The 55503-nt window shown below is 71.1% G+C and carries 50 protein-coding genes and 5 pseudogenes (1 of these 55 cut by a window edge); 31 read left to right on the forward strand and 24 right to left on the reverse strand.

Annotated elements, in window-relative coordinates:
• The 4 genes from ACZ6ZQ_RS06115 to ACZ6ZQ_RS06130 form a co-directional block, all read left to right on the forward strand.
• On the forward strand, positions 1-675 hold the 3' portion of the coding sequence (locus ACZ6ZQ_RS06115) for an AAA family ATPase (protein WP_469767649.1). The gene continues 360 nt to the left of window position 1, outside the view; the window shows 675 of its 1035 coding nt (coding positions 361-1035); its start codon lies beyond the left edge, outside the window; its stop codon occupies positions 673-675.
• A gap of 389 nt (positions 676-1064) precedes the next feature.
• On the forward strand, positions 1065-1832 hold the full coding sequence (locus tag ACZ6ZQ_RS06120) for a vWA domain-containing protein (protein WP_469767375.1): 768 nt from the start codon (positions 1065-1067) through the stop codon (positions 1830-1832).
• A 179-nt stretch (positions 1833-2011) separates the two neighbouring features.
• Entirely contained in the window at positions 2012-3124 is a 1113-nt protein-coding gene (locus ACZ6ZQ_RS06125) for an XdhC family protein (protein ID WP_469767376.1), read from the forward strand.
• Positions 3125-3198: 74 nt separating this feature from the next.
• Positions 3199-3831: an SRPBCC family protein gene (locus ACZ6ZQ_RS06130; protein ID WP_469767377.1), complete on the forward strand. Its 633-nt coding sequence runs from the start codon at positions 3199-3201 to the stop codon at positions 3829-3831.
• 151 nt (positions 3832-3982) lie between these two features.
• On the opposite strand, the gene ACZ6ZQ_RS06135 is transcribed toward ACZ6ZQ_RS06130, so the two are convergent.
• The gene (locus ACZ6ZQ_RS06135) at positions 3983-4792 is read right to left on the reverse strand and encodes a S1 family peptidase (protein ID WP_469767378.1); all 810 of its coding nucleotides are present in this window, start codon (positions 4790-4792) and stop codon (positions 3983-3985) included.
• A 610-nt stretch (positions 4793-5402) separates the two neighbouring features.
• The gene (locus ACZ6ZQ_RS06140; RefSeq protein WP_469767379.1) at positions 5403-5819 is read right to left on the reverse strand and encodes a VOC family protein; all 417 of its coding nucleotides are present in this window, start codon (positions 5817-5819) and stop codon (positions 5403-5405) included.
• Positions 5820-5965: 146 nt separating this feature from the next.
• Here ACZ6ZQ_RS06140 and ACZ6ZQ_RS06145 point away from each other — a divergent pair, with 146 nt between their 5' ends.
• Positions 5966-6403, forward strand: coding sequence for a VOC family protein (locus ACZ6ZQ_RS06145; RefSeq protein ID WP_469767380.1), 438 nt, complete (start codon positions 5966-5968; stop codon positions 6401-6403).
• A 295-nt stretch (positions 6404-6698) separates the two neighbouring features.
• Positions 6699-7553 (forward strand): SDR family NAD(P)-dependent oxidoreductase, encoded by an 855-nt coding sequence (locus tag ACZ6ZQ_RS06150; RefSeq protein WP_469767381.1) that lies wholly within the window; start codon positions 6699-6701, stop codon positions 7551-7553.
• A gap of 492 nt (positions 7554-8045) precedes the next feature.
• Here ACZ6ZQ_RS06150 and ACZ6ZQ_RS06155 read toward each other — a convergent pair.
• Together ACZ6ZQ_RS06155 and ACZ6ZQ_RS06160 are read right to left on the reverse strand one after the other, a co-directional pair.
• Positions 8046-8780 (reverse strand): annotated as a pseudogene (locus ACZ6ZQ_RS06155) (LmeA family phospholipid-binding protein); the annotation flags it as partial.
• Between the two features lie 71 nt (positions 8781-8851).
• Positions 8852-9277, reverse strand: coding sequence for a nuclear transport factor 2 family protein (locus ACZ6ZQ_RS06160; RefSeq protein ID WP_469767382.1), 426 nt, complete (start codon positions 9275-9277; stop codon positions 8852-8854).
• 89 nt (positions 9278-9366) lie between these two features.
• On the opposite strand from ACZ6ZQ_RS06160, the gene ACZ6ZQ_RS06165 reads away from it, so the two are divergent.
• Together ACZ6ZQ_RS06165 and ACZ6ZQ_RS06170 are read left to right on the forward strand one after the other, a co-directional pair.
• Positions 9367-9930: a TetR/AcrR family transcriptional regulator gene (locus tag ACZ6ZQ_RS06165; RefSeq protein ID WP_469767383.1), complete on the forward strand. Its 564-nt coding sequence runs from the start codon at positions 9367-9369 to the stop codon at positions 9928-9930.
• A gap of 106 nt (positions 9931-10036) precedes the next feature.
• Positions 10037-10348 (forward strand): annotated as a pseudogene (locus tag ACZ6ZQ_RS06170) (DUF3574 domain-containing protein); the annotation flags it as partial.
• Positions 10349-10371: 23 nt separating this feature from the next.
• On the opposite strand, the pseudogene ACZ6ZQ_RS06175 reads toward ACZ6ZQ_RS06170, so the two are convergent.
• From ACZ6ZQ_RS06175 to ACZ6ZQ_RS06185, 3 genes and pseudogenes are all read right to left on the reverse strand, one after another.
• Positions 10372-10650: pseudogene (locus tag ACZ6ZQ_RS06175) on the reverse strand (hypothetical protein); the annotation flags it as partial.
• 372 nt (positions 10651-11022) lie between these two features.
• Positions 11023-12579, reverse strand: a complete 1557-nt coding sequence (locus tag ACZ6ZQ_RS06180) for an ATP-dependent DNA ligase (protein WP_469767384.1) — start codon at positions 12577-12579, stop codon at positions 11023-11025.
• Positions 12580-12667: 88 nt separating this feature from the next.
• A complete protein-coding gene (locus ACZ6ZQ_RS06185) occupies positions 12668-13285 on the reverse strand; it encodes a TetR/AcrR family transcriptional regulator (protein WP_469767385.1) in 618 nt (205 codons plus the stop codon).
• 89 nt (positions 13286-13374) lie between these two features.
• Between ACZ6ZQ_RS06185 and ACZ6ZQ_RS06190 the strand changes: the two genes are divergently transcribed.
• The 3 genes from ACZ6ZQ_RS06190 to ACZ6ZQ_RS06200 all read left to right on the forward strand — a co-directional run bounded on the left by ACZ6ZQ_RS06190 (position 13375) and on the right by ACZ6ZQ_RS06200 (position 16573).
• Complete coding sequence (locus ACZ6ZQ_RS06190; protein WP_469767386.1) at positions 13375-13893, forward strand: PH domain-containing protein; 519 nt, start codon at positions 13375-13377, stop codon at positions 13891-13893.
• Positions 13890-15407 (forward strand): PH domain-containing protein, encoded by a 1518-nt coding sequence (locus ACZ6ZQ_RS06195; RefSeq protein ID WP_469767387.1) that lies wholly within the window; start codon positions 13890-13892, stop codon positions 15405-15407. Before ACZ6ZQ_RS06190 ends, ACZ6ZQ_RS06195 begins: the two co-directional genes overlap by 4 nt.
• 74 nt (positions 15408-15481) lie before the next feature.
• Positions 15482-16573: a phosphatidylinositol-specific phospholipase C domain-containing protein gene (locus ACZ6ZQ_RS06200; protein ID WP_469767388.1), complete on the forward strand. Its 1092-nt coding sequence runs from the start codon at positions 15482-15484 to the stop codon at positions 16571-16573.
• Positions 16574-16891: 318 nt separating this feature from the next.
• Here ACZ6ZQ_RS06200 and ACZ6ZQ_RS06205 read toward each other — a convergent pair.
• Positions 16892-17602: pseudogene (locus ACZ6ZQ_RS06205) on the reverse strand (DUF6397 family protein); the annotation flags it as partial.
• Positions 17603-17778: 176 nt separating this feature from the next.
• Complete coding sequence (locus ACZ6ZQ_RS06210) at positions 17779-18192, reverse strand: roadblock/LC7 domain-containing protein (RefSeq protein ID WP_453667043.1); 414 nt, start codon at positions 18190-18192, stop codon at positions 17779-17781.
• 160 nt (positions 18193-18352) lie between these two features.
• Here ACZ6ZQ_RS06210 and ACZ6ZQ_RS06215 point away from each other — a divergent pair, with 160 nt between their 5' ends.
• Positions 18353-18769: a PPOX class F420-dependent oxidoreductase gene (locus ACZ6ZQ_RS06215; RefSeq protein WP_469767650.1), complete on the forward strand. Its 417-nt coding sequence runs from the start codon at positions 18353-18355 to the stop codon at positions 18767-18769.
• On the opposite strand, the gene ACZ6ZQ_RS06220 is transcribed toward ACZ6ZQ_RS06215, so the two are convergent.
• The 7 genes from ACZ6ZQ_RS06220 to ACZ6ZQ_RS06250 all read right to left on the reverse strand — a co-directional run bounded on the left by ACZ6ZQ_RS06220 (position 18762) and on the right by ACZ6ZQ_RS06250 (position 26294).
• Positions 18762-19367, reverse strand: coding sequence for a GTP-binding protein (locus ACZ6ZQ_RS06220; RefSeq protein ID WP_469767389.1), 606 nt, complete (start codon positions 19365-19367; stop codon positions 18762-18764). The genes ACZ6ZQ_RS06215 and ACZ6ZQ_RS06220 overlap by 8 nt on opposite strands.
• A gap of 353 nt (positions 19368-19720) precedes the next feature.
• Complete coding sequence (locus ACZ6ZQ_RS06225; protein ID WP_469767390.1) at positions 19721-20563, reverse strand: pentapeptide repeat-containing protein; 843 nt, start codon at positions 20561-20563, stop codon at positions 19721-19723.
• Positions 20564-20914: 351 nt separating this feature from the next.
• The gene (locus ACZ6ZQ_RS06230; protein WP_469767391.1) at positions 20915-21859 is read right to left on the reverse strand and encodes a nucleoside hydrolase; all 945 of its coding nucleotides are present in this window, start codon (positions 21857-21859) and stop codon (positions 20915-20917) included.
• A gap of 113 nt (positions 21860-21972) precedes the next feature.
• A complete protein-coding gene (locus tag ACZ6ZQ_RS06235; protein WP_469767392.1) occupies positions 21973-22386 on the reverse strand; it encodes a DUF742 domain-containing protein in 414 nt (137 codons plus the stop codon).
• Between the two features lie 21 nt (positions 22387-22407).
• Positions 22408-22845 carry a roadblock/LC7 domain-containing protein gene (locus ACZ6ZQ_RS06240; RefSeq protein WP_469767393.1) on the reverse strand — a complete coding sequence of 146 codons (438 nt, stop codon included), beginning with the start codon at positions 22843-22845 and terminating at the stop codon, positions 22408-22410.
• Positions 22842-25421 carry a sensor histidine kinase gene (locus tag ACZ6ZQ_RS06245; RefSeq protein WP_469767394.1) on the reverse strand — a complete coding sequence of 860 codons (2580 nt, stop codon included), beginning with the start codon at positions 25419-25421 and terminating at the stop codon, positions 22842-22844. The genes ACZ6ZQ_RS06240 and ACZ6ZQ_RS06245 overlap by 4 nt, the downstream gene beginning before the upstream one ends.
• A gap of 51 nt (positions 25422-25472) precedes the next feature.
• On the reverse strand, positions 25473-26294 hold the full coding sequence (locus ACZ6ZQ_RS06250) for an MHYT domain-containing protein (RefSeq protein ID WP_469767395.1): 822 nt from the start codon (positions 26292-26294) through the stop codon (positions 25473-25475).
• 174 nt (positions 26295-26468) lie between these two features.
• Here ACZ6ZQ_RS06250 and ACZ6ZQ_RS06255 point away from each other — a divergent pair, with 174 nt between their 5' ends.
• Positions 26469-27068, forward strand: coding sequence for a class I SAM-dependent methyltransferase (locus ACZ6ZQ_RS06255; protein ID WP_469767396.1), 600 nt, complete (start codon positions 26469-26471; stop codon positions 27066-27068).
• Here the strand turns inward: ACZ6ZQ_RS06255 and ACZ6ZQ_RS06260 are convergent.
• Positions 27059-27196 (reverse strand): hypothetical protein, encoded by a 138-nt coding sequence (locus ACZ6ZQ_RS06260; RefSeq protein ID WP_469767397.1) that lies wholly within the window; start codon positions 27194-27196, stop codon positions 27059-27061. The genes ACZ6ZQ_RS06255 and ACZ6ZQ_RS06260 overlap by 10 nt on opposite strands.
• Positions 27197-27259: 63 nt before the next feature.
• On the opposite strand from ACZ6ZQ_RS06260, the pseudogene ACZ6ZQ_RS06265 reads away from it, so the two are divergent.
• From ACZ6ZQ_RS06265 to ACZ6ZQ_RS06280, 4 genes and pseudogenes are all read left to right on the forward strand, one after another.
• A pseudogene (locus ACZ6ZQ_RS06265) lies at positions 27260-27394 on the forward strand (PadR family transcriptional regulator); the annotation flags it as partial.
• 105 nt (positions 27395-27499) lie between these two features.
• Positions 27500-27772, forward strand: a complete 273-nt coding sequence (locus ACZ6ZQ_RS06270; protein ID WP_469767651.1) for a hypothetical protein — start codon at positions 27500-27502, stop codon at positions 27770-27772.
• A 115-nt stretch (positions 27773-27887) separates the two neighbouring features.
• Positions 27888-28691, forward strand: a complete 804-nt coding sequence (locus ACZ6ZQ_RS06275; protein ID WP_469767398.1) for a hypothetical protein — start codon at positions 27888-27890, stop codon at positions 28689-28691.
• A gap of 142 nt (positions 28692-28833) precedes the next feature.
• Positions 28834-30219: a tannase/feruloyl esterase family alpha/beta hydrolase gene (locus tag ACZ6ZQ_RS06280; RefSeq protein ID WP_469767399.1), complete on the forward strand. Its 1386-nt coding sequence runs from the start codon at positions 28834-28836 to the stop codon at positions 30217-30219.
• A gap of 97 nt (positions 30220-30316) precedes the next feature.
• Here the strand turns inward: ACZ6ZQ_RS06280 and ACZ6ZQ_RS06285 are convergent, their stop codons facing one another.
• The 3 genes from ACZ6ZQ_RS06285 to ACZ6ZQ_RS06295 all read right to left on the reverse strand — a co-directional run bounded on the left by ACZ6ZQ_RS06285 (position 30317) and on the right by ACZ6ZQ_RS06295 (position 32316).
• Positions 30317-30865, reverse strand: coding sequence for an MOSC domain-containing protein (locus ACZ6ZQ_RS06285; RefSeq protein ID WP_469767400.1), 549 nt, complete (start codon positions 30863-30865; stop codon positions 30317-30319).
• A 75-nt stretch (positions 30866-30940) separates the two neighbouring features.
• Positions 30941-31123, reverse strand: a complete 183-nt coding sequence (locus ACZ6ZQ_RS06290; RefSeq protein ID WP_453665258.1) for a hypothetical protein — start codon at positions 31121-31123, stop codon at positions 30941-30943.
• A gap of 71 nt (positions 31124-31194) precedes the next feature.
• Positions 31195-32316 (reverse strand): fatty acid desaturase family protein, encoded by a 1122-nt coding sequence (locus ACZ6ZQ_RS06295; RefSeq protein ID WP_469767401.1) that lies wholly within the window; start codon positions 32314-32316, stop codon positions 31195-31197.
• A gap of 240 nt (positions 32317-32556) precedes the next feature.
• On the opposite strand from ACZ6ZQ_RS06295, the gene ACZ6ZQ_RS06300 reads away from it, so the two are divergent.
• The 8 genes from ACZ6ZQ_RS06300 to exaC all read left to right on the forward strand — a co-directional run bounded on the left by ACZ6ZQ_RS06300 (position 32557) and on the right by exaC (position 44037).
• Positions 32557-35406 carry a DEAD/DEAH box helicase gene (locus tag ACZ6ZQ_RS06300; protein WP_469767402.1) on the forward strand — a complete coding sequence of 950 codons (2850 nt, stop codon included), beginning with the start codon at positions 32557-32559 and terminating at the stop codon, positions 35404-35406.
• The gene (locus ACZ6ZQ_RS06305; RefSeq protein ID WP_469767403.1) at positions 35403-36698 is read left to right on the forward strand and encodes an SWIM zinc finger family protein; all 1296 of its coding nucleotides are present in this window, start codon (positions 35403-35405) and stop codon (positions 36696-36698) included. Before ACZ6ZQ_RS06300 ends, ACZ6ZQ_RS06305 begins: the two co-directional genes overlap by 4 nt.
• A 292-nt stretch (positions 36699-36990) precedes the next feature.
• Positions 36991-37359, forward strand: coding sequence for a DUF1330 domain-containing protein (locus ACZ6ZQ_RS06310; RefSeq protein ID WP_469767404.1), 369 nt, complete (start codon positions 36991-36993; stop codon positions 37357-37359).
• 83 nt (positions 37360-37442) lie between these two features.
• Entirely contained in the window at positions 37443-38084 is a 642-nt protein-coding gene (locus tag ACZ6ZQ_RS06315; protein WP_469767405.1) for a GPP34 family phosphoprotein, read from the forward strand.
• Between the two features lie 233 nt (positions 38085-38317).
• Positions 38318-39763, forward strand: a complete 1446-nt coding sequence (xylB, locus tag ACZ6ZQ_RS06320; protein WP_469767406.1) for a xylulokinase — start codon at positions 38318-38320, stop codon at positions 39761-39763.
• Positions 39760-40965: an ROK family protein gene (locus ACZ6ZQ_RS06325; protein WP_469767407.1), complete on the forward strand. Its 1206-nt coding sequence runs from the start codon at positions 39760-39762 to the stop codon at positions 40963-40965. The genes xylB and ACZ6ZQ_RS06325 overlap by 4 nt, the downstream gene beginning before the upstream one ends.
• Positions 40966-41054: 89 nt before the next feature.
• A complete protein-coding gene (locus ACZ6ZQ_RS06330) occupies positions 41055-42314 on the forward strand; it encodes a GAF domain-containing protein (RefSeq protein WP_469767408.1) in 1260 nt (419 codons plus the stop codon).
• A 199-nt stretch (positions 42315-42513) separates the two neighbouring features.
• Positions 42514-44037, forward strand: coding sequence for an acetaldehyde dehydrogenase ExaC (gene exaC, locus ACZ6ZQ_RS06335; protein ID WP_469767409.1), 1524 nt, complete (start codon positions 42514-42516; stop codon positions 44035-44037).
• Between the two features lie 237 nt (positions 44038-44274).
• Here the strand turns inward: exaC and ACZ6ZQ_RS06340 are convergent, their stop codons facing one another.
• The gene (locus ACZ6ZQ_RS06340) at positions 44275-45384 is read right to left on the reverse strand and encodes a PQQ-dependent sugar dehydrogenase (protein WP_469767410.1); all 1110 of its coding nucleotides are present in this window, start codon (positions 45382-45384) and stop codon (positions 44275-44277) included.
• A gap of 233 nt (positions 45385-45617) precedes the next feature.
• Between ACZ6ZQ_RS06340 and pqqA the strand changes: the two genes are divergently transcribed.
• The 5 genes from pqqA (at position 45618) to pqqE (ending at position 48380) form a co-directional block, all read left to right on the forward strand.
• A complete protein-coding gene (gene pqqA / locus ACZ6ZQ_RS06345; protein ID WP_469767411.1) occupies positions 45618-45773 on the forward strand; it encodes a pyrroloquinoline quinone precursor peptide PqqA in 156 nt (51 codons plus the stop codon).
• Between the two features lie 163 nt (positions 45774-45936).
• Positions 45937-46266 carry a hypothetical protein gene (locus tag ACZ6ZQ_RS06350; RefSeq protein WP_469767412.1) on the forward strand — a complete coding sequence of 110 codons (330 nt, stop codon included), beginning with the start codon at positions 45937-45939 and terminating at the stop codon, positions 46264-46266.
• Complete coding sequence (pqqC, locus tag ACZ6ZQ_RS06355) at positions 46263-46979, forward strand: pyrroloquinoline-quinone synthase PqqC (RefSeq protein WP_469767413.1); 717 nt, start codon at positions 46263-46265, stop codon at positions 46977-46979. The genes ACZ6ZQ_RS06350 and pqqC overlap by 4 nt, the downstream gene beginning before the upstream one ends.
• On the forward strand, positions 46976-47260 hold the full coding sequence (gene pqqD / locus ACZ6ZQ_RS06360) for a pyrroloquinoline quinone biosynthesis peptide chaperone PqqD (RefSeq protein ID WP_469767414.1): 285 nt from the start codon (positions 46976-46978) through the stop codon (positions 47258-47260). The genes pqqC and pqqD overlap by 4 nt, the downstream gene beginning before the upstream one ends.
• Positions 47261-47285: 25 nt before the next feature.
• Entirely contained in the window at positions 47286-48380 is a 1095-nt protein-coding gene (pqqE, locus tag ACZ6ZQ_RS06365; RefSeq protein WP_469767652.1) for a pyrroloquinoline quinone biosynthesis protein PqqE, read from the forward strand.
• Between the two features lie 230 nt (positions 48381-48610).
• Here the strand turns inward: pqqE and ACZ6ZQ_RS06370 are convergent, their stop codons facing one another.
• Positions 48611-50875, reverse strand: a complete 2265-nt coding sequence (locus tag ACZ6ZQ_RS06370; RefSeq protein WP_469767415.1) for a Dyp-type peroxidase — start codon at positions 50873-50875, stop codon at positions 48611-48613.
• Between the two features lie 373 nt (positions 50876-51248).
• Between ACZ6ZQ_RS06370 and ACZ6ZQ_RS06375 the strand changes: the two genes are divergently transcribed.
• Positions 51249-53228 carry a galactose oxidase-like domain-containing protein gene (locus tag ACZ6ZQ_RS06375; protein WP_469767416.1) on the forward strand — a complete coding sequence of 660 codons (1980 nt, stop codon included), beginning with the start codon at positions 51249-51251 and terminating at the stop codon, positions 53226-53228.
• Between the two features lie 587 nt (positions 53229-53815).
• Here the strand turns inward: ACZ6ZQ_RS06375 and ACZ6ZQ_RS06380 are convergent.
• Together ACZ6ZQ_RS06380 and ACZ6ZQ_RS06385 are read right to left on the reverse strand one after the other, a co-directional pair.
• Complete coding sequence (locus ACZ6ZQ_RS06380) at positions 53816-54580, reverse strand: alpha/beta fold hydrolase (RefSeq protein WP_469767417.1); 765 nt, start codon at positions 54578-54580, stop codon at positions 53816-53818.
• A 337-nt stretch (positions 54581-54917) separates the two neighbouring features.
• On the reverse strand, positions 54918-55310 hold the full coding sequence (locus ACZ6ZQ_RS06385) for a RidA family protein (protein ID WP_469767418.1): 393 nt from the start codon (positions 55308-55310) through the stop codon (positions 54918-54920).
• Positions 55311-55503: the final 193 nt, after the last annotated feature.

The raw sequence follows: 55503 nt of genomic DNA on the forward strand, positions 1-55503 counted from the left end.
ATCGATGCCTCACAGGCGCTGTACGACTGGGACTTTCCACGCCAGTTGCTGCATCTGCGGGCCGCCGAGGCCGCCGGGATCACCGATGTGGAGCAGCTGGAGGACGAGCTGTACGACCGGCGGTTCCTCATCGAGCGGCCACTGCTGCAGGCGCTGCGGACACAGCCGTCGGTGCTGCTGGTCGACGAAGTGGACCGGGCCGACGACGAGTTCGAGGCGTTTCTGCTGGAGCTGCTGTCGGAGTACACGGTCACCGTGCCGGAACTGGGCACGCTGCGGGCCACGGCGCCGCCGGTGGTGGTGCTCACCTCGAACCGGACGCGTGAGGTGCACGACGCGCTGAAACGGCGCTGTCTGTACCACTGGTTCGACCACCCGTCCTTCGCCCGCGAGCTGGCGATCGTCCGCAGACGGCTGCCGGGAGTGACCGCGCGGCTCGCCGAGCAGGTGACCTGCGTCGTACAGGCGCTGCGGGCCGAGGAGTTGCTGAAGCCGCCCGGGGTCGCCGAGACCATCGACTGGGCGGAAGCCCTGGACGCGCTGGGTGCGACGGAGCTGGATGCCGAGCTGGCGGTGGCCACCCTGGGTTCGGTGCTGAAGTACCGGGAGGACGCCGAGCGGGCCCGTTCCCTGGACCTGTCCGCGATCCTCGCGCTGCGCGGGGCGGGGGCGTGAGAACGATGACGACGACGGCAGCCGACGGGCCCGCGGTGCTGGTGGGGTTCGCGCGTGCGCTACGGGCGGCTGGGCTGGACGCGGGGCCGGACCGGGTGCAGACGTTTCTGCGGGCGCTCGGCGAACTGGGGCCGCAGCAGCGTACGGACGTGTACTGGGCCGGACGGCTCACTCTCTGCGGCAGCCAGGACGATCTGGACCGCTACGACCAGGTGTTCGCCGCCTGCTTCGACCGGCGTGCGGCCGGGCCCCGGCCGCGAGCGCGGCCACTGGCCGTTCCCCCGCCGCCGCGGCTCGTCGTACGGGAGACGGACCGCGCCCGCGGGGCCGAGGCCGGTCAGGACGAGGAGCACGCGGGAGCGGCAGCCGCGCTCGCCAGCTCCGCCGAGGTGCTGCGCCACCGTGATGTCGCCGAGTTGACCGGCACCGAACGCGAGCAGCTGCGGCGGCTGCTGGCCGCGTTCGCGCTTCGCGGCGAACCGCGGCGTTCCGCCCGGCTGCGTCCGGCACGGCGCGGGGCCGTGGATCCGCGGCGGACCGTACGGGAGTGGCTGCGCCGGGGCGGGGAGCCGGCCCGGCTGCGGTACCGGGCACGGGCCGAGCGGCCACGCCGGGTGGTGCTGCTGCTGGACGTGAGCGGTTCGATGGCCCCGTACGCGGACGCGCTGCTGCGCTTCGCGCATGCGGCGGCGCATCGCGGGCCTTCGGGGCCGCGGGCGGCGACGGAAGTGTTCACGATCGGCACCCGGCTGACCCGGGTGACCGGCGCGCTCGGGCATCGCGACCCGGACGCGGCGATGGCGGCCGTTGCGGCCGTGGTCCCGGACTGGAGCGGCGGCACCCGGCTCGGTGAGATGCTGCGCGCCTTCCTCGACCGGTGGGGGCAGCGCGGCATGGCCCGCGGCGCGGTGGTCGTGGTGCTCTCCGACGGCTGGGAGCGCGGGGATCCGGCGCTGCTGGCGGCCCAGATGCGACGGCTGCACCGGCTCGCGCACCGGGTGGTGTGGGCCAACCCGCGCAAGGCACGCCCGGGCTACGCGCCGCTCGCGGCCGGGATGGCAGCGGCCCTGCCGAGTGTCGACACGTTCGTCGAGGGGCACAGTCTGGCGGCTCTGGAGCGCCTCGCGGCGGTGGTGAGAGGAGACGGCCGTGCGTGAGACCCGGGGCCGCGGAAAGAATGGACGGCCGGGTGCGAGTCACGGGCCGGGCGTGAGGTGGGCGCCGGGCTCGGGAAAGCGCGGCCATATGGGCGTGGTGGTGGTACGCGAGGCGCCGGGCCGTGGGCGTGGGCCCGGACCGAGGCTTGGCACGGAGCCGTGTCGGAGAGGAATCGAGGATGCGTGAGATTCTGCCGGCGCTGAACCGGTGGTACGCGGCGGGCGAACCGTTCGGGCTGGCCACAGTGGTCGCGGTGAGCCGCAGTGCGCCGCGTGGTCCGGGCGCGGCGATGGCCGTCGGCCCGGGCGACGAGGTCGTGGGAAGTGTTTCCGGCGGCTGTGTGGAAGGCGCGGTCTTCGACCTCGCCAAGGAGGTCATCGCCGACGGCGTGGCGCGGTTGCAGACCTTCGGCTACAGCGACGAGGACGCTTTCGCGGTGGGGCTGACCTGCGGCGGGGAGATCACACTGCTCGTGCGGTCCGTGTCGCCGGGCGCCGACGAGACGTTCGGCGCGGTCGCCGAGTCCGTTGCCGCACACCGGCCCGTGACGGTGGCGACGGTGACCGACGGCCCCGCGCCGCGCGGTGCCGCGCTGGCCGTGTGGCCGGACGCGGTGTCCGGTTCGCTGGGATCGGCGGGCTTGGATGTCGCGGTCGTCGCCGATGCGCGGGGCGAGCTCGCGCAGGGCGCGACGGGGCTGCGGCACTACGGGCCCGAGGGGCAGCGCCGCGAGGACGTTGTGTCCGTGTTCCTGCATTCGTTCGCGCCGCCGCCGAGGATGCTGGTCTTCGGGGCGATCGACTATGCGGCAGCCGTCGCCCGGATCGGCGACTTCCTGGGCTACCGGGTGACGGTGTGCGATGCGCGTCCGGTGTTCGCGACGCCGAAGCGCTTCCCCGAGGGCGTCGAGGTCGTGGTCGACTGGCCGCACCGCTATCTGCACGGCACCGAGACGGATGCCCGCACCCTGATCTGCGTCCTGACGCATGATCCGAAGTTCGACGTGCCGCTGCTGGAGGAGGCACTGCGCCGTCCGGCGGCGTACATCGGGGCGATGGGCAGTCGCCGTACGCATGACGACCGTATGAAGCGGCTGCGGGAGACCGGGCTGGATGACGCGCAGTTGGCCCGGCTGCGTTCGCCGGTCGGGCTGGATCTCGGGGCCCGTACACCGGAGGAGGTCGCCATCTCGGTGGCCGCGGAGATCGTCGCGCTGCGCTGGGGCGGAAGTGGCGCTCCGCTGACGGCGACCGCCGGCGCGATCCACCCTTCGGGGCCGGACCCCGGATGACGCCGGCCGGGCCCGACCGGGGCCGGGCACTCTCGTGAGGAGAGGCCGGGCCTTCTCGTGAGGAGGAGCGGAGCATGGAGTTGCAGCACGAGTTCACCGTCCCCGTCCCGGTCGAGGACGCCTGGCGGGCTCTCCTCGACATTGAGCGGGTGGCGCCCTGCATGCCCGGTGCGACGGTGGAGGAGTTCGACGGCGAGACGATCACCGGCACCGTGAAGGTCAAGGTCGGCCCGATCTCGCTGACGTACCGGGGCACCGCTGTGTTCGACGAGAAGGACGAGGCGGCGCACCGGATGGTGCTGACCGCGGGCGGGAAGGAAGTCCGCGGCCAGGGCACGGCACGGGCCACCGTGACGTCCACGCTCGCCGAGGCCGGTGGTGGTACGGCCGTGACCGTGCGGACCGATCTCGCGGTGACGGGGCGGCCGGCCCAGTTCGGGCGGGGCGTGATGGCCGAAGTCGGCGACAAGCTCGTCGGCCGGTTCGCCGCCTGTCTGACCGAGCAGCTGGCCGGGTCCGCCGCCGGACCGGACGGAGCTCCTCCCCCGCCGCGTGACGAAGCGGCGGAGGCCGGTCGCACCGAGGCCGAGCCGATCGATCTCGTACGGACCGCGGGCCTTCCGGTGGCCAAGCGCGCGGTGGTGGCGGCGCTGGTGGCCGGGCTTGTCGCCGCTCTCGTCTTCGTACTGCTGCGGCGACGGCGCTGACACCTCGCTCACGACGCCCCTGCCCGCGTCCCAACTGAACCGACCGGAGCGCCCCGATTCAGCCGCGTCCCGGTGCCAGGCGGCCAGAGGCCCGGCACCGGGACGCGGCTGGTGCTCAACTGCTGAACCGCTCAACCGCTACTGACCGGCGTCAGCCGCCCAGCCCGTCCGCGGCCTTCTTGATGTCCGCCGCGAAGGCGCTCACCTCGGTGTAGACACCGGGCTTGCCCGGGCGCGCGCAGCCCTCGCCCCAGCTGACGATGCCGACCTGGATCCAGGCTCCCGCGTCGTCCTTGCGGAACATGGGGCCGCCGGAGTCACCCTGGCAGGTGTCGACGCCGCCGGTGTCCAGGATCCCGGCGCAGAGCTCGTCGCCGGGGGTCAGCTGGTCGCCGTACGCCTTCTGGCAGGTGGCGTCGTCGATGGCCGGGACCTTGGCCTTGAGCAGATAGCGCTGCTGGTCGCCGCCTTCCTTGTCCGCGCCCCAGCCGGCGATGTCGAATTCGCCGGTGTTGAACTTGTCGTCCGCGGCGATCGGCAGGGTCGGCAGATCGATCGGCTTCTCGAGCTTGATCAGCGCCCAGTCCTTGCCCTTGCCGTTGTAGCCGGGCGCCTGGAGGACCTCGGTGGACTTCACGCTGATCGCGTTGGAGTCCTCCAGGTCGGCGACGCCCGCCGTGGCGGTGATGCCGGTGTTCGGGCCACTGCCGTCGACGCAGTGGGCGGCGGTCAGAACGATGTCCTTGGCGTACAGTGCGCCACCACAGCCCATGGACAGCCGGACCATGAACGGGAATTCACCCTGATCGGCCTTGGTCCCGCCGACGACCTTCGTGCCTATCTCACCGCGTGGGGTCGGTGCGGAGGCTGCGTTGGCCGCGCCGGGCTGGAGGCTGAAGGCGGCCAGGGCGACGGCACCGATCGCGGTGGTCGTCCTGAGGTGCTTCAGGTAGCTCTTCAATGGACTTCCTCTCGTGGGGGGTATGCGTCAATGACGGGCCCATGCCAACCCCGGAATCGGAAGTCACCACCGAACGAAGTGCGTCGGAAAACGGCAGCACACTGCAAGGCGTCCGAACCCAGTGGGGGATGAGTCCGCAAAGCGCCCTGCGATTATGTGGAACAGGAGACCGGGGTGACAAGGGTTCACAATCCCCCAACTCCCCTTCGGACTATGACCCGTTGGGTCCATATCGACCCATCCCAACCACTATTGCCGTGCGCTGTTACACGAGTGATACGCAATCTCCGGAGAGCTGTGTCGTTGGCTCAATCCGCGCGGAATCCAGCGGCGCGAGTGCGGTAATCCAGCCAGAATTGCGTGCCGAAACAACCAAGGCCGGCAACCTTCGGACCGCCGTCGCCCACGTGCTGGGCCTGTCCAGGGCCAGGCATGGAACGAGCGTCGGACGGCTGCCTTCACTCCGGCCGCTGCCGGAGGAACTGTTCGGCGCCGGCCGACTGTTCACACCGCGCTGACCGCCCGGTGGCATTCGCTGTCAGCAGTACTCGCCCATCATGCGGCCGGTCTGTATTGCCCCGTGGATGCCCCTCGACAACTACGAACGAGTTCAGGACGGACCGGGAGCGGTGCTTCGGTCGTTCAGGTAGCTCGCGCGCCCCTCGTCGTCGAGCTCGAACGGCCCCTCGGGAATGATGCAGAACTCGTTCCCCTCGGGGTCGGCCATGACCAGGAAGCCTCCCGCCGCATACTGCTGGAGCAGCCGGCCGCCCAACGCCTCGACCCGTTCCTGCTCGGCGGCCGGGTCCGGCGAGGCGACGTCGAAGTGGATACGGTTCTTGCCGGCCTTCGGCTCGGCGACCTTCTGGAAGCCCATTCCCGGGCCGTCGCCACGCGCGAGCCAGACGTACGGACCTGTCCTCGCCGCAACAGGTCTTCCGAGGAGCTGAGCCCAGAACGAGGCCAGTCGCTCCGGATCGCGGCAGTCGATGATGAGGTCCTTGATGGTCAGGTGGGTGCCAGGCATTCCGAGATGCTCCCAGATCGCCGCTGCCCGGCCGGGACCGGGTGGCCCGGGAGCGGCGGGAGGCCGGCGCCGTCTGCCGCGCGGTGTGCGTGGCACGCGCCTGTCGCCTCCGTTCCTTCGGTCACTGCTCACGGCACAGTGGAGGCATGAACGCAGACAACAGGAACATTCTCGCCCGAGCGGGCGTGGCGACCAGGCTGCCGGCCCAGGACCTGGACCGGGCGCGGCGTTTCTACTCCGAGCAGCTCGGGCTGGAGCCCGTCGATGAACGGCCCGGTGGGCTGCTGTATCGCTGCGGAGGCGTGGAGTTCGTCCTGTTCCGATCGGCGGGAGCGTCGCCCGGCACGTTCACTCAGATGGCGTGGCAGGTCGACGACATCGAGGCAGTCGTGTCGGAACTCGAACGGCGCGGCGTGGTGTTCGAGGATGTCGACCTGCCCGGCCCGCTCGGCGGCATGCGTACGAGGGACGGGATCGCCGAGATCGAGGGGAACTACCCGAGCAAGGGCGCGCGGGGTGAACGCGGCGCCTGGTTCCGTGACAGCGAGGGGAACGTGCTGGGCATCGGCCAGCCGGTCGTCTGAGGAGTACGCGCCCGGTCATCGCGCCCCGGGAACCGCGGCGGCGGCCAGGCAGCGTGCCTCGATGCTTCCGTTGGCGAGCTTCGCCAACGGAAGCAGCACTCAGCGCCCAGCACTCAGCGCTCAGCGAGGCAGCGAGCATCAGCGGGTCCTGGGTCGTGTACGCGGCCTGGCCACTCGCCGCAGCAGCCATCGCCATGGCCGCCGTCCGCCGCCGCGACCTGTGAGCCCGCGAAACGTGATCCGGGTACGTAGGCTGACACCACGTGCACGCGATCACTCGGGAGGTTCAACGGCCGTGTCGGACCAGGGAGTTTATGTCATCACCGGCGGGGGAACGGGCATCGGCGCCGCCACCGCCCGGAGACTGCGTGCGGACGGCCACCACGTCGTCGTGTCCGGGCGGCGACCCGGGCCGCTGCAGCACATCGCCCAGGAGACCGGAGCCCTGGCTCACCCGGCCGACACCACGGACCGCGATGCGGTCGACGGTCTCGTCGACGCGGCCCTGAGCCCGTACGGCCGGCTCGACGGACTTGTGCTCAACGCCGGTATCGCGCGCGCCGGCGCCGTCGGCGACCTGTCGGACGAGGACTGGGAGGACGTTATGCGGACCAACGTCACCGGACCGTTTCTCCTCCTGCGCGCCGCCCTCCCGCATCTGCTGCGGTCACGCGGCGCCGTCGTCGCGGTCGCCTCGGTCTCCGCTCTGCGCAACGGGCAGGGGAACGCCGCGTACGCGACGTCCAAGTCCGCCCTGCTCCAGCTGTGCCGATCGCTCGCCGTCGACTACGGCCAGGAGGGACTGCGCGCCAACACCGTCTGCCCCAGCTGGGTGCGTACGGAGATGGCCGACCGGCGCATGGCCCGCTTCGCCGAGGAAGCCGGACTCACGGGCTCCGTAAGCGGGGAAGCCGCCCGGGGAAGGGGCGACGGAACCGACGCGGCGTACGAGGAGGCCACCCGGCTCATCCCCGCACGCCGCCCCGGCGAACCCGGCGAAGTGGCCGAGGCGATCGCCTGGCTCCTCTCACCCGCCGCTTCGTTCGTCAACGGCGCGGTGCTCACCGTCGACGGCGGGGTGACGGCCCTCGATCCCGGCACTCTCGCCTTCGGCCATCGCATCGAGCCCCGTCCTGCCCACGGCGGCTGAATCCCCGAAGGTCAGGCCGGAGCCCGTCAGATCGGCGCGGATGCCCTCGCGTTCCACGACGACGTCCCGCAGGCGTATGTCCCCGGACGTCGCCTTCGGCAACTCGAAGGAGAGCGAGAGCCGGTCGGAGAGCGCCGGAGGCCGCAGTTTCAACAGGGAGCCGATCAGCTGCGGGTCGATGCCGGCCTTCTCCAGCAGCCAGGGGTGGTCGACGACGACATCGACGAGGTTGACCTTCATCAACTGCTGGAGGAAGCGCGGGGAACCGGTGAGGCGGCTCAGTTCCTCCTCATTGCGCAGTGCGTCGTCGATCCGGGACTCGGGGATGCCGAGGCGTTGCACCACGGCGGGGAGGGCTAGGAGGGCCTTGGCACGGGCTGCTTCGTCAATGATCCGGGCGGCCGCTTCGGCGTGGAGGCGAAGACCCGAGCGCGCGGGGTCCTTGCCTGGCCGGTAGGTGAAAAGGCCGGGGACGTCGAGGCGCATGTTCTCAACCGTGGTGGACACGGCGCGGTCGCCGTCCTGGCGGACGTGAGCCTCCGCCCCCACGCTCACCTCGCGGCCGGCCACGGGCAGTGATCCGGCGATGTGTATGCCGCCGCGTCCCGCACTGGTGAACCTGACTTGGGACGCGCCCAGTTCACGGTTGAGATCGTCGAACGAGAGGAGTACGTCACCGTCCATCCGGTCGACGACGGCCCCTCGGAGCGAGGCGGGGAGGTCGCCGGCGATCCGGATGTCTGTGGCGGTGGCGTGCACTTCGGCCAGGGAGACCTTGTCGGCGGCGACGTCCGGGAGGGTGACGTCGACCTTGTCGATCCGGTGGCCGAGCACCTGGGTGAGGAAGGGGAAGCCGGCGATGTCCACGTCGGGCCGGGCGGCGAGGCCGAGCGAGCTCTGGATCCTGTCCTCGGCCTTCTCCTCCGCGTATGTCACGGCCAGGCGGTCGCATACGACGAGGAGGGTGGCGCACACGACTGCACCGACGGCCAGTTTCAGTACGACGGGAACGACCGCGAGGCGACTCTTGCCGCGATGGTCGGGCGGTGACCAGTCCTCCGGCTCATCGTCGGAGGGGAGAGCGACACCGGCGCCGCCGGCGATACCGGAGGGACTGGCACGCGTGGAGGAGGAAGGATCTCCGAAGTCGGGTTCCGGGTCCGCCAGTTGTGCGAGTTCCTCGTACGGATTGCGTGGATGCGTGGATATGCGTGTGGGGGGTCGCATCGGCTCATCCCATCATAGGCACCACCGTCGAACGCAAGTCCGGCATCCGCCGAACTCGTCCCGGAATTCAGCTATCCCTGAGCGACGCGACGCTCGTCGGCGGCAATGGCAAGGTCGTTGATACTGGCGTAGCGCTTGCGCATCAGGCCGTGCTCGTCGAACTCCCAGTTCTCATTGCCGTAGGCGCGGAACCACTGGCCGGCGGCGTCGTGGTACTCGTACTCGAAGCGCACCGCGATGCGGTTGCCGTGGTAGGCCCACAGCTCCTTGCGCAGCCGGTAGCCGAGCTCCCGCTGCCACTTGCCGGTGAGGAATTCGACGATCTCCCGTCGGCCGTTCAGGAAGACATCGCGATTGCGCCACTCGGAGTCCTCGGTGTAGGCGAGGGCGACCTTCTCGGGATCGCGCGTGTTCCAGGCGTCCTCCGCGAGCTGGACCTTGAGGCGGGCGGTCTCCTCGGTGAACGGGGGCAGGGGCGGACGCTGCGAGGCGGGCATGACGGCTCCTTCCGGGCGAGAACGATCGTTCTCAGCTGGTCGGGTACTCTACGAGAACGTTGGTTCTCACGCAAATGGGGTGTCGGAGCATGGACATCGAGGCGACCAGGTCGCAGATCCTCGACGCGGCCGAGGAGCTCTTCTACGGCCAGGGCATCCAGGCGGTCGGCATGGATGCCGTGCGCTCCGCGTCCGGGGTCACGCTGCGACGGCTGTACCAGGTCTTCCCCTCGAAGGGGGCGCTCGTGGAGGCGTATCTGCTGCGGCGCGACACCCGGTGGCGGGACAGCCTCGTGGCGTACGTGGACGCCGCGGACGCGTCCCCGGACGATCGGGTCCTGGTGGTCTTCGACTGGCTGCGACGGTGGTTCGAGGAACCGGACTTCCGCGGCTGCGCCTTCATCAACTCGTTCGGGGAGCTGGGGGCGACGGCTCCGGAGGTCGCCGAGGCGGCCCGCCACCACAAGGAGGCGTTCCGGCAGTACATCGCCGGCCTCGCACACGACGCGGGAGCTCCGGACGGGATCGCCGCCCCCCTGGCCCTGCTCGCGGAGGGCGCCATCACCACGGCCGCGATCTCCGGTTCGCCCCGGCCGGCAAGCGACGCCCAGGAGGCCGCGCGACTGCTGCTGGGATCGGCGGTCGCGGCCTGAACCGGGAGGCCCGGAGGCGGAGTTGAGCGACCCGGTACCAGAGCCCGGCGCCCGTCCTGGGAGATCGTGAGCCGGACGACCCCCGGGGCCGGTTTCGACGACAGAGCGGGAGCTCTTCGGAACCGCGCGGCCGGACGGCGGGCCCGCCGTCACCGACCGGCAGTTCAGCGGCTTCGTCGACCGGTATGTGACGCCCGCCTTCCCCGACGGGCTCACCGTCCAGGGCGGGCAGGGTCAGTGGCGTGATGCCGGCGGGGTCATCGAGCGGGAGCGGTCGTACGAGCTGATCCTGATCTACCCGGCAGCCGGGGGCGGCAGCCGGGACCGGAGCATCGAGAAGATCCGTACGATGTACAAGCTGCTGTACGGACAGGAATCCGTGGCCCGGCTCGACGAGACCGTGCGGGCGGACTTCTGACGGCGTTCGCGACGGACGGCGGCTCACCGGTTCCACGGAGAAGGGCGGTCGGTCCGTTCCGCGGGGAGCAGCGACGGACCCGTTCCACGGGTATCGGCTGCCGACCCGTTCCACGGGGAGCAGCGGCGCTGCAGCGGAAGACGCGCGGCGGAGGGGCGTCCGTACAGGAGCGCGGCAAGTGCTGCACCAAGGAGCCCGCCGACGAGCTGGGCTGCGATGATTCCGGGGCGCGAGGCCGGGGCGATGCCGGTGGAGGAGTCCGAGAAGGCACGACCGACTGTGGCGGCCGGGTTGGCGAAGGTCCGACGATGACGGCCACCAGGGCCACTGTTCCGATCAGTTCCGCCGCAGCGCGGCGCGGCAGCGTGCTGCACGTGCCCATGACGACTCCCCCACCACAAGTTCCCGAGCCGTGGAAAGTATATTCCGCCATCCGGAATGACCGCGCCCAGATGAGGCGGGTCGGAGGGGGCGTATTGAAGCGTGCGACCGCGCACGTGGTCGGGGAACCACTCCAGATGGTTTATCGTTCATCTAGACGTGAGTGCGCACGGGACATTCGTCCGGGTGCATGGCTCACCCCATAGCTGCCCCGGCCGGCCTCCCCCGACCGGCCGGGGCCTTCCTCCTCCGGCCTCCTCCGCCCGGCCTCTCCCCCGCCGTCGGCCTGGGGCTCAGCCTTCCTGGGACGTGCCGCCGCGGGCGGAAGCCAGAACCTGCTCGATGGTGTCCGCCTCCGCTGCGTTCTTGTCCGGACGGTGGCGTACCACGCGCGCGAAGCGCAGGGCCACCCCGGCCGGGTAGCGCGAGGAGCGCTGAAGGCCGTCGTAGGCGATCTCGACGACGAGTTCCGGCCGTACGCGTACGACGAAACCGTCGTCGCCCACGGCAAGTCCCCGCAGACGGCCTGTCTGCCAGCGCAGCATCGCGTCCGTGAGTCCCTTGAAGGTCTTGCCGAGCATGACGAAGGTGCCGTCGGGCGCGCGTGCGCCGAGGTGCAGGTTGGAAAGGAGCCCGGTGCGGCGGCCGTGACCCCATTCGACGGCCAGAACGACGAGGTCCAGGGTGTGGACGGGTTTCACCTTGAGCCATGAGCGACCTCGGCGGCCGGCGCTGTAGGGCGCGTCCAGGGCCTTGACCATGACGCCCTCGTGGCCACGGTCGAGGGTCGCGGCGAGGAAGTCCTCGGCCTCGCGCAGCTGGGGTGCGGAGCCGGGGTCCTCGATGACAACGCGCCGTACCCTCATGGGCTCGGGGACCAGGCGCGCCAGGGCCGCGTGCCGCTCGCGGCCGGTCAGGTCGAGCAGGTCGGCGCCGTCGTCGGCCAGGATGTCGAAGAAGACGGGTGACAGGGGCAGCGCGGCGGTCGCCGCGGCCACATCGGTGCGGGAGCCCACGCGTGAGGCGATGTCCTGAAAGGGCAGGGGCCGGCCGGCCGGGTCGAGCGCGATGACTTCGCCGTCCAGAATGAACCGGTCCCCCGGCAGTTCCCGCACCGAGGCCACGACGTCGGGCAGCCGTCCGGTGATGTCGTCGAGGGAGCGCGTGTGGATACGCACGTCACCGCCGGAGCGGTGGACCTGGATGCGAATGCCGTCCAGTTTCTCCTCGACGCAGCAGGGGCCGAGCGACTGGACCGCTTCGGCGACCGATGGCGCCGTATGGGCCAGCATCGGCTGGACCGGTCGGCCCACTCGCAGCCGGAAGGACACGAGCACGTCGGGGCCCTCGGCGAGGAGGCTTTCGGCCACGCGGGACAGGGACCCGTCCAGCATCACCGCGCGCCGGACGTCGCCGGCCGGGGCACCCGCCGCCTTGGCGACGGCCTCCAGAGCGATGGCGTCCAACGCGCCCTGGCGCACCTCACCGGTCAGCAGCCGGAACAGGAACTCCTGCTCGGGCGCGGTCGCCGCACCCATGAGCTCTCCGATCAGACGCTTGCGTTCGGCCTGCGCGCCGGCTCCGGCGACCTGGGCGAGTGCGGTGAACGCCGCGTCTGCGTCGCCGACGGTCAGGCCCGGCCGGTCGGCAGGCTGCGTCCGGTCCTTGAGGACGCTCCAGCCGACGCCCAGCCGTCCCTGCGGGAGCCGTCCGGCGAGATAGGAGATGACGAGCGCGGCCTCCTGGGGCCGGGCGTCCTCGAACAGGGAGGCCAGGGCTGCGATCTTGCGGGTACGGGACGGCTCGGCGGCAACCTGCCGTGACACGTCCGCTAGGCGGGCCAGCAGCATGCCGCCATCGTGCCCGGCTCCGCCCCGGCGCGCACGCCATGGTCGGGGTCCGCCGAGTGACCGGACAGAGAGAGCCGAGCGGGCCGCGTCATGGGGTAGTGCCGAACAGCCGGTCGAGATGGTGATCGAGCAGGCGCAGAGCCTCCTCGGGGGTGTGGACGTGCAACAGGGTGTATGCGGTCAGGCCGTCGACCAGGCTGATGAGGATCATCGCCTCGTCGTCGGGTTCGCGTCCGGCGGGCAGCTCCTGGCGCTCGGCTGCCCGGCGCAGCAGTCCGGCGAAGAGCTCGCGGAGCCTGGAGATGCCGTCCTGGGCCGGGGTGCGCAGCCGGTCGTCGTGGACCGCACGGGCGAAGTAGGCCGCGGCCACGAGCTGACCGATACGGCTGTGTTCGTCCAACGGCAGCATTCCGGCGAGGCACTCGCGCAGTACGAAACGGGGCGGGGGCTCCTCGGCCAGGTTGGCCACGGCCTTCTCGATGCGCTCCCTGATGCGCTGGTCGGCGAGCTGATTGACCTGCCGCAGGGCGAAGACGAGCATCTCGTCCTTGGAGCGGAAGTAGTGCTGCAGCCTGCCGAGCGAGATGCCGGCCTCGGTGGCGACGTCGCGCAGGCTGACTCCGTCGAGGCCGCGCGTGCTCGCGATGCGCCAGAGCGCCGCAGTGATCTCCAGACGTCGCTCTTCATGATCCACCTTCTTGGGCACGGCCGGCCTCACTCTCTTTTGCAAGTCACTTGTACCGTTGTAACGTATCGCCATCCAATACAACTGACTTGAAAACGGGGAGCTCCTTGATGCCCACACCTACCGCCCCGCTCCTGCGACCACCCCGATGCCGGGTCGATCCACGCGCCCGACGCTGGTGGACCGTGCAGGCACTCCTCTCGGTCAGCGGGCCGATGCTGCTCGTCGCGACCGCGCTGGCGACGCTCTCCACGCTCTTCTTCGCCGGGGCGCTGCCGTGGCTGGGCCCGCTGCTGCTCGCCACACTCGTCGCACCCGCGCTCGTGTACATGACCGTCATGCCACGCAGACGCTGCGCGGTGCACGGCTGGGAACTGGGCACGCACTCGGTGTATGCGGCCGGGGGATGGCTGTGGCAGCAGCGCCGGATCGCCCCGCTGTCCCGGGTGCAGACCGTCGACACCGTGCGCGGTCCGGTCCAGCGGCGGTACGGACTCGCCACTCTCACCGTCACCACGGCCTCGACCGCGGGGGACATCAGGATCTCCGGGCTGTCGGAGTCCGACGCCGAGGACCTGTCACGGCGTATCGCTGAGGCCGCCCAGGCCGTTCGGGGGGAAGCCGCATGACGGCCCTCGGCGCATCCCCGGACACCGCGCGGTCCACGCCCTGGTGCCGGCCCGATGCCCGCACCCTGCTGGTGCAGTGCGGCTGGCTGGCGGCGCCCCTCGGCTCGGCCGTGCTCACCGCCCTCGCCACCGGCGGGCGGATCGGTCCCGGCGGGTGGATCACGCTCGCCGCCATTGCCGCCGCGTTCGCGGTCGTCAGCACCTGCGGAGTCATCCGCTGGAGCCGCACGCACTACCGCATCGGCGCCGACTCGCTCGTCCTGCGCAGCGGCGTGTTCAGCAAGCGGCTGCGCACAGTGCCGCTGAACCGCATCCGCAGTGTCGATCTGACCGCCACACCGCTGCACCGGGTGCTCGGCATCACGGTCGTCCGCGCGGGCACCACCACCTCGCACGGGGGTCGAGGTGAGGTCGCCCTGAACGCCGTGTCCCGGAGCGAGGCGCTGCGGCTGCAGACGGTGCTTCTCGCGCACGCCGACGCCGACGCGGCCTCCGGGGATCCGGTCCTCGCACGGATCGACTGGCGCTGGCTGCGGTATGCCCCGCTCACCTTCTGGGTCATCGGCGGGGTCGGGGTCGCGGCGGGGACGGTCTACCGCGTCCTGGACGCCGTAGGCGTGGAACTGTGGCGCGTGGGGTTCGTCCAGAGGGCCTTCGCCGAGTTCGGCAACGGCGTGCTCTGGCTGACCGTCCCAGCCGCGCTGCTGGCCGTCGTCGCCGTCGGCTCGCTCGGCGCGCTCGCGCTCTACACCGAGAACTGGTGGGATCTGCGCACCGAGTGGCGCGATAACCGCACCCTGGCCGTACGGCGTGGACTGCTCACGACCCGCTCGGTCACCATCGAACGCGCCCGGCTGCGTGGGGTGATGCTGCGGGAACCTCTCCTGCTCCGGGCCGCCGGCGGGGCGAGCGTACACGCCGTCGCGGGCGGCCTCGGCAACCGGGAGGAAACCAGGAGCCGCAGCGCGCTCCTGCCGCCCGCTCCCCGTACACAGGCTCTGCGGGTCGCTGCGGGAGCACTGCGCGAGCCACGACCCCCGTTCGAGGGAGTCGATTTCGCCCAGCACCCGCGCCCGGCGCTCCGCCGTCGGCTCAGACGCGGACTGCTGCTGTTCGTGCTGCCCATCACGGGCGCACTGGCGCTGCTCGGTGCTCTCCTCACCCCGGTGCTGCTGCACTGTGCCTGGGTGTTCGCCCTCATCGCCACGCCGGTTGTGTGGCTGCTGGCACGGGACGCCTATCGCAGCCTCGGGCACGCGCTGCGCGACCGCCATCTGCTGGTGCGCTCCGGCACGTTCAGCAGGGACACCGTGGCTCTGGAGCGGGACGCGATCGCCGCATGGACCTTCACCTCCTCGCCGTTCGCCCGGCGGAACGGTCTGGTCACCGTCACCGCGGCGGTTGCGGCGGGTGAGCACGGCTACCGCATCCCGGATCTTGCGGCACAGTCCGCGCCCGGATTCGCCGCGGCAGCGGCGCCCGGAATCGTCGACGAATTTCTTCACGTCGCCTGAACACCTCCCTTCATTCAGTCAACTCCCCCAATCTGCGGTCGATTTGATCCACTCCCGACAGCAGGCAGGGGACCATGAGGAAGCTCTCGCGTACGGCTGTGCCCGCGGTCGCCGCCGCGGTGCTGGGTGTCGCGCTCGCACCGGGGCAGGCGCCGGCGGCAGAACCCGGCACCGCGGCGGCCGGACCGGCCTATTCGTCCACCACCTGGGTCGGCGTCCACAACGCGTACGAGAAATCGAAGTACCCGTACTTCGCGGACGCCCTCGACTCAGGTGCGGGAATGCTCGAACTGGACGTGTGGACGAATGTGTTCGGAAGATCCTTCCGGGTCGCCCACAACAATCCGATAGGCAACGACAACAACTGCGTGAACGCGAAGACCCCGGCCGAGCTGCGCGCCAAGTCGCGCAACCAGGACTTCGGCGGCTGCCTCTCCGACATCCGGGCCTGGCACGACGCCAACCCCGGCCACCGTCCCGTGCTGCTCAAGGTCGAGATGAAGGACGGGTTCCAGGACAAGTACGGCCGGGGGCCCGCCGCCCTGGACACCCTGCTGACGGCCCGGCTCGGTGACGCGCTGTACCGCCCGGCCGACCTGGCGGCCGGTCAGCCCGATCTCGACACCGCCGTACGAACCCAGGGCTGGCCCGCCCGCTCCGACCTGGCCGGGAAGTTCGTGGTCGAACTGATCCCGGGCACGGTCGAGGAGGGCAACCCGCTGGACACCCTGTGGACCGATCGTGAGTACGCCACGCACCTGCGCACCCTCGCAGCGGCGGGGCGGCTGCGGGACGCCGCCGCGTTCCCCGCGGTCCACGGCGCGCAGGCCGGCGACCCGCGCAGCCGCTACGCCGACGCCTCCCTTCGCCCCTGGTTCGTCCTCTTCGACGGCGACGCCCCTACCTACGCCGGTGGCTCGATCGACACCGCCTGGTACGACCGGAACCACTACCTGGTCGTCATGACCGGCGCCCACGACGTGCCGCCTGCGATCGACGGCACCAACCCCACCGAGGCGCAGGCGCGCGACCGGGTCGCCCTGCTGGCCGGCCGGCATGCGAGCGTGGTCTCCGCCGACTGGTACCCGCTGCCCGCCGTCCTGGGCACCGTGGTCCCCCGGGGGACGGCGAGCGCGACGGGCACGACGGGCACGACGGGCCAGTAGCGCGGCCGACTGCGCGTCAGCCGGTGCGTGACGGCGACGGCCTGCGCAGTCGCAGTCGGCGAGCAGTCCCTTCGTCGCCCGCCTGGCCGGCTCCCGGTGACGGGCTCCACCGTCGCGGCGAGGTGACGCTGCCGCACGAGTCCACTCGCCGCCCGGGCGGGATACGGGGATCTCCGACGCCCCGCCCGGGCCGGTGAAGACTCTGAGCGGCGTGTCGTGCGGCGAAGTGGGACGCGGCAGCTGCGACCGGTCACCGTCCGGGCGGGGGGCCGGGCCCCAGGCACGGGCCTCGTCCAGCGAGAGCGCCAGGCTCATCCGGTGCCACAGGATCTCGTCCGGGTCGTCCGCAAGCAGCAGCCTGTCCGTGGCATCCCGGACCGCGAGCGACTCCGTTCGTCCGTAGGGCGGTTCGGGACGGAGCCGCTCCAGATGCGCCCGCTCGTACGGGTCGTCCACGACCTCCGCCACCTGGACCTGATCGAGGAGCGACGCGATCGCCGCCGTACGCCCCCAGGGGCCGTCGGCCTGGCGCAGCAGGATGCCGAGGCGCCTCCCCCGCCAGTTACGGGCGCGCCAGTCCTCGCCGTCGTCGAGTCTCGCACGCAGCCCAGCAGGCAGTCTGCCGCCGAGCAGATCCGGGTTGCGTGCGGCGAAGTCCTGAAGCTCCGGGGCCAGATAGAGCCAGACCACCGCCCGGTATCGGTTCAGGTAGAACCTGACCGGTGTGAAGTGACCAGTGCGAGCCAGCCTCGTGAAGCGGGCGGGCGTGGTGGAGAGCAGCCGTGCCGCCTCCGCTGTGCCGACGGTCCGGACGCGCTCGCGCAGCGCGTCCGGGAATCCATCGGCCGCGCGCAGCCGGTCGATCTCCTCCTGGGACACCCTGCCCCGGCCCGTGCTCTTCCCCGGTACCGTGCGAATGCAGCCGAGCTGCAGCGCGAGGTCGAACTCGCCGCGCTTCAGCTCGAGTGCGGTCGCGGCCCGTCCGAAGGCCATGGTTCCGGGCAGGCCGGTGGTCGTCTCGTCGGTCATGTCGGTCTCCCCCGTGTATGACGAACAGTCCCGTGACTCTCAATCACTCTCAGTGACGACTGTAGTCCCGCGGCCGCCTTCGCGCGCAGCCTGTGGATAACCCCCGCCCACGCGCTCCGTCCACGCAGGTCGGCCTGCTCGGAACTGGTCCGCAGCCTCAGAACAGTTCAACCGGCTCAGAAGTCGGACACCGCGACGCGGCCCGGCTGTCGTGCGGCCACGGCGAGATGTTCGCCCACCCGGTTCACCAGCAGTGTCATCTCGTAGGCGACCTGGCCGACATCGGCCTCCGCCGCGCTGAGGACGCACAGGCAGCTGCCTTCGCCCGCGGCGGTGACGAAGAGCATCGCGTCGTCGAACTCGACCATCGTCTGACGGGCCTTGCCCGCCCGGAAATGCCGGCCCGAGCCCCTGGCGAGGCTGTGCAGGCCGGAGGAGACTGCGGCGAGATGCTCCGCGTCCTCCCGGGCGAGACCTGTGCTGGCCCCGGTGACCAGGCCGTCGTTGGAGAGCACGAGTGCGTGTCGTATGTACTCGACCCGCTTGGTCAGGTCGTCCAGGAGCCAGTCGAGCCCCTTGTCCAGCGCCATTATCCGGTCCTCCCCGTTCATATGTTCCCCGTTGCCCCGTGTTGCGCGTAAGCCTTCCGCACTGTCCCCGTCCGGGCAAGGCGTCATACCGGGGCGCATGGCAGCGGAGGGTCGGCTTTCCCCCGCGACCGGCGGCATCGAGGATGACCACATGTCGAAGATGTCAGAGCAGCAATGGCGGGCGTTCGTCTCCGAGGGGACGCGCACCGCGAAACTGTCGACCGTACGGGCGGACGGGAGTCCGCATGTCACACCGGTCTGGTTCGTGCTCGACGGCGACGATGTCGTCTTCAACACGGCGAAGCGGGGTGTGAAGGGGCGGAATCTGACGCGGGACGGACGGGTGGCGCTGTGTGTGGACGATGACCGGCCACCGTTCTCGTTCGTGATGATCCAGGGTCGTGCGGAACTCAGCGAGGATCCCGGGGAGTTGCGCACGTGGGCGACGCGGATCGCCGCGCGGTACATGGGCGACGAGCGCGCGGAGGAGTTCGGCGCGCGCAACGGCGTGCCGGGCGAGCTGGTGGTGCGGATCCGTGTCGAGAAGGTGCTGGCCGAGGCGGGTGTCGCTAGCTGACCGAGTTGAGCAGCCGGGCGGTGTGCATCCGCCCGGCGTACTCGACGAGACGGATCAGCACTTCCTTCCCGGAGTCGCGATCGCGTGCGTCGCACAGCACGACGGGGGTTCCCCGGTCGAGGTCGAGGGCGCGGGAGACCTCGTGCGCACCGTAGGTGCGGGCGCCCACGAAGCAGTTGACGGCGACGACGAAGGGGATACGGCGGTGCTCGAAGTAGTCGACGGCGGGAAAGCTGTCCTCGAGGCGCCGGGTGTCGGCGAGGACGACCGCTCCGAGCGCGCCCTGGGACAGTTCGTCCCACAGGAACCAGAAGCGGTCCTGACCTGGGGTGCCGAAGAGGTAGAGGGACAGTCCTGAGCGGATGGTGATGCGGCCGAAGTCCATCGCGACGGTGGTCGTGGTCTTCTGGTCGACTCCCCCGGTGTCGTCGACTGTCTGTCCTGCCTCGCTGAGCTGTTCCTCGGTACGCAGCGGACGGATTTCGCTGACCGCTCCGACGAGGGTCGTCTTGCCGACTCCGAAACCGCCGGCGACCAGTATTTTCAGCGCAAGAGCTGAGGTTTCTCCGCCGGTACTGCCAGAGAGCTCGGGAGCCATCGATCACTTCTCTCATCGGGTGTGCGCCGCAAGGTCGAACCCCAAGGTCAGAGCCGTCAGGGCCGCCTCGGCGGGCAGGCCGGCTCGGCGAGAGGCCGACACCAGTACATCTGTTCTGTGTGGCGTGAGAAGTATGGCAAGCAAGGCTCGGAGTGGGGCGTCGAGATCGCTTTTTGCGTGATGCGACTGTTCTGGACACAAAAGATGTCCGGAACAATGCACAATTCGCGTGGGCGCGACAGATGCTGTGGGCCCGGCTCGGCCTGGCGCCCGCTCGACGCAATGCGCCGGGCCGGCGCAGACTGCGGGTGCCCTCTCTTGCTCCTCCCCCGCGTGATTCGTCGCGAACCGGCCTACGACGACCAGTGCGCGGGGCGGGCGAGCATGCCCGGCAGCTTTGTCCTCGCGTCGCCCTTCGCCTGGTGGAGCTGCGGCTGGGTGAGGAAGATGCTGCCGGTGAGGTCGGCCCCGCTGAGGTCCGCGTCCCGGAAGTCGACGCCGAGGAGATCGGCCAGGCGCAGGTCGGCGCCGGTCAGGTCAGCGGCGATGAGGCAGGCGCCGCGCAGGTTGGCTCCGTGCAGATCCGCGCCCGCGAGCCTGGCGCCGAGGAGGTCGGCCCCCCGGCGGTTCTTCTTGCGGCCGGGCTTCGCCTCGGCCCGTACGAGCTCGCTCGCACGGAGCAGCACGTCACCGACCCGCCCGCGCAGTGCCGGAACATCGATGTCCAGGAAGGTGGCGGCGTCCCGTTCCGTGAGAGCTTCGGTCTCGGCGAGAAGACCGCGGAGCGCGGCGTGCAGCGGTCGGGCCGCGGGCAGCGTCAGTGCCTCCGTCAGGTACCAGAGCAGTTCGTGGAGTTGCCGCATCACCGGGAACACGTCGAACATCTGCCGGGCTGTGTCCGGGGCCTGCCGCCAGCTCTGCTTGCTGAAGGTGACCTGCGAGACCTTCTGGCCGGCGCCGAAGCAGTCGTAGACGGTACAGCCGGAGAAACCCCGCTGCCTGAGCTGTGTGTGGATGCCGCAGCCGAAGTCGGAACGGAGGTTGGTACAGGGCTGCCCGGCGGGCTTGTCGACGGCGAAGTCGGCCGAGGCCGAGAAGGGCAGCGCGACGCAGCACAGCCCGAAACAGCTCGCGCAGTCGGCCCGCAGCCGGGACCGGTCCTGGGCGGATGCTGCGTCGTCACGTGTGTCGGGCACTGCGCGGTTCCTCTTCCCTGGTGAGCGTGGGTATCCCGGTCCAGTGTCCCCCACGTCGGGGATCGCTCGTGCGGCGCCTGCCGTCGCGTTTGTGGTGACGGTGGCGGGGCCGGTGCGATTCGTGCTTCGTGCCGCGGGCGCACGCTGCGGAGCGACAGTCGGCGTCGCCGCCCGCCCAGCGTCGTCAGCGCCGCGCCGGTGCTGGTGCTGGTGCTGGTGCTGAGAGTGAGCCACCTTGACGGCCGGGTTCGCCCCGGGCTCCTCATTGCGCCCCGCACGCTCTCCGGCTCGCCCCGCGTGCTCCTCGATGCGCCCCTCAAACGCTCCGGTTCGCGCCGCCCGCTCCTCGATTCACCCCGCCCGCTTGCCGAGCGCGTCCACGGCCCCGATCACCCGGTCCCAGAACTTCTCCTGGTCCAGGGCCACCGCGACCCGCGCGTTGACGGGCCGGTCCAGGTACTGGTGCATGTCCACCACCGTCGCCCCGCGCGTGTGCTCTCCGCGCAGTTCGACGGCCACGCCGGCGTCGACGCAGTGCACGATCGCCGGGTCGATGACGCGGGCGACGGCGACGGGGTCGTGCAGCGGCGGGGCTTCGAAGCCCCACAGCCGCCGGTAGGTGGAGGCGAAGAAGGTCATCAGCTCGGCACAGATACGGCCGAGCGGCGTGCCGAGTCCTTCGAGGCGGGCGAGGACGTCGGGGGTGGCGAGCGCCTGGTGGGTGACGTTGAGCCCGCACATGGTCACGGGCAGGCCGCTGCGGAGGACGATGTCGGCGGCCTCGGGGTCGACGTAGATGTTGAACTCGGCGGCCGGAGTGCGGTTTCCGCGCTCCGTGGAGCCGCCCATGAGCACGATCTCGCGGATGTGCGGAGTCACGTCGGGGTACCGGGTCAGCAGCAGGGCGATGTTCGTCAGCGGGGCTGTCGGAACGAGGGTGACAGGCTCCGGATGTTCCGTCAGGACCCGGTACATGAGGTCCACGGCGTGCTCGGGGACGACGTCCACGGTCGGTTCGCCGAAGCTGGGTCCGTCCATGCCCGACTCGCCATGGACGTCGTCCGCCACGTACAGCGGCTGGACGAGTGGCCGCGCGCAGCCGGCCGCGACGGGGACATCGGTGATTCCGGCGGCGGTGCAGATCCTGCGGGCGTTCAGGGTGGTCTTCTCGAGCACCTGGTTGCCCGCGACCGTGGTGATCGCGAGCAGGTCGATCGCGGGATCCCCGGCCGCGAGCATGATCGCGAGGGCGTCGTCGTGCCCGGGGTCGCAGTCGATGATGATCGGGACAGGCACGGTGCTCCTCGGTGTCGGGACCGGGACAGGAACATCACCAGTGTGCCCCCGCGAGGGCGCCTTGCCCGCTGCGTCGCACGCTGTTGGCCGCTCTTCGGAGGACATTGACCGCTTCAGAGCGCCCTGAGTCCCTCGATCACCTCCCGAAGAATCCTTTCATCGGGCAGCTGCGCGGGGGGTACGGGCCGGCTGACGGTGACATGCCCGGCTTCGAGGAGGTCGCCGAGGAGGACGCGGACGACGCCGACGGGCAGATCGCACTCGGCCGCCAGTTCGGCCACCGACTGGGTCTCGGTGCGGCAGAGTTCGAGCAGGGCCCGGTGCTCGGGGCCGAGGAGGGACTCCGCGGCCCGGTCCACCGCGTCGGCGGCGGCGTCGACGAGTGCGATGAGGTCGAAGCGTACGGCGCCGGGGCCCGGTCGGGTGCGGCCTCCGGTCATGGCGTACGGGCGGACGAGAGGTCCCGCTTCGGCGTCGTACCAACGGCTGCCCTGGTGTTCCACGTCGCCGTCGCCGGCATCGTTCATGGTGGTGGAGCCTCCCTCCGGTCAGCCGGCGGCGGGCGGAGTGGTGGAGATGCGTGGCGGGGTGTGCAGGTGCTCGCCCACGCGCTTGACGAGCCGGGCCATCTCGTAGGCGATGAGGCCGATGTCGGCGGTCACGGAGCTGAGGACGGCAAGGCAGGAACCGTCGCCCGCGGCGGCGACGAAGAGGAATCCCTCGTCCATCTCGACCATCGTCTGGCGGACTCCCCCGGTGCGGAAGTGACGGCCCGCGCCCTTGGCGAGGCTGTGGAATCCGGAGGCGACGGCGGCGAGGTGTTCGGCGTCCTCGCGGGTCAGGCCGTTCGAGGCGCCGACAGCGAGGCCGTCGTTGGAGAGGACGACCGTGTGCCGGACCTCGGGCACGCGCAGCACCAGGTCGTCGAGCAGCCAGTCGAGCTCTCCGGAGCGGTGGTGCGGGGCGATCCTCTCGTTATCGATCATGCGTCGTCTCCTTCGTCGCTGTGGATGGTCCGGCCGGGGGCGGCGCCGCCGCCGCGGGTCCAGCCGGCGCGGTAGGCGGCCATCCGGTCCCTGGCCTGTTCCGGGGTGCGTTCCGGGGTGTCGTACGCGGTGCTGTCGGCCGCGTCCGCGGGCGCGGGACGGGGTGCTTCGCGCAGTTGGGGGACGAGGCTGGCCTGTCTGACCCGGCGTGGGAGGCCGCCCCCGTCGTCCCGGGCGGGGGGCTCGGAGTGGGGCCGGGGCCGCGGCTCCGGCTGCTCGTGGGGACCGGTCTCGGTGGGGGCGGACTGCGGGCGGCCGCGCAACCGCAGGGCGATGACTCCTGGAGGCGGTGGTGGGCCGTCGCCATGGACTTCAAGGTCGCGGCGGGCGGTTGGCTCCGGCGCGAACAGTGCCGCCTCCGCGGCGGAACGCGCCGTGGACGGAGCGGCCGACGCGGCGGATCCCGCCGGCAGCGCGCTCTGCAGCAGCGGCGTCGGGATCAGAACGACCGCGGTGGTCCCCCCGTACGGCGAGGTCCGCAGCCGCACCTTGATGTCGTGGCGCGCGGAGAGCCTGCTGACCACGAACAGTCCGAGCCGGTCGCTGTCGAAGAGGTCGAGCGCCTCCGACTGTTCGATGCGCCGGTTGGCCTCGGCGAGTGCTTCCTTGCCCATGCCGAGGCCGCGGTCCTCGATCTCGAGGGCGTAGCCGTTGCCCACGGGTTCGCCGCTGACCCGGACCTTGGTGTGGGGCGGGGAGAACTGGGCGGCGTTCTCGACGAGTTCGGCGAGGAGGTGGGTGAGGTCCGCGACGGCGGCGCCGACGACGGCGCTCTCGGGCAGCTGCCGCACCTCCACGCGTGCGTAGTCCTCCACTTCGGAGACGGCGGCGCGTACGACGTTGGTGAGGGGTACGGGCATGCGCCAGGCACGGCCGGGGGCTGCGCCGGAGAGGATGATCAGGCTTTCGGCGTGGCGGCGCATGCGGGTGGTCAGATGGTCGAGCCGGAACAGGTCGCCGAGTTCGTTCGGGTCTTCGGCGCGCCGCTCCATGCTGTCGAGCAGATTGAGCTGCCGGTGGACGAGGACCTGGCTGCGGCGGGCGAGGTTGACGAAGACTCCGGAGATTCCGCGGCTGAGTTCCGCGCGTTCGACGGCGGCGCCGAGTGCGGCCCGGTGCACGGTCGAGAGGGCTTCGCCGACCTCGGCGATCTCGTCCTGCGGGGCCGGCCCCGGCGGGGCTTCGGCCTGTACGTCGAGTTCTTCGCCGGAGCGGAGCCGGCGCATGGCATGGGGCAGTTTGTGCCGGGCGATCTCGAGGGCGGTGTTGCGGAGGCTGACGAGTTCGACGACGAGGGCGCGGCCGATGCGTACGGAGATGACGAGCGAGGCGGCGACTGCGGCGAGTCCGAGGAGTACGGCGGCACCGGCGGCGGTGAACAGGCCCTCGCCGAAGGGGTCGGCGCGGTCGGCGGCGCTCCGCCGGGCTCCGGTCTCGATGTCCCGCATGGCCGCGCGCACAGTGGAGTGGGCCGCGTCCCAGGTGGTGGCCGGTACGGCCTCGGCGGCCCGGCGTCCCACCGGTGCGGCGAGGGTCTTGTCCTCGGCGGATCGCAGTGTCCGGTAGGCGCTCTGTTCGGTGAGCTCGCGCCAGGCGGCGCGCTCGGGGGCGCGCAGATCGTCGGCGGCGGACTCAATGAGGGCGAGTCGGGTCTCGACGGCGCCGTTGAACAGCCTCATCCTCTGCGCGCTGAAGGTCCCGGCGGTCCGGGCGGAGGCGAGCAGGGCGTCCTCGCGGGCGAGCATTTCGGCGGCGCGGCCGAATTCGAGGAGCACGCGGGCGTCGGAGCCGGGTCCGGAGTCCTGGATTCCGGTGAGCGCGCCCGCGACGCCGAACGCCGAGGTGATGGTGGCCGTGTACTTCTCGTACGTACGGTCCCAGTCGGCGTTGCGGTCGAGGACGGAGGTGCGGTCGAGGACGGAGACGCGCAGGCCACGCAGTTCGCGGCCTCCGGTGATGAGCCGGTCGAGCCGGCCGGCGACCGCCGCGGGGAGGTCGCCCCGGTCGGCGACGGTGTGCGAGTCGTCGAGTGACAGTTTCGCGAGGGCGGCCTCGGTGAGTGTGACCTGCTGCTGGAGTTCGGCGGCCCGCTCGGGGGCGGGGGCGGCGATCTGACGGAGAGCGGCGCGGCGTTCGGCCTGCAGGGCGGTGACGGCTTCGGCGACGGGTCCGCGGATGCCGTCCTCGACGTCCTGGAGCTGGCGCAGCCGGGCGACGTCCTGGGCGGTGGTGACGGTGGCGAAGCCCCAGAGGGCGAGGAGGGAGACGACGGGCACCATCAGCAGCGAGACGATCTTGGCGCGTACCGTTCTGGGGCGCAGCTGCCACTTTTCGCGGCGGCCGTCGTCCGGCCGTGCTGCTGCCGGATCGCGGTCCGTTGCCGGTTCCGGTCGTTCGTCCGCGGGTGGTCCGGCGTGGGCGCGGCGTCCGCGTGTTCCCGGCGCTGTCGGTGCGACAGGCGGGTGCGCATGCGGGGGCGGCGCGTCGGCGCCGGGCGTGCTGCGAGGTGTGCGCATGGCCTCCTCGTTCCGGGTGCGGGGCGGTGGGGTGCGGCGGGCGAGGCAGCGTTACGGCGTGGTGGGTGCGGTGTCCGAGGAAGCTGTACGGGTTTTGGTGGGCACGCCAAGCGGTTCGGTGGTCCGCGCGGCCGACGCGTAGGCGGCGCGTTCCCCGGCTGTCGGGGAGAGGGCCACGAAGGCGGAGGTGAGGAAGAGGTAGGACCCGAGGCCGACGGCGAGGGGGAAGATGAACTGCATGGCCGTGGCCCCGGGCAGTGTCCCGCCCGACGGTTCGACGCGCACGCTCACCGCGAACATGCCGGTGTAGTGCATGCTGCTGACCGCGGCGCCCATGACGAGCGAGGCGATGGCGACCGCGACGGGCGACTTGATGTTGAGTGCCGCCCAGAGGGCAGCGGTCGCGGCGACGACGGCGATGGCGACGGAGAGCGCGATGAGGAGCGGGTCGTAACGCACCTCGCCGTGCAGTCGCAGGGCGGCCATGCCGAGGTAGTGCATGCTGGCGACGCCGAGTCCGGTTGTGAGGCCGCCGAGCAGCAGGGCGCGGGCACGGTCGCGGCCGTAGCCGACGGCGAAGACGCCCGCGCCGACGACGAGCATGGCGACGAGCAGGCTGAGGATGGTCAGCGGCACGTTGTAGCGAATGTCGCTGCCGGTCACGCCGAAGCCCAGCATGGCGACGAAGTGCATCGTCCAGATACCGGTGCCGATGGCGGAGGCCGCGGTGATGAGCCAGTTGCGACGCGAGCGGCCGGTCGCGTCGAGCGCGCGTACGGTGCAGCGCAGGCCGAGGGCGGCGCCGATGCACGCCATCACGTACGACAGCACGGGGGTCAGCCAGCCGAAGGCGGCGTGGTCCAGGTGTCCCATGGCTCAGGGACGCTAGTCCTCGAGGGGGCGCGCGGTTGGGGCGCATTTCGAAAGCTGATGGAATATGACAGAGAGATGTTTCCGAACGATCGCACCTGGCTCGAACGTGCGCACCGTACGTCTGTCTGACGGACGGATGCAGGATCGGCGAGGGCCTGCGGGATCATGTCCCGCATGAGCGACGACCACACGCACGTACAGGAGTTCTTCGGCGCCCGCGCGGCCGGCTGGGACGCGCGCTTCCCGGACGACGGCCCGGCCTACGCCGCCGGGGTCGCCGCGCTCGGTCTGCGCCCGGGCCAGGCGGTTCTGGACGCGGGCTGCGGCACCGGGCGTGCGCTGCCCGCGCTGCGGGAGGCCGTCGGGCGGGCAGGCACCGTCGTCGGGGCCGATCTGACCCCGGCGATGCTGACGGCCGCGGTCCGGGCCGGGCGGGACCGCTCCGGATCACTGGTGCTCACCGATGTGGCGCGGCTGCCGATGCGTTCTCGGTCGCTCGACGCGGTGTTCGCGGCGGGTCTCGTCGCGCATCTGCCCCGGCCCGCGGAGAATCTGCGCGAGTTGGCGCGAGTGGTGCGGGGCGGCGGGCGTCTGGCGCTGTTCCATCCCATCGGGCGAGCCGCGCTGGCCGCACGCCAGGGCCGGCAGATCACGGAGGACGATCTGCGTGCCGAGCCCAATCTCCGTCCGCTGCTCGACGGTTCGGGCTGGCGGCTGGTCTCGTACGCGGACGAGGACGCGCGGTTCCTGGCCCTGGCGGAACGTCAGGACTGAGGCACCGCCTCCGCCGCCACATCGGTGGCCGCCCACGGAGCCGCCTCCGTCGCCACACCCGTCGCCGCCCACGGAGCCACTGCCGTCACCGCGCCGGTCGCCGTGCCGGCCGCCGCACTGGCTGCCACCCCCGTCACAGGCTGTCGCGGCGACCGCAACGCACGAACGCCTCCGGGCGTCGAACATGACTGCAGCCGGCCAGCTTCTTCTACGAGGGCGACCGGCCGCTGCGGGCCGAGGAACTCGACGCCCCGTACCGGCAGGGCATGCTCACCATCGCCCGCGCCACGAGCAAGCCGGAACCGGCGTGGCTGCGGCCCCTGCTGCGGGAAGACTTGTCGGACCGGCGGGACTACGCCGGACGGGTGAACCGTGCAGGGGAAGGGGCCAGGGTGTTCGACAGAGTCAGGGGCATCGTCCGCAAGCTCCGTGTGTCCGGCCGCGGCGAGGAGAGGATCCCGGCGCCGTCCGCGCCCGGGCGGCCGCGGCAGCACAACATCTTCGAGGCCGCGGCGACGTATGTGTCCGCGTGCGCCGAGGACGATCAGCAGGGCATCGACGAGGCGTCGAGCTGGGTGTCCCCCGAGGCACTGTCCTTCGGGGTGAACGAACTGGCCTGCCGCGCGGTCATCGCCCTGGCTCGTGAGCGGGACGAGTCACCGCAGTCCGTGGCACGCAGTCTCCTCGGGCTGCCCGCCGCCTGACGCCGCGAGGACCGGGTGCACAGCAGGGCGGACGAGTTTCCCACCGCGAACCCTCGACGACGGGGTTACCCACTGGTTAGGGTGCGCCGACGAACGATCGGATCGGGAGGGTGCTGTGGCCGGGACGGATGAGGCTGTCGACAACGACGCGCTCTATGTGCTGACCGCTCTGCTGCTGACACCCGCCCAGTTCCCCAGTGTGCTCGGCGACGACTACCCGGCGGCGTGCGCGTCGCTGGGGCTCGAGCCGTACACCGAGGGGTACGGACTGGTGCTCGGCCAGGACGGCGGCGGCGCCCGGTGGACGGTCGTGATCGACGACGTGTCGCTGGTGGCGGTCGCGATCGCTTCGTGGGACTGCGGGATGGAGTACGACCTGTCGCCCAGTGACCGTACGGTCGTCGCCTCCCTGCCCGGCTGGCCGCTGGCCGTCGCGACCGTCGCACCGGGTGTCCCCGCGCCCCACGACCCGGACGAGGAGGAGGGCGGCGGCCCACCGCTCACCCCGCCCGAAGCGGACACCTGGGGCCCCGTTCAGCGCCGTCTGGGCGCGGACGAGATCGCCCAGCAGTGGGCGAGCTGGCGTGCGCAGGTGGCGGAAAAGGTGACGTTCGCCGAGCCCGACGCGCCGGAGGAGGAGCGGGCGACGCCGCACGAGGGGGTGCGGCGGGTGCTCAAGGAACTTCACGGCTATGTGGACGAGGCGCCTCCGCTCGGGCGGGTGCGGTCGAGTTTCGCCCCGGACGGTGCGCGCATGCTGCGCGCGGACGGGCCGGGCTGGTCCCTGGTGGCCCGGACCGACGACATCGCGTTCGTGCTGCTGGACGAGGAGCCCGGCGAGGTGCTGCCGGTGGGCCGCGGTCCCGAACTGCCGGGTCTGCTGGAGGCGCTGGACAAGATGGCGGTACGCCCTTCCTGAGGCGTCTCTTGAGCCCCGCCTCCTGGATGCCACATGGCGGGTGGGTGTGAGGTGTGGGCTCGGCCCATGGCCGCGCGGACGGGACGACAGCACGATGTGGCGGCGCACCCACCCTTTCGCCGTTCACTCGGAGGCCGCCGCCATGCGTCTGTCCCGCCCGTCATGGAGGACTCCGGTCCTCGCCGCGCTGCTCCTGGCACTCACCACGCCGTCCCTCGCGGACGCCCGCCCGGCCGAGGCGGAGCAGGCTCCCGGTCACTGCGCCGGTCGGAGCGGTCTGGACGTGCCCGGAGCGGACCTCCAGCAGTCGGCCTGCCTCGGGGATCTGACGACCGCGGGCCTGGCCGGAACCCCGTACACCGACATGGCGGACCAGGCCGGTCTGGCGGCCGTGGGCACCCACCACCCCTCAGGGGTGCCGGGCATCCAGATCGACGGCTATTTCCCGGACGATTCACGCCTCAACGCCACGCACGGCCGGCGGCATGACGCGCAGTTCGTGATCCGGCTGCCCGACCGGTGGAACGGCGGACTGGTCGTCACGGGCGCCCCCGGCACCCGGCGGCAGTACGCCACCGACGCGCTCATCTCCGACCACGTCCTGGCGCAGGGCTACGCGTACGCCGCCACCGACAAGGGCAACACGGGACCGGACTTCTTCACCGACGGCCGCAGCCCGGGTGACGCGGTCGCGGAGTGGAACCGGCGCGTCACCGAGCTGACGCGAGCGGCGCAGCGCACGGTACGGCAGCGCTACGGGCGCGGGCCGGCCAGGACGTACATGACGGGCATCTCCAACGGCGGCTATCTGACGCGCTGGCAGCTGGAGAACCATCCGGAACTGTACGACGGGGGCGTGGACTGGGAGGGCGTCCTGTGGACCACGCGTGGACCGAGCCCGCTGACGGGTCTGCCGGTGACGGTGGCCAGGACCCTCGGCCGGGCCGGTGACGACGATCTCCTCGCCGCCGGTTTCGCGCCCGGTTCGCAGTTCCTGTGGCCGTACCACGAGAAGGTCTACTGGGGGCTCACCCAGAAGACCTTCCGTGCCGAGTTCGATCCGTCCTACGACCCGGGCTGCCCGGGTGCTTCGGCGGGCTCCTCGCCGGAGCAGATCTTCGCGGTCTGCCCCTCGGACGCGGAGTACGACCTCGCGTCCCGTCCGCCGTCCGTGCGGCGGGCGCTGGCGAAGGTGGCGCTGACGGGCAGGATCGGCAAGCCGCTGATCACGCTGCACGGTGATCTGGACACGCTGCTGCCGATCCGTCAGGACTCGGACGTGTACGCGCGAATGATCGACGGCCGGGGACGCACCGCACTGCACCGCTACTACACGGTCGAGGCGGGTACGCACACCGACGGCCTGTACGACACCTATCCGGACCGGTTGCGTCCGATCCTGCCCTGCTATCGCTCGGCGTTCGCGGCGCTGACCGCCTGGGTGGAGGACGGCGCCGCACCGCCCGCGGACCGGACGCTCCGCAGGCCCGCGGGCGGTGACGTGGTCAACTCCTGTGCGCTGAACTGACGGCCGGGCGCAGCCGGGCGCCGAGCCCGTCCGCCGTGACCGGGCGCCGAGCCCGTGGCCGGGCCCCGAGCCCGCAGCTCGGGGCGGCCCGTACGGCTCAGACCCGCTCCAGGGGCCGGTGCGGCCCGTCCGGCAGCTCCACCGTGATGGTGTCGCCGGGCCGCACCACTCCGCCCGTCCTGACCACGGACATGATCCCGGCCCTGTGGACGATGTTGCCCTCGTCGTCACGGCCGACGACCTGCTTGAGCAGCCCCTGCTGGAAGTTGTCTATCTGCGCGCAGGGGTTGCGCAGGCCGGTGACCTCGACGGCCGCTTCGGCACCGAGGCGGAGAACCGTGCCGGTGGGAAGGCCGAGCAGGTCTATGCCGCTCGTCGTGATGTTCTCCCCGAGTTCGCCGGGGCGGACCTCGAAGCCCGCCGCCCGCACCTCGTCGAAAAGCTCCTCGTGGATGAGGTGGACCTGGCGGAGATTGGGCTGGGTGGGGTCCTGCGCCACCCGGGAGCGGTGCTTGACGGTCACACCGGCGTGGACGTCGCCCTCCACTCCGAGCCCTTCCAGCAGGGTGATGCTGTCCCGGTTCGGCTTGGTGAACGCGTACTCGCCGTTGCTGCTGACCGTGGTTATCCGTCCGCCGACGCTCATCGCGCGGGCCCCCCTCTTCCGTGCCGGTGATCGTCTCCGAGCCTACCTCCGCACGGTCGAGGGAGATCGTCCAGGTCAGCGCCCGATCTGCTTGCGGTTGATCCGGCGGAGCCGGCGGCGCTGCGACGGGTCGAGCGCGAAGTAGGCCACCGCGGGCACTCCGACGATCACCAACAACGACAACCAGAATCCGATCAGTGGCATCAGGAGGATGCCTACGGCTACTCCCCCGATGGCGATCTTCGCGCCTGTCGACATTTCGTCGCCTCCTTCGCAGCCCCGAGGCCGCTCCTTGCTGTGAGAACGCGTCCGCGAGACCTCCGGTTCCACTATGCGCCGGTTTCCTGCCGCCGGCGGCGGCGCGCCTCCTCCGCGCGGAGCTCTCCGCCGACCTCGTGCATATGGCCGAGGGCCTGACGGTACGAATCGATCAGGCCGGTCTCCGTGTACGGCATGGCGAGCCGGCGGCAGTGGGCGCGTACCAGCGGCTGGACGAGGCGCAGATGGGGGCGGGGCATGCTGGGGAAGAGATGGTGCTCGATCTGGTAGTTGAGGCCGCCGAGGAACCAGTCGGTGAGCATGCCGCCGCGGATGTTCCGGGAGGTCAGGACCTGCCGCTGCAGATGGCCCCAGCGCTCGCCGCTGTCCGGGTCGGGCATCTCCATGCCCTTGTGGTTCGGCGCGAACGCCATGCCGAGGTGCAGGCCGAGCAGCATCTGGTGGAGCAGCGCGAAGACCAGGGCCTGGAGCGGGGTGAGGACGGTCAGCAGCAGGCTCGCGTACAAGGCGACATGGGCGATGAGCAGTCCGCCCTCGACCGCGCGTCCGCCGGCGGACCTGCCCTCCGCCTGCCGGGAGAACACGTGCCGGAAGCCGTAGATCTTGAGGGCGATGCCTTCCAGGGTGGTCAGCGGGAAGAACAGCCAGGCCTGGTGGCGGGTGAGCCAGCCGCGGAAGCCGGTGCGGCCCTCGGCGTGGTCCTTGCTGAAGACCAGGACGTCGGGGGCGACATCGGGGTCCTTGTCGGCATGGTTGGGGTTGGCGTGGTGGCGGTTGTGCTTGTCGTTCCACCAGTCCTGGCTCATGCCGAGCAGCAGGTTCCCGTGGCACAGCTGGAGGACCCGGCTGATCCGGCGGTCCGCGGTGATCTGCGCGTGACCCGCGTCGTGCGCGATGAAGGCGGTACGGGCGGACAGCACGGCGAGCGGTACGGCGAGCGGCAGTACCCACCAGGACGGGCCGATGAGCACCATGCCGGTGACAACGACGGCAAGGGCGAGCAGGTTGACGGTGATGACGCGTGCGTACCAGCCGGTACGGCGTTCGAGGAGGCCCTGCTCCCTGGCGGTCCGCAGCAGGGGCGCGAAGTCACTGCCCGCGGACCGCGCGGAGCGGCCGCCGGGGGGCGGGGCGGGCTCGGCGACGAGGGCGGTTGCGGTGGCCTGGGCCATGGTGGTCTCCGGTCTCTCGGCCGTCGCGCCGGCCGGGCGCGTTCGACTTCGGGGCTGCTCTGACCTGAAGAAACGTATGAATGGGTGACCCTTCGCGACCATGGCGCCACCACCCGGAAGCAGCCGGGGGGATGCCGGTGGGGCGGGGTGGTGCTGGCTCCACCCCCCTCGGGGGTCCTCCTGGGGTATCCTCGGCCGCTCCGGCTCGCAGTAGTCAAATTTGAGGAATGCGCCATCGCTGTGCACACGCTCCCCGCGGCAACGCTCTCCGACATCGCCGAACTCATCCCCTGCTCCGCTGTCTTCCTGCCCGCGGATCCGGCCCGCGCGGGCCGGATCGCGTTCTGGCGGCCGGACGGCGGCGCGCCGCCCGCCGGCCCCGGGCCCTCCGGGGAACTGACCGTGGCCGCGGCGGGTGGCCGCACCCACGCGGTACAGGCCCGGCTGCTGTCCGTACGGGACGCCCTGCCGGTCCTCACCCGCGCGCGGGTGTCCCCGGACGCCTCCCCCGCCGCCGCGTTCTGGGGCGCCGCGACCGTAGTCGCCCTTCAACTCGCCGCGCGCGGACTGCTGTTGCCCGGACTCACCGCGACCGACCAGGACGCCTGGCGGGCCGGACCGCTGACCGCCGAGGACCTGGACCGGATCCGTACGCTCGCGGCCTCGATGCCGCCCACCGCGCACGCCGTACCGCTCGACGCCGCCGCGCGGCCCATGATGCTGCCCGAGCCCGAGCGGCTGCTGAGGGCGTTCCTCGACGCGGTCGCGGACGGGCTCCCGCGCACGCCCGCGGCCCCGCTCGCAGCCGGCGCGGACGCGTTCGCCGCGCAGGAGCCCGGGCGGCTGCCGCAGGCACGCGCCTGGGCGCAGGATGTGGCCGCGGGCCATGACGCCGGCGTACGGCTGTCGCTGCGCGTCGAGGTACCGGGCCTGACCGGCGGCGACGCAGCGGCACCGTCCTTCCGGGCCGTGCTGCAGATGCACAGCGTCAGCGACCCCGCGCTCGTCGCGGACGCGGCGACAGTGTGGGCGGGCGGGCAGGACGCCGCCTTCGGCCCGCGCGCCCGCATGGACGCACTGCTCGCGCTGCGCCGTGCCGCACGCGCCTGGGGCCCGCTCACACCGCTGCTGTCGGCAGCCGTGCCGGACGCGATCGAACTCGCCGACGAGGAGGTCAGCGAGCTGCTCGGCGAGGCATCGCGGGCGCTCGCCGCGACCGGCGTGCAGGTGCACTGGCCCAGGGAACTGGCGCGCACACTGACCGCGCGAGCAGTCATCGGCCCACAGGAGGAGGCCGAGGACCCCGGCGCGGATCCGGTGGGCTCCGGGATGCCGTCGTTCCTCTCGGCGGACGCACTGCTGGAGTTCAACTGGTGGTTCGCGCTGGGCGACCAGCGGCTGACCCGGGCGGAACTGGACCAGCTCGCCGAGGCCGGCAGACCCGTGGTGCGGCTGCGCGAGCAGTGGGTGCTCATCGACCCCGAGGAGGCCCGGCGCGCCCGCGCACACCAGGACCGCAAGCTCACCCCCGTCGACGCGCTCGGCGCCGTACTGACCGGCTCCACGGAGGTGGACGGCCGCCGGGTCGAGGTCCGGGCATCGGGTTGGCTGGAGCAGCTGCGGGAACGGCTGGCCGATCCCGAGGGCGGCCGCCTGGAGGTCGCCCAGCCGGACGCGCTCGCCGCGACGCTGCGCGACTACCAGCTGCGCGGGCTGAACTGGCTGCACCGGATGACCTCGCTCGGCCTCGGCGGCTGCCTCGCGGACGACATGGGACTCGGCAAGACCATCACCCTCATCGCGCTGCATCTGCACCGGCAGACCGACGGGTCCGCCGCAGGGCCGACGCTCGTCGTCTGCCCGACTTCCCTGATGGGCAACTGGCAGCGGGAGATCGAGAAGTTCGCCCCGGGAACGCCGGTGCGCCGCTTCCACGGGGCGACGCGGAACCTGGAGTCCCTGGCGGACGGCGAGTTCGTGCTCACCACGTACGGGACGATGCGGCTCGACGCCGCGAGGCTCTCGGAAGTGGCATGGGGCATGGTCGTCGCCGACGAGGCGCAGCACGTCAAGAACCCCTGCTCGGAGACGGCGAAACAGCTGCGCACGATCGGGGCGAAGGCGCGGGTCGCGCTCAGCGGCACACCCGTCGAGAACAATCTGTCCGAGCTGTGGGCGATCCTCGACTGGACGACGCCCGGGCTGCTCGGCCGGCTCGGAACGTTCCGGGCACGGTACGCGCAGGCCGTCGAGGGCGGCGACACAGCGGCCGGCGAACGACTGGCCGCGCTGGTACGGCCGTTCCTGCTGCGCCGCCGCAAGTCCGACCCGGGCATCGCGCCCGAGCTGCCGCCCAAGACCGAGACCGACCGGGCCGTCTCCCTCACCACCGAGCAGGCCGGGCTGTACGAGGCGGTCGTACGGGAGACTCTCGCCGCGATCTCGGAAGCGGGCGGCATGGAGCGGCGCGGCCTGGTGGTGAAGCTGCTGACCGCGCTGAAGCAGATCTGCAACCATCCCGCGCAGTATCTGAAGGAGGAGCGGCCCCGCATCGCGCACCGGTCCGGGAAGCTGGAACTGCTCGACGAGCTCCTCGACACGATTCTGGCCGAGGACGCGAGTGTTCTCGTGTTCACCCAGTACGTACAGATGGCGCGGCTGCTGGAGCGGCACCTCGCGGCGCGAGGGGTACGGACGCAGTTCCTGCACGGCGGTACACCGGTGGCCGAACGGGAGGAGATGGTGCGGCGTTTCCAGGACGGTGACGTACCGGTGTTCCTGCTGTCGCTGAAGGCGGCGGGCACCGGGCTGAACCTGACGCGCGCCGGTCATGTCGTGCACTACGACCGCTGGTGGAACCCGGCGGTCGAGGCGCAGGCCACCGACCGCGCGTACCGCATCGGCCAGACCCAGCCCGTACAGGTCCACCGGCTGATCGCCGAGGGGACGATCGAGGACCGGATCGCGGACATGCTGGAGCGCAAACGGGAGCTCGCCGACGCGGTGCTCGGCTCCGGTGAGGCCGCACTGACCGAACTGACCGACGCCGAGCTGGCGGAGCTGGTCGAGCTGCGAGGGGGCGCGCGATGACGCGGAGCGAGTACGAGGATGAGGTCGAGCGGACGTTCGCGGCACTGCCGCCGGCCCGGGGCCGGGGTTGCGCACAGACGTGGTGGGGACGTGTGTGGCTGAAGGCGCTGGAGGACACGGCGCTGGACTCGGATCAGCTGAAGAAGGGCCGTCAGCAGGCGCGGGCCGGGGCGGTCGGGGCCGTTTCCGTACGGCCGGGGCGGATCACGGCCGTGGTCAAGGACCGGGACGGTTCGGCCCACCGCAGCGATGTGCTGCTGCAGGAGCTGACCGACGACGGGTGGGCCCGGTTCCTGGACATGGCGGTGGACCGGGCGGGCCACATCGCGGCGCTCCTCGACCGGGAGATGCCGCCGCACCTGGTGGAGGACGCGGCGGGCGCCGGAGTCGAACTGCTTCCGGGCATCGGGGACCTGGAGCCCGAGTGCACCTGCGAGGCGTGGGATCTGTGTCCGCACGCGGCTGCGCTCTGCTACCAGGTGGCGCGGCTGCTGGACCAGGATCCGTTCGTACTGCTCCTGTTGCGCGGGCGCGGGGAGCGACGGCTCCTGGACGAGCTGCAGGCACGCAGTGCGGCGCGGGCCGAGCACGATGCGCGGCCGGCTCCGGTGCCGGAAGGGGTGCCTGCGGACGAGGCGTTCGCCGCGGCGGGCATCCTGCCGGCGCTGCCGGACGCTCCCCCGCTGCCGCCGGAGCCGGGGGCGCCGCCGTCGCTGGAAACGGAGACGGTCCCGGCGCCGGGTGTCGACGCGGACGCGCTGGAGTTCCTCGCGGCGGGCGCGGCGGCGCGGGCGCGGCGGATGCTGACGGAGGCGCTGGCGCCCGGGCATGAACGGAAGCCTGTGGAACCCGACTTGACGATGGGTGAGGATGCGGTGCGGCTGGCCGCGACGGGTGGGCCGGGTGGGGACACCGCTGTCCCGGCGGCGGTCCTGGCACGGCTCGCGGCGGGTTCGGGCCGGCGCCGGGCGGATCTCGACCTCGCGGTCCGCGCCTGGCGGTTCGGCGGGGTCGCGGCGCTCTCGGTCCTGGAGGACGAGTGGGTGCCCGACGAGGAGACGCTCGCCCGGGCGAACGCGCGGCTGGCGGAGGCGTGGGAGGAGGGCGAGCGTCCCCGGCTGCGGGAGGCCGGCGCGGGGCGGTGGACGGTGGTGGGGGCGGACGCGCAGCTGCGGCTGGGCACCGACGGCCGGTGGTGGCCCCTCGCCTTGGCCCGGGGCCGCTGGACCGTCGCGGGACCCCCGGCTCCGGACCCGGCTTCGGCCCTGGCGGCCCTGCTTCCGGAGGGGTGACGCCCCGCGCACTCCGGGCCACGGGGTGGATTCGGGCGCCGGGAGCACGAGTACGAGCGTCGGTACGCATGCCGACAGCTGCCTCCGCCGGCATGCGCGCTTCCCGGCGGGCCGGGGTGATCAACGTGGGATGCGGCTGGTCTTCCCGCTCCGTAAGCTCGGATACGGGACTGCTCGCCGGAGGGGCACACCACGCGGCGCACCACGCCGCTCACGTCCAGCTCCTTCAGGCCCCCCACGTCCTGGCTCGCCTTCGGCAACGCGACATCACGTTCGGCCCGAGAGGCAAGACATGACCACATATCCGATCAATCACCGACGTATCCCCGGTGGCGTACCGAAGGAAGAGAACCTGGCCTACCTCGAGCAGGTGGAGGCCACGACAGCGCCCTACGGAGGCAAGTGGCTCGCGGTCGATGCCGAGGTGCAGGTCTTCGAAGGCGCATGGCCGGGCTCCGTGGTACTGCCCGAGTTTCCCGACATGGCGGCGGCCGAGGCGTGGTACAACTCGCCCGGGTACCAGAAGATCCTGCCCCTGCGCACCGACCACGCGATCAGTGAGCTTATCCTGGTCGACGGTGTCGGGCCGGAGTTCACACCCGCCGGCTTCGCGCAGCAGATCCGGGCAGCGATCGCGAGGGCCGCCGGCAACGGCAGCTGACCGTGAAGCCCGGCGTCACGCCGGGTGTCGGACCAGCTGCTCAGCGACGCATCGCCACTGATACCCCTGACGTGGAGCGATTCATGACCACACCGCGGGACCTGTTGATCGTAGCCATGGACATGAACGCCGAGCGTCCTCCGGAGCAAGGCGATCTGTCGCTCGCGCTCGCGGGAGCTGAGGTGATCGACCTCCTGGACGCCCGAGCCGTCGAACTGGACGGCGATCGCATCGTGCCGGGCTACCGGCCGGCCATAGCTGATCGCCTGTTGGACGAGGCCGCGTCGTCACTTGCCCGGCAAGCGCCGTACGAATCGGTCGGCGACTGGCTGTGGCGCAGAGGCCGCGGCCTGGCCGCGGCCTATCTGGCCGCCCTCGAGGCGGAGGGCCAGGTCACTCGGCAACAACGACGCCGGCTGCTCTCCCGGACAAGTCAGCTGGAGCTGGTCGATTCGCCCGCTCGCCGCCAGGCGGCGGACCGCTGGGCATCGCATGAGCCCGTCCTTGCCGTGCTGGCAGCGGCAGCCGGGATCAGCGGCAAGGAACCCGAAGAAGCCGAAAGAACCGAGGAAGCCGAGGAAAGCGCAGACTCGCCGGGCGTGGCCGACGACGCGGTGGCGACAGTGCTCGCCGCCGTCAATGACGCGGTGACGGAACTGGCGGCCGAACGGCAACGGCGAGACATCCACGACGCCGCCTTCGACAACATCTGGCGAGGCGAATGACGACACCACCGGCGGTGACGACGGTCGCCGCCACCGCGGTGACGGGCGCCCGGCGTTTCACCTCGGTGTGCGGGAAAGTGCCTCGCCCGCTGCTGCCGGACGGGCACCGGCCTCGGCCGTCGGCCGGGTAGCACCTGAACGTTCCCTTCTTCCTCCCCCGCAGTATTTCGTCATGGCCCTTGACAAATTAGTATCCGGGACAGCTCAGGGAAGACACGGAACGGAGATCTCCGATGGCTGTACCCGAAGGGCCGCTCGTCGTCGGCGTCGACAGCTCCACCCAGTCGACGAAGGCGCTGGTCGTCGATGTCGCCACGGGCCGGGTGGTGGCGAGCGGCCAGGCCCCGCACACCGTCAAGGGCGAGGGCGGGGCGCGGGAAAGCGACCCGGAGGAGTGGTGGCGCGCACTCGGGGACGCGCTCACCCAGTGCGGCGCACCGGCGCATCGCGCCGCAGCGGTGTCCGTCGCGGGGCAGCAGCACGGTCTGGTCACCCTGGACGCGCGGGGCCGGCCGGTGCGTCCGGCGATGTTGTGGAACGACGTACGGTCCGCGGCGCAGAGCGAGCGGCTGATCGAGCGTCTCGGGGGCCCGAAGGCATGGGCGGAACGGACCGGTAGTGTTCCCGGTCCCGCGTTCACCGTCACCAAGTGGGCGTGGCTGCGGGAGCGCGAACCGGAGGCCGCCGCTGCCGCCCGCGCGGTGCGGCTCCCGCACGACTTTCTCACCGAGCGGCTCACTGGACGGGCCGTCACGGATCGCGGAGATTCCTCGGGCACGGGCTGGTGGACGCCCGCGACGGGGGCGTACGACGCGGAGATCCTCTCCCTCGCGGGCCTCTCCCCCGCGCTGCTGCCGGAGGTCGTGGACCCGTTCGAGGCGGCGGGGACGGTCCGGGATCTACCTGATCTGCCGCTTCCCGCGGGCGCTCTGGTGGCGCCCGGCACCGGGGACAACGCGGCAGCCGCGCTCGGGCTCGGGCTCGCCGCCGGGCAGCCGGTGCTGAGCCTGGGCACGTCGGGCACGGTGTACACGACGTCCGCTCATCCGTCGGCCGATCCGACCGGGACCGTGGCCGGTTTCGCCGACGCCCGCGGCGGCTGGCTTCCGCTGGCCTGCACGCTGAACTGCACCCAGGCGGTCGACCGCGTCGCCGCGCTGCTGAGCCGGGACCGCGAGGCGGTGGAGCCGGGCGGCCTGGAGGTGTTGCTGCCGTTCCTCGACGGGGAGCGTACGCCTCAACTTCCGTATGCGTCAGGGATGTTGTACGGGCTGCGGCACGACACGACGCCGGGCGGGCTGCTGCAGGCGGCGTACGACGGAGCCGTGTACGCACTGCTGGCGGCGCTCGGGAAGGTGCTGCCGCAGGACGCCGGCCAGGACGCTCCGCTGCTGCTGATCGGCGGCGGCGCGCGGGGCACCGCGTGGCGTGAGACGGTCCGCCGACTGTCGGGCAGGGCGGTCCAGGTGCCGGACGCCCGCGAGCTCGTCGCCCTCGGCGCCGCCGCGCAGGCCGCCGGGGTGCTCACCGGCGAGGACCCCCGGGACGTCGCCAGGCGCTGGGGCACCGCGGGCGGTCCGTCGTTCGATCCGGTCCCGGTGGACCGGGCCGCGCTGGACCGTATCGGCTCCGTCCTCGCCGACGGCGACGTGCTGCTGCGCAAGGAGCACCGGCCTTGACCCCACCGTCCCCCGCCGACGCTTCCGTGGTACTTCCCAACACCCAGCAGGGCATCCGCCGCCGCAATCTGTCCCTCGTGCTGCACGCCGTGGCCGCCGAGGGCCCGCTGTCGCGTGCGGACGTCGCCGTGCGGATCGGGCTGACGAGGGCCGCGGTCTCCTCCCTCGTGGACGAACTGGCCCGGGCCGGGCTGCTGGTGGAGCTCGGACGCGCGCAGTCCGGCAGCGTCGGCCGGCCCGGCAGCGCGCTCACGCTCAGCGACCGCGGACCTGTCGGCATCGGTGCGGAGGTCGGCGTCGACCATCTGTCGGTGGCCGCGGTGGATCTGCGGGGGAAGGTGCGGGCACGGGCGTCGGCGGATACGGACAACCGGGGCCGGCCGCCCGGGCCGGTCCTCAAGGAGCTTGCCGCCCTGGTCCGCCAGGTCACCGATGCCGTACGCACCGAAGGGCTGCGCCCCGCCGGTGTCGCCGTGGCGGTGCCGGGACTGGTCGCACGCGACACGCACACCGTCGTCCGCGCGCCCAACCTGGACTGGTGGGACGTCGATCTGGGCGCGTGCCTCCCGTACGGTCCGCAGCTCGCCGTCGACAACGAGGCCAACCTCGGTGCGCTCGCCGAGCTGTGGATCGGCGGGGATCCGGCGCCGCAGGACTTCGTCCATGTGTCGGCGGAGGTCGGCATCGGCGCGGCCGTGGTCGTCGACGGCCGACTGCTGCGCGGTGCTCACGGCTACGCGGGCGAGCTGGGCCATGTTCCGGTACGGCCCGAAGGCCCCCGGTGCGCCTGCGGAGGTCGGGGCTGCCTTGAGCAGTACGCCGGCGAGGAGGCCGTCCTGCGGGCCGCCGGACTCCGTACGACGGGCCGGCCGAGCGGGCTGCTGGCCGAGCGGGCCGCCGCCGGTGACCGTGACGTGCTGCGGGCGTTGCGCGGCGCGGGCGCCGCGCTGGGGATCGCACTGGCCGGTGCGGTCAACCTCCTCGATCCCCGTGCGGTGGTGCTGGGCGGCGCGCTGTCGCGGCTGTCGTCGTGGCTGCTGCCTTCTCTGGAAAGGGAGTTGACGCGTCGTACGGCCGATCCGGCGCGTCCCGCGCTGACCGTGTCACGGCTGGGGTCCGAGGGGCCGCTGCTGGGCGCCGCGCACTCGGTGGTGCGTGCGGTGCTGGACGACCCGGCCACGTTCGCGGCAGCTGCTCCCTGACCGGTTGTGTCCGGTCCGTGACTCTTGCCGGTGGTGCCGTGCGGTACAACCATGGGCGCCGGACGCAAGGAAGCGACCGGGAGGCCGGGTTGACCGACACATGGGTGGCTCTGGAGGCCGGGGGCGATCCGGCGGAGCGCGGAGGTGTGCTGCGCCGGGCGTACGAGGAGTTCGCGACGGCGGGCCGGGTGGAGCGCGCCGTGCGGCCCGTGGTGGCCGAGTCGTGGCGGCGCTGCGCGCGGGCGCATGTCGCCCCGGAGGGCGCGGCGTGCGTGGAACTCGGTGACGACGAGCTCGATGTGTACCGTGACGGGCATCCGCTGTCGCGGGTGATGCCGGTGATCCGGGAACTCATGGGCGGCTACGCCGAGGACGGGGAGCATCTCGTCGCGGTGTGCGACGCCCAGGCGCGGCTGCTGTGGGTGGAGGGCCATCCGGAGACCCGGCGGCGCGCCCGGCGGATGAACTTCGTGGAGGGCGCGCGCTGGGCCGAGTCCGTGGCGGGTACGAACGCGCCGGGCACAGCACTCACGGTGGACCGTCCCGTTCAGGTGTTCGCGGCCGAGCACTTCCGGCGGCCCGTGCAGCAGTGGACCTGCGCGGCGGCTCCCGTCCACGATCCGCGCAGTGGACGACTGCTGGGCGCGGTGGACATCACGGGCGGCGACCGGCTGGCGCATCCGCACAGTCTGGCGTTCGTCGGCGCGGTGGCGCGGGCCGCCGAGTCACAGCTGGCGCTGCTGGCGCCGCGGCCGACGGGCGACGCGGTGCAGCTTTCGGCGCTGGGCAGGGACGAGGCGCTGCTGGTGGCGGAGGGCCGTAAGGTGCGCCTCTCCCGGCGCCACAGCGAGATCGTCGTGGTGCTGACCCGCCATCCCGAGGGGCTGAGCGGTGACGAACTGTTGCTGGAGCTGTACGAGGACGAGCACATCAACCCGGTGACGCTGCGGGCGGAGCTGTCGCGGCTGCGCGGTCTGCTGGGGCCACGGCTGCTGCTGTCCCGTCCGTACCGTCTGGCGGTGCCCGTCGACGCGGACTTCGAGACGGTGGCCCGCCGGCTCGCGTCGGGTGCGGTGGCAGCGGCGCTCAGCGGGTATGCGGGGCCGCTGCTGCCGGGTTCGCAGGCGCCCGGTGTGGCGCGGCTGCGGCGGCGGCTGACGGACCAGCTGCGAACGGCACTGATCGCGCGTGCCGATCCGGGGCTGCTGGCGGACTGGGTGCACAGCCCGTGGGGCGAGGACGACCTTCCGGTGTGGCAGGCGCTCGCCGCCGTGCTGCCCCGGGGCCGGGGAGCCGCGGCGCAGGCCCGGGCGCGGGCCCTGGACAGCGAGTACGCAGCCACTCCCTGACCACCGGGGCTCGGGCGGGGCTGCTGCCGGTGCCCGGCTGTCGGGCACCGGGCGCCTGCCGCCGCGTCGACTCCTTCAGGCACCAGGCACCTGAAGCGGCGCCGCCATGCCCGGCGGCAACATGGTTGCAACGTACGGCTCCCTAGGTTCGGCCGGGAGCGCAGTCCGAAGGCGGGCAGCGCGGACTCCGGGAGGTCTCATGGCTCGTTACGCTGCGCCCGGCACCGAAGGCGCCATCGTCACGTACGCGTCCCGTTACGACCACTGGATCGGCGGCGAGTACGTCCCGCCGGCCCTCGGTCAGTACTTCGAGAATCCGAGCCCCGTGAACGGGAAGCCGTTCACCGAGATCGCCCGTGGCACGGCCGAGGACGTGGAGCGCGCCCTGGACGCGGCGCATGCCGCAGCACCGGCGTGGGGGCGCACCGCGCCCGAGGCCCGGGCGAACGTCCTGCTGCGGATCGCCGACCGGATGGAGGCGCGTCTGGAGGAGCTCGCGGTCGCGGAGAGCTGGGAGAACGGCAAGCCGGTCCGGGAGACGCTGGCCGCCGACATCCCGCTGGCCATCGACCACTTCCGCTATTTCGCGGGCGTGCTGCGGGCCCAGGAGGGTTCGCTCAGCGAACTGGACGACAGCACGGTGGCGTACCACTTCCATGAGCCGCTCGGCGTGGTCGCGCAGATCATCCCGTGGAACTTCCCGATCCTGATGGCGGTCTGGAAGCTGGCGCCGGCACTGGCCGCCGGGAACGCGGTGGTGCTGAAGCCCGCCGAGCAGACACCTGCCTCGGTGCACTTCTGGATGAGCCTGGTCGCCGATCTGCTGCCGCCGGGTGTGGTGAACATCGTCAACGGCTTCGGCGTGGAGGCGGGCAAGCCGCTCGCGTCCAGCCCCCGGGTCGCGAAGGTCGCGTTCACCGGCGAGACGACGACGGGGCGGCTGATCATGCAGTACGCCTCGGAGAACATCAAGCCGGTGACGCTGGAGCTGGGCGGCAAGTCGCCGAACATCTTCTTCGACGACATCTGGGCGGCCGACGACGACCTGCGCGACAAGGCCCTGGAAGGGTTCACCATGTTCGCCCTCAACCAGGGTGAGGTGTGCACCTGTCCCTCGCGGGCGCTGATCCAGCGCGGGCACTACAGCGAGTTCCTGGACGCCGGGATCGCCCGGACCGAGGCGATCGTGCCCGGTCATCCGCTGGACACGGACACGATGATCGGCGCGCAGGCCTCCAACGACCAGCTCCAGAAGATCCTGTCGTATCTGGACATCGGCCAGCAGGAGGGCGCAAAGATCCTGACGGGTGGTCAGCGGATCGAGTACGACGGCGAACTGGCGGGCGGCTACTACGTCCAGCCCACGATCTTCGAGGGCGACAACCGGATGCGGATCTTCCAGGAGGAGATCTTCGGCCCGGTCGTCGCGGTGACGTCGTTCTCCGACTTCGACGACGCGATCAAGACGGCGAACGACACCCTGTACGGGCTGGGCGCGGGCGTCTGGACCCGGGACGTCAACCGGGCTTACCGCGCCGGGCGGGCGATCCAGGCGGGACGGGTCTGGACGAATTGCTACCACGCCTATCCGGCGCACGCTGCCTTCGGCGGCTACAAGCAGTCCGGTATCGGCCGCGAGACCCACAAGATGATGCTCGACCACTATCAGCAGACGAAGAACCTGCTGGTGTCGTACTCGCCGAAGAAGCTGGGCTTCTTCTAGACGCAGAAGAAGGGCGCCTGACCAGGCAAGATACCGGTCAGGCGCCCTCCGCAGCGCACGGCTGGGCGGTCCCCCGAGCCGGGCCACGCGCCCACCGCGATCCGGCCGCTCGCCTGACAGCGCGGCTGCTGACGGGGGAGAGACGGCGCCCGCCCCGGGACTTCCGGGACGTGCGCCGTTCCGTGTGTCAGAGGCCGACCCGTAGCGCCTGCAGGCTCGGCTGCCGTTGCCCGATCGTCAGGACTCCCGTCCGGGCCGGGCCACCCGGGCCGTGCCGGCCGGATCCGTCAACTCCACCTCGAGCACATGGTCGGAGCCGTCGGGCTGTCCGCCGTTGTGGTCGGTGTTCGTCGTCGACACCCACAGTGCGTTCCTGCCCGGAACCTTCTCAACGGTGCGGAGCCGGCCGTACACACCCTTGAAGTACGCCACCGGTGTGCCCACGTCCGTGCCGCTGACGGGAATGCGCCACAGACGCTTGCCGCGCATGGCACCCATGTACAGGCTGCCGTCGGCGTAGGCGATGCCGCTCGGTGAGGCGTCCTCGACCGCCCAGTGGGCTTTCGGGTTGGTCATCCCCCCAACGGTGCAGGGGCCTGTGCACGTGGGCCAGCCGTAGTTGTTTCCCGGTTCGATGAGATTGAGCTCGTCGCTCCGGTCCGGGCCGAACTCGGCTGCCCACAGGCGGCCCTCCGGATCCCATGCCATGCCCTGGGGGTTGCGGTGCCCGTAGGAGTAGACGTAACTGGTGAACGGATTGCCGGGCGCGGGCTTGCCGTCGGCGGTCATCCGCAGGATCTTCCCGTTCAGGGAGTTCCTGTCCTGTGCGCTCTCCTTGTTGTCCGCGTCCCCCGTCGTAGCGTAGAGGTAGCCATCGGGGCCGAACTTCAGACGCCCGCCGTTGTGGATGTGGTCCTTCGCGATCCCGGTGAGCAGCGTGCGGTACCCGTCGAGAGTGGAACCGTCGTATGTCATCCGCGCGATCCGGTTGCCCTCCTCGGCCGTGTGCATCACATAGATGTAGTGGTCCTCGTCCCAGGTAGGCGACACGGCGATGCCCAGCAGGCCGTCCTCGACCTTGGTGGTCTGAGTGTGCGGCACGGTGCCCACGAGGGTCTTCACCCCGTCCTGGGTGAGCCGGAAGAGCTTGAACGTCTCGCGCTCGCTGATGAGTGCCGAGCCGTCCGGCAGCCAGCCGAGCCCCCAGGGTGTGGTCCAATCCGCGGAGACGCTCCGGACCTCGCCGGGTTTTGTCCGGGCGTGCTCCCCGGGCAGCCCGGAGGCGCCGTTGCCCGGGCCGGCGAATCCCACGAGCATGGCTGCACCCATGACCCCGACGGCGCTCACCGCACGCAGCGGACGTCTCATGGAGGCCTTTCGGCGGGTCGTGAGAGTGGACACTGCGCATCCTCCGGAAGCCTCGGCACTGTTCACCGGGAGCGTAGGTCGGCACCGGCTGACGGATGATCAGACAGGCCCGGGGGTCACCCGCCCGGCCGCGCTGCGTTGCCCGGGTGCCGCAGGCCGCGGATGCTGGGGTTGAGGAACGTCATCGTCGCCCGAAGGTCAGGGAACAGGTCATGACGCACGACACCGAGGAACCGACGGCAGGGCCCGAGCGGGCGCCTCGCCCCGAAGCGCCCGCGTACGCGGAGAACGAGGCCTGGCAGACGCCCGGTTACGCGATCGTGGAGACTGCGCTCGAAGTCACGGCGTACTCTCTGGCCACCCGATAGCGTCGCCACGGCGCCATGCAGCTCCTGGTGCTCGGTACCGCGGCCGGCGGCGGCGTACCGCAATGGAACTGCGCCTGTCGGGGATGCTCCGGGGCGCGCACACCTGCGGCGACGCCGCCGCCATGCCTCACTCGCCGTCCGGGCGGAGGAGGGCCGCTGGTACGTGATCAACGCGACACCCGACATCGCGGACCAGATCGAGGACTGCCCCGCCCTGCACCCGGGCCCCGAGCAGCGCCGCACACCGCTGGCCGGAGTCGACGACGAGCCCCGGCGGGCGGGGTTGGCGACCTGTACGGCGACGGCCATGGGGCATCTGCCGATCGACGGACCGCACGGCACCGCACGGCGGCTCGCCGCCCTGCGGGCGCGCTGTCTGTACACCCACCTCAACAACACCAACCCCCTTGTCGACCCCGCGGCTCCGCAGCACAAAATGCTGGCCCGGCTGGACATCGAGGTGGCTGCCGACGGAATGGAGATCGTGCTGTGACCGTCGTGGAAACGGAACGGCCCTGGGGGCGGACGGAGTTCGAGGAGCAGCTGCGTGCGGTGGCCGAACGGCGCTATCACGACCGCCATCCGTTCAACGTGCGGATGCACGAAGGCGAGCTGAGCCCCACGGATGTACGGCGGTGGATCACCAACCGCTTCCACTACCAGCAGTGCATTCCGGTCAAGGACGCCCTGATCACCGCCAAGCTCGATTCACCGGACCTGCGGCGCATGTGGCTGCGCCGGATCGAGGACCACGACGGACGCGAGGGCGACGAGGGCGGCATCGAGCGGTGGCTGCGGCTGGGTGAGGCGGCCGGCCTGGACCGGGCGGTTCTTCTGTCCGGCCTGGGCGTGCTGTCGGGGGTACGTCTCGCGGTGGAGGGATACGTCAACTTCTGCCGACTGCGACCCCCGCTGGAAGCAGTCGCGGCCTCGCTCACCGAACTGTCCGCCCCGCATCTCATGCGGCGGCGCATCGACGCGTTCGAACGGCACTATGCGTGGATCGACTCCGACGGGCTGGCCTACTTCCGGGCGCGTGTCGCCCAGGGCCGGCGGGACAGCGGTGAAGCACTGGCTCTGGTCCTTCGGTGGGCAGGCAGCAGGGCCGAGCAGCAACGGGCGGTGGCGGCGCTCGCGTTCAAATGCGACGTGCTGTGGTCGCTGCTGGACGCCGTGGACCACGCCCGGCCGGAAGACCCACGATGACCACGGCCGCGGCCCGGAAGACGCGACTGCTCTGGCGCCCGAGGCTCGCCCTGGCCGTCGTACTCGGGCACGACCGGGTACGCGGCAGTGACCTGCTGGTCATGCCAGAGCGGATCCTGGTCCTGTCCGGGCGCGCCGCTGACATCCTCGGACTCTGCAACGGCGAGCGCGACGTCCGCCGGATCATCGGCGAACTGACGGCGCGCTTCCCCGGTGCCCCGGTGGCCGCCGACGTGCCCGTGTTCCTGCAGCGGCTGCATGCCGAGGGCTGGCTGAGATGACCGGCGTACCGCCCCCCCCTGGGCACTGCTCGCCGAGCTCACCCACGCGTGCCCGCTGCACTGCCCCTACTGCTCCAATCCACTGGAGCTGACGCGACGGTCCCGCGAGCTGTCCACGCCCCAGTGGCAGGAGGTGATGCGGCAGGCCGGGGACCTGGGAGTGGTGCAGACCCATCTGTCCGGCGGGGAGCCCCTGTTGCGGACGGACCTCGCGGCGATCGTCACCGCCGCGGAATCGGCCGGCGTCCACACCCAGCTGGTCACCAGCGGGCACGGACTGAACGAGGCACGGTTGACCGGGCTTGTGACGGCCGGGCTGCGCAGCGTGCAGTTGTCGGTGCAGCACGCCGACCCGTCGGCCTCCGACCGGATCGCCGGGCGCCGGTCGTTCGACGTCAAGGCACGGGCTGCGGCGCTGGTACGGGACGCGGGTCTGCCGCTGGGCCTCAATGTCGTGCTGCACCGCGACAACCTCGATGCCATCGACGCCGTGGTGGAACTGGGGCTGGCCTGGGGAGCGGACCGTATCGAGCTGGCCAACACGCAGTTCTACGGCTGGGCCCTTCGCAACCGTGCCGCGCTCATGCCGAGTCGTGATCAGGTGTCCCGTGCGGCGGACGCGGTACGGCGCTGGCGGGAGCGGCTGGCCGGCCAAACCGAGCTGGTGTGGGTCGTACCCGACCATGTCGCAGGCGAGGCGAAACCGTGCATGGGCGGCTGGGGCGCGGTCTCGCTCACCGTCACGCCCGACGGCACCGTGCTGCCTTGCCCGGCGGCTGCGACACTGCCCGGCCTGGACGCGCCGAATGTCGCCGACCGGACGCTCGCCTGGATCTGGGAGCACTCCGATGCCTTTAACCGGTACCGCGGCACCGACTGGATGCGTGAACCGTGCCGAAGTTGCCTGCGCCGCGACGAGGACTTCGGCGGCTGCCGGTGCCAGGCATTCGCCCTGACGGGCGACGCCGCCCGTGCGGACCCGGCGTGCCGGCTGTCGCCCGACCACGGCCTCATCCGCGCGGCAGCACAGGCCGGCGCAGATGCGCCGGGCTATGTGTACCGCAGGCCAGGGGCATTGCGCGCCGAGAGTGAGACGAAGGCGGAATGGAGCAGGGCCTGACCTGTGCGAGGGTCGGGGCTCTTCATCTTGGCCGCGCAATGATGTCGCAGGGACGGGCCCAGGACGGTCTGGCCTGCGGTTACTGCGCGTCCGTGACGCTCGCTGATACCGAGATGGCCGCACTGCTCGCGCCTGCCGGGCTCCGCTTCATGGAGCGGAGGACTGGGAGGGCGTCCGGCTGCCCCCGCTGCCAGCAGGACTCGCCCGCGGTGCTGCCGTACTCGTCATGGTCAGCCGGTCAGTGACTTCCACACGGTGAGCGGGCGGTCCTCGACCGTGATCTGGTCGTCGTGAGCGCTGCCGTCGCGGATCACGATGATCCGGAACTTGTCCTGGTGGAACGTCCAGAACAGGCTCAGGCCATTGATCCGCTGCATGTCCGGGACTGCGAGGAACTCGTCGACCCGCGTGATCCCGGCGAGCGAGCGCCACAGGTCGAGCCCGCGGTCACCGCGTTCGAGGACGTCCTGGTGCGCCGTGCCGTCGGCGATCGAGATCAGCCGGTAGACCTGACGGCCCATGAGCGTGTGGAACAGCCAGTAGTAGCTCTTGCCGTTCACCCGCTGCATGTCGGGGACCGGCAGGAAGGCGTCCAGCTGCTGGATGCCGCTGAACGAGGCCCAGGCGGAGATCGGGCGGTCCTGCCGGTCGATCGCGGCGGTCTGGTCGGGTGGGAGCCCGGACTCGGCGCGGTCGGCGATCGAGATCAGCCGGTAGACCTGACGGCCCTCGGTGGTGTGGAACAGCCAGATCCGGCTGCGGCCGTTGATCCGCTGCTCGTCCGGTACCGGAAGGACCGCGTCGACCCCGGTCACCCCGGCGTAGCACGGCCAGGTGGTCAGCGGCCGGTCGGGGCGCTCGCGGACGTCCTGGTGCTCGTCGCCGTCGGCGATGGAGATGGTCCGGCAGACCGGGCCGGCGCTGCCCGTTCCGTACGCCCAGTACCAGCTCTTGCCCTTGTCCCGCTGCAGGTCGGGGATGGGCAGGAAAGCGTCGGTCGGGCGGACGTCGCTGGGCAGCTTGTCGGTGAGTCGGCCGTCGCCGAGCAGTCGCAGCGTGGTCAGCGACGGTACGAAGGCGTAGACCGACCCCTCGGTGACGACGAACTGGCTCAGGCTCAGCTCGGTGGTGGCGCCGGGGGTCTCGTAGCTGACCGTGCCGGAGGCACCGACCATCGCGTCGGGGCCGGGCTTCTTGGGCCGGTTGGGCGGGAAGCCGGTGCTGTCGATCCAGGACTTCTGGATGAACTCGAACTGCTGCACAAGGTCCGACTGGTAGCAGACGAACAGCAGGCCGCGCGGCGAGTCGGGCCCGCCGGGCCCCTCCGAGGCGGGATCGAAGGGCGCGCCGTACGGGGCGCCGCGGCGGATGATCCGGCGGCGGTCCATCACCGGCTTCTCGTCGAACGGAGGGTCTCCAGGCTTTTCCTGCAGGCCGTCCCGGGGGTTGGTCTTGCGCAGGTGCGAGAAGAGCGGGGTCGTGTAGCCCTCCGGGTCGTTACGGAAGCCGAAGTCGTTCTCCTCGCCGGCCAGCGCGTTGGAGGGCATATCGGCGTTGGGGCACTTGGCAACCGGGGTGCCGGAGCGCCAGCGGCCGACGAAGCGGGCGGCCAGCCACTCGGTGGTCGCCTCCGGCGGTACCACCTTGGCCTTCTTGAGCACCTTCAGCTGGACGGCGACCTGTGCCCAAAAGCCCGGGACGTCCTGGGCGAGCCGGCGCACCACCTGGAAGGTGCCGTTGTTGGCCCAGTCGGGTGCTTCGTGCGGCACGCCGTCGACCCGGTCGTGGCCGACGACGAACTCTCCGGCCGGGATCAGCCGGGTGCCGTGCTTGCCCTTGACGTACTGGGGCTTGGCCGGGTCCGGCTCGTCGAAGCCGAGCACACCGGGTTCGCTGACGCCGTCCTTGAAGCCGAAGTGCTCCTTGCCGCGGCGGCTGCCCGGCAGCGTGGCACCGTTCTGCTGGAAGACGATCACGATCTTGGCCTGGGCGCATGCCTCGCGCTGCTCGGTGACCGCCGCCTGGAGGTCCTGGACGGTGTCGGAGGCGACGGTGAGGACGGCGTGGACGGCCTGCCCCTTGCCATTGCCGAAGAGCCATTTCTCCGGTGAGCTGTCGCCGGTGTCGCCCAGCGCCCGCTTGTCCGAGCCCTGCTTGAAGGCCTCCAGGCCGCTGTTCGCCTCGACCGAGGGCAACGGGTCCTTGCCGGTCAACTCCCGCAGCCCCTCGTAGGTGAAGCTGACATTGAGCCACGTGGCTTTCAGCGTCTTCGGGTCATCGCCGCCCGAGGCCTCCCTGGCCTTGCGGAAGGCGGCGTTGAACGTCGCCACCTGTCTGGTGGTGGAGATTTGCGGTTCCAGTCGCTTGACCCAGGTCCGTGCCCGCGCCGCGTCCTCGAACTTGAGGAACAGCAGCGTCATCTGGTCCTTCTTGAAGCCCGCGATCACATCGCCCTGGATGTCGTCGCTCTCACGCAGTTTCAGATCGTTCGGCATGTTCTCTCCCCAAAGGATCGACCCCCTGTGGTTACGAACAGTGATCGCTACATGCGGAACGTAGTCAATTTACGGAGCGTAGTCGAGCGTTTCCAGTAATCGGACTTCCGGTTAACCCGCCCGGGAGCACCCGCCCACCCCATCAGTTGCCGTGCACCACACGGGTGCTGAGGCATTCTCAGAAGGCAGGCTCACCCACCTGCGGGCTTCGGCGCGACATCGTGCATGCCACAACGAAAGACTGAGTCTCGTCACTGCGCGTGAACGGGGTCCGCACCACCGTGGCCTTTCCCTCGGCCATCACCCCGTCGGAGCCGGTGACCTGCGCTGCACGCTCGCTGTCCCGCGCAGCCCTCCCCCCACAAGGAGTCGCATGTCCCGCACGAATCCTCCCGTGACCGCACGTCGAAGACTCGCCACGGCGATCTCGGTCTGCGCCGTCACCGCGATGGCCGTATCCACTGCCCTGGCGGCTGCCGGCCCCGTACTCGCACACCCTGGACACGGAGACCACGACGAGGCATTCCCGGCCGCCCCAGCTTCCCGGGCCGCGACCGCTCCCGTCACGGCCGACCCGGACGAGGCGGCGGCGCTCGGCAAGGAGCACGCCGAGGCGCACGCCCGGACCAGAATGGCGATGGCCGACGTCGGCGAGTACCCGCAGACCACCCGGACCGAGCGACTCAAATCGCTGACCGCTTCGCAGGCCACGACCAACGCATCCTTCGACGCCACCGAGTTCGGCACGTTCAAGGAGTACTTCCAGTCCCCGGACTTCGCGGCCCACATCGCGATGCTCCCCACCGGCAAGGTCCTCCTGTTCTCCTTCGAACGGATCGAGACCAACCCGCAGAAGGAGCCGGCCCCCACCGACACCATCGGCAAGGAGAACGCCGGACGGGCCTGGGTCTGGGACCCGTCCAAGGGCACCGGCCCCACCGCGTTCACCGAGCGCAAGCCGCCGGTCATCAACATGCCCGACGGCAAGAACGAGCCCCGCCCGGCACCGTTCTTCTGCGCCGGCCACTCCTACCTGCCGAACGGCATGCTCGGCGTGTTCGGCGGCAACCTCGGCGGCAACGGCGGCACCGGCGCCAAGCTGTCGCTGGTCTTCGACCCCTGGACCGAGGAGTGGTACCTGAACCAGGACATGGCGGTCGGCCGCTGGTACCCGACCGTGGTCACCGGAGCCGACGGGCGTCAGATCATCATGTCCGGCCAGTCGGAGCTCGGCTGGGGCACCCCCACCCCGATCGTCGAGCGCTTCCCGGCCGCGGGCGTCACGGTCCCCGTGGACAAGACGGTCAAGCCGATCGGCTGGGCGGTGGAGCGGCTCAAGACCGAAGCCCCGTTCAAGTGGGACTACCCGCATCTGTTCTCGCTGCGCGACGGGAAGGTCTACGGCCTCGGCCGCGCCCCCGACCAGCAGTGGCTGTTCGACACCGCCGCCGACACCAAGACCGACCTGCCGGCCCGCCCGGACATCAACAAGGCCAAGCCCGGCCCGGACGGCGGGGAATGGAGGCGCAACTACGGCTCCGCCGTGCCCCTGCCGGCCGGCTTCAGGGGCCCCGACTCGGTCCTGATCCTCGGCGGCGACCGGGACGACCCGAACACCTACCGCCTGGCCGGCGGCAAGTGGAACACCGAGAAGCCCCGCGCCTTCGGCCGTACCCAGGACGACACCCTGCTCCTGCCGAACGGCAATCTGCTCACCGTCAACGGCGCCTTCGACATCCGCGACTACGGTAACGGCGACAAGAACCCCAACGCCGACCTGAAGTACCGCCAGACCGAACTGCGCGACGAGAACGGGGACTGGAAGCTCGGTCCCGTTCAGCGGCTGCCGCGCGGCTACCACTCCAACGCTGTGGTACTCCCTGACGGCCGGATCATGATTACCGGTGATGAGCTCCAGCAGCTCGCCAACGACCCTGACATCAACGACAACATGAACGGCAGCATCGAGATCTACGAGCCGGCCTACCTCCATCAGGGCAGCCGCCCCAGTCTCGGCCTGATCTTCAACCCCAGCGTCGGCTACAACGAGAAGATCACGGTGAGCACCAACACCCCCAACGACGTCACCCGCGCCGTCCTGCTGGCACCGACCACCGCGACCCACGCGATCAACACCAGCCAGCGCCACCTCGAACTGCGCGTCAAGAGCCGCAGCGGGAATTTCCTGGAACTCCAGGCCCCGCCGACCGCCGCCGCGGCCCCGCCCGGCTACTACATGCTCTTCCTCCTCAACGAGGAGGGCGCGCCGAGTACGGCGGGCTGGGTCCAGCTCAAGCCCCCCACGACCACCGCCACCGGTGCCACACGCGGCAAGCCGAAGGCCACCGACTGAGACGGCCCGGCAGTAGGAAACCGAGTTCCGACAGCACGGTCCCGGTCCTGTCGCTGTCGTAGCCACGATCCAAGTTGACGTTGACTTGCTCGGGCAGCGGTCCGGCCTGCTCCTTCGCGGCCTTCAGACCCTGCTCACCCTGGTCCCCTGGGAGCCCCCCGCGGCGCAGCCGCAGGGGGCTCCCACAAGCGCCGGACACTCTGCGGTGGGGGCCGAGGGGGACACGCACCCGCGGGGCTGGCACACCCCGCGCACTGCAACCATCGAGGGCGTCTCCGACGCTGGCCGGCGCGGCCCGCTTCGGCGGCGGCGTCCTCGCCGACGACCCCGCGCGTCGGCGGAAGGTCGCCGTCGGCGGTTATGCCACCACCGCAGCGCTCAGCGCCGCGACCGGGCGTGATCGAGAAGCCTCTGGGTTCGGTGGCGACGCTGTTCGCGCAGTTCGTCTCGGGTTACACCGGCCGGTTCGGTGGACCGTCGCGGGCGGCACTTGGAGCACGGGCCGCTGTGGTCTCTGCCCGATGGGCATCCGCTGGGGCGGACGCCCTGTCGCCAACGCCGCGTGACTGGGCATGCCGTGAGCAGGGTCAACCGGCGGAAACTGTGTTCTTGAGGAAGTTGATCAGTAGATCGTTAACGGCCGATGGCCGTTCCAGGCTGGGCAGATGACCGGCCCAAGGCAGTTCAACGTGGTCGGCGTTCGCGAGCAGATCCGGCAGCCGGGCAGCGATCTGCCGGAAGTCCGCCAGATCATGCGCGCCCGACACGGCAAGGCAGGGAGCCTGAACTGCCGCCAGATCAATCTCGGCCTCGATCGGCTCGAACTCCTCAGCGGCAGACATCTGCAGCTCGAAGGCGTGCCGCTGCATCTGGCGTACCGCCTCGCGGACAGTCTCGTCGGCGACCGGACCGAGCCAGGTATCGACCATCAGTTCCGTCGCGCCGGCGATGTCCCCCGCCTCGATCAGTGCTTCCTCGCGCTCGCCGAGCGCGTCCAGTTCGGCGGAAGGTTCATGCCCGGGAAGGGCGGAGCAGATCAAGGCAAGTGCACCGACCCTGTCTGGCCACCGCGCAGCGACCTCCAAGGCGACATGCCCACCGTACGAGGACCCGACCAATGCCGCCTGCGCGATGCCGAGACTGTTCAGGAGGGCCAGCACATCCTCGGCATCGCTGTGCGGCCGGTCCGCAGCGGGAGTCTCACCGAAGCCTCGAAAATCACAGCGCACCAGCCGATGACCGGCATCGATCAAGGTCAGCCACTGGGCATCCCACATCCGCCGGTCACACACCCCGGAATGCAAGAGCACCACGGTAGGACCGTCTCCGGCCATGTCATGAGAGAGCGTCATCCGAAAGATCTTATACAGCGGCTACTCGCCCCAACCGAAGAGCACCTCCACTACCTCGCCCATCAACCCCGCGAACCACCCCGGTCACAGCACTTCGTAGGGCTTGGTCAGGTTCTCGCGGGTGGCGTGTTCGCCGGTCCGCGGGTGGCCTTGGTGTGGTGTGACACCTGGAGAGATGGCCGAGGTCCTTGAGGACGATCGTCCCGCCCAGAAGCAAGGTGGCACCCCCACCAGCCACCGCTTGACATCCATAGGGGCATCAAGCTCGCCGTCCACTACGAACCCACTGCGCTAATCGCAGCCATCAACGAGTGGTTGTGACCGGCACTTTCGGGAGTCAGCCGAGGATGGCATCAAGCTCCACCTCAACGAGCCATTCAGGATCGATGAAACGTGAGACCTCGACGAAGGTGCAGGCCGGACGGACAGACGCGAACCGCTCTCCGTGCGCTCGCGCGGCTTCTTTCCAACGAGTCACGTCGGTGAGCATAATGCGGGTCCGCACGACGTCCCCCAGCGACGCCCCCGTCGCCTTCAGTGCGACCTCTGCGATGTCCAGACACCTGACAGTCTGGGCATAAACGTCGCCTCGCCCCACGGTCGTCCCGTCGTCCCCGATGGGAGCAGTCCCAGCGACTGCAACGTGCGCCCCTTTACGGATTGCCCGGGAAAACCCGATTTCGGGTTCGAGTGGCGAACCGGAACTGACTATCTGCCGAACATGATCCATCGCACCATGCTCCCAGATCACTGTACTTTCGAAACAGGCCCGCCCCGGCATCACCGCCCGGACGAGGACTCTGGCGCTCCCGGGGCGACCCTTGTTTCCTCGGAGTCGACCACCGGCCAGCGGTGGTCGTGCACTGCATCCGGCCCAGATCCGCCAGGTTCGAGCCGGTGTCGTCATTACGGGGCGTCAAGCA

It is taken from the genome of Streptomyces sp. NPDC053673 (genome assembly GCF_055585225.1).

What these genes read in the sequence shown, in the direction of transcription:
- ACZ6ZQ_RS06235 (WP_469767392.1), bottom strand. Translation starts at nt 22,386, where the DNA reads ATGAACGATGCCGGCGACGGCGACGTGGAACACCAGGGCAGCCGTTGG.
- ACZ6ZQ_RS06375 (WP_469767416.1), top strand. Translation starts at nt 51,249, where the DNA reads ATGTCCCGCACGAATCCTCCCGTGACCGCACGTCGAAGACTCGCCACG.
- pqqD (WP_469767414.1), top strand. Translation starts at nt 46,976, where the DNA reads ATGACCACGGCCGCGGCCCGGAAGACGCGACTGCTCTGGCGCCCGAGG.
- ACZ6ZQ_RS06140 (WP_469767379.1), bottom strand. Translation starts at nt 5,819, where the DNA reads ATGCCTGGCACCCACCTGACCATCAAGGACCTCATCATCGACTGCCGC.
- ACZ6ZQ_RS06290 (WP_453665258.1), bottom strand. Translation starts at nt 31,123, where the DNA reads ATGTCGACAGGCGCGAAGATCGCCATCGGGGGAGTAGCCGTAGGCATC.
- ACZ6ZQ_RS06160 (WP_469767382.1), bottom strand. Translation starts at nt 9,277, where the DNA reads ATGCCCGCCTCGCAGCGTCCGCCCCTGCCCCCGTTCACCGAGGAGACC.
- ACZ6ZQ_RS06215 (WP_469767650.1), top strand. Translation starts at nt 18,353, where the DNA reads ATGTCAGAGCAGCAATGGCGGGCGTTCGTCTCCGAGGGGACGCGCACC.
- ACZ6ZQ_RS06255 (WP_469767396.1), top strand. Translation starts at nt 26,469, where the DNA reads ATGAGCGACGACCACACGCACGTACAGGAGTTCTTCGGCGCCCGCGCG.
- ACZ6ZQ_RS06285 (WP_469767400.1), bottom strand. Translation starts at nt 30,865, where the DNA reads ATGAGCGTCGGCGGACGGATAACCACGGTCAGCAGCAACGGCGAGTAC.
- ACZ6ZQ_RS06240 (WP_469767393.1), bottom strand. Translation starts at nt 22,845, where the DNA reads ATGATCGATAACGAGAGGATCGCCCCGCACCACCGCTCCGGAGAGCTC.
- ACZ6ZQ_RS06315 (WP_469767405.1), top strand. Translation starts at nt 37,443, where the DNA reads ATGACCACACCGCGGGACCTGTTGATCGTAGCCATGGACATGAACGCC.
- ACZ6ZQ_RS06200 (WP_469767388.1), top strand. Translation starts at nt 15,482, where the DNA reads ATGAGGAAGCTCTCGCGTACGGCTGTGCCCGCGGTCGCCGCCGCGGTG.
- ACZ6ZQ_RS06220 (WP_469767389.1), bottom strand. Translation starts at nt 19,367, where the DNA reads ATGGCTCCCGAGCTCTCTGGCAGTACCGGCGGAGAAACCTCAGCTCTT.
- ACZ6ZQ_RS06245 (WP_469767394.1), bottom strand. Translation starts at nt 25,421, where the DNA reads ATGCGCACACCTCGCAGCACGCCCGGCGCCGACGCGCCGCCCCCGCAT.
- ACZ6ZQ_RS06305 (WP_469767403.1), top strand. Translation starts at nt 35,403, where the DNA reads ATGACGCGGAGCGAGTACGAGGATGAGGTCGAGCGGACGTTCGCGGCA.
- ACZ6ZQ_RS06310 (WP_469767404.1), top strand. Translation starts at nt 36,991, where the DNA reads ATGACCACATATCCGATCAATCACCGACGTATCCCCGGTGGCGTACCG.
- xylB (WP_469767406.1), top strand. Translation starts at nt 38,318, where the DNA reads ATGGCTGTACCCGAAGGGCCGCTCGTCGTCGGCGTCGACAGCTCCACC.
- ACZ6ZQ_RS06295 (WP_469767401.1), bottom strand. Translation starts at nt 32,316, where the DNA reads ATGGCCCAGGCCACCGCAACCGCCCTCGTCGCCGAGCCCGCCCCGCCC.
- exaC (WP_469767409.1), top strand. Translation starts at nt 42,514, where the DNA reads ATGGCTCGTTACGCTGCGCCCGGCACCGAAGGCGCCATCGTCACGTAC.
- ACZ6ZQ_RS06195 (WP_469767387.1), top strand. Translation starts at nt 13,890, where the DNA reads ATGACGGCCCTCGGCGCATCCCCGGACACCGCGCGGTCCACGCCCTGG.
- ACZ6ZQ_RS06250 (WP_469767395.1), bottom strand. Translation starts at nt 26,294, where the DNA reads ATGGGACACCTGGACCACGCCGCCTTCGGCTGGCTGACCCCCGTGCTG.
- ACZ6ZQ_RS06280 (WP_469767399.1), top strand. Translation starts at nt 28,834, where the DNA reads ATGCGTCTGTCCCGCCCGTCATGGAGGACTCCGGTCCTCGCCGCGCTG.
- ACZ6ZQ_RS06380 (WP_469767417.1), bottom strand. Translation starts at nt 54,580, where the DNA reads ATGACGCTCTCTCATGACATGGCCGGAGACGGTCCTACCGTGGTGCTC.
- ACZ6ZQ_RS06145 (WP_469767380.1), top strand. Translation starts at nt 5,966, where the DNA reads ATGAACGCAGACAACAGGAACATTCTCGCCCGAGCGGGCGTGGCGACC.
- ACZ6ZQ_RS06130 (WP_469767377.1), top strand. Translation starts at nt 3,199, where the DNA reads ATGGAGTTGCAGCACGAGTTCACCGTCCCCGTCCCGGTCGAGGACGCC.
- ACZ6ZQ_RS06180 (WP_469767384.1), bottom strand. Translation starts at nt 12,579, where the DNA reads ATGCTGCTGGCCCGCCTAGCGGACGTGTCACGGCAGGTTGCCGCCGAG.
- ACZ6ZQ_RS06165 (WP_469767383.1), top strand. Translation starts at nt 9,367, where the DNA reads ATGGACATCGAGGCGACCAGGTCGCAGATCCTCGACGCGGCCGAGGAG.
- ACZ6ZQ_RS06125 (WP_469767376.1), top strand. Translation starts at nt 2,012, where the DNA reads ATGCGTGAGATTCTGCCGGCGCTGAACCGGTGGTACGCGGCGGGCGAA.
- ACZ6ZQ_RS06190 (WP_469767386.1), top strand. Translation starts at nt 13,375, where the DNA reads ATGCCCACACCTACCGCCCCGCTCCTGCGACCACCCCGATGCCGGGTC.
- ACZ6ZQ_RS06210 (WP_453667043.1), bottom strand. Translation starts at nt 18,192, where the DNA reads ATGGCGCTGGACAAGGGGCTCGACTGGCTCCTGGACGACCTGACCAAG.
- ACZ6ZQ_RS06370 (WP_469767415.1), bottom strand. Translation starts at nt 50,875, where the DNA reads ATGCCGAACGATCTGAAACTGCGTGAGAGCGACGACATCCAGGGCGAT.
- ACZ6ZQ_RS06385 (WP_469767418.1), bottom strand. Translation starts at nt 55,310, where the DNA reads ATGGATCATGTTCGGCAGATAGTCAGTTCCGGTTCGCCACTCGAACCC.
- pqqA (WP_469767411.1), top strand. Translation starts at nt 45,618, where the DNA reads ATGACGCACGACACCGAGGAACCGACGGCAGGGCCCGAGCGGGCGCCT.